Annotated in this window: 48 protein-coding genes (1 of these 48 running past the window's edge); 7 read left to right on the forward strand and 41 right to left on the reverse strand. The window is 57.4% G+C overall.

Annotated features, from left to right (window positions below; translation table 11 throughout):
• Nucleotides 1-84: 84 nt before the first annotated feature.
• Nucleotides 85-1,500, forward strand: coding sequence for a glycosyltransferase family 4 protein (locus tag EYB53_RS16225; RefSeq protein ID WP_167857443.1), 1,416 nt, complete (start codon nt 85-87; stop codon nt 1,498-1,500).
• A gap of 36 nt (nt 1,501-1,536) precedes the next feature.
• Entirely contained in the window at nt 1,537-2,025 is a 489-nt protein-coding gene (locus tag EYB53_RS16230; protein WP_135479470.1) for a hypothetical protein, read from the forward strand.
• Nucleotides 2,026-2,095: 70 nt separating this feature from the next.
• Here EYB53_RS16230 and EYB53_RS16235 read toward each other — a convergent pair whose 3' ends face one another.
• The 27 genes from EYB53_RS16235 to EYB53_RS16365 all read right to left on the reverse strand — a co-directional run bounded on the left by EYB53_RS16235 (nt 2,096) and on the right by EYB53_RS16365 (nt 30,076).
• Nucleotides 2,096-2,632, reverse strand: a complete 537-nt coding sequence (locus tag EYB53_RS16235) for a 2-oxoacid:acceptor oxidoreductase family protein (RefSeq protein WP_097653860.1) — start codon at nt 2,630-2,632, stop codon at nt 2,096-2,098.
• Nucleotides 2,629-3,489: a thiamine pyrophosphate-dependent enzyme gene (locus tag EYB53_RS16240; protein WP_135479471.1), complete on the reverse strand. Its 861-nt coding sequence runs from the start codon at nt 3,487-3,489 to the stop codon at nt 2,629-2,631. Before EYB53_RS16240 ends, EYB53_RS16235 begins: the two co-directional genes overlap by 4 nt.
• A complete protein-coding gene (locus EYB53_RS16245; RefSeq protein WP_205712672.1) occupies nt 3,474-4,652 on the reverse strand; it encodes a 2-oxoacid:acceptor oxidoreductase subunit alpha in 1,179 nt (392 codons plus the stop codon). The genes EYB53_RS16240 and EYB53_RS16245 overlap by 16 nt, the downstream gene beginning before the upstream one ends.
• Entirely contained in the window at nt 4,639-4,854 is a 216-nt protein-coding gene (locus tag EYB53_RS16250) for a 4Fe-4S binding protein (RefSeq protein WP_165360618.1), read from the reverse strand. The genes EYB53_RS16245 and EYB53_RS16250 overlap by 14 nt, the downstream gene beginning before the upstream one ends.
• Before the next feature lie 242 nt (nt 4,855-5,096).
• On the reverse strand, nt 5,097-6,746 hold the full coding sequence (locus tag EYB53_RS16255) for an FAD-binding protein (RefSeq protein ID WP_135479472.1): 1,650 nt from the start codon (nt 6,744-6,746) through the stop codon (nt 5,097-5,099).
• A gap of 71 nt (nt 6,747-6,817) precedes the next feature.
• Nucleotides 6,818-7,594, reverse strand: a complete 777-nt coding sequence (locus EYB53_RS16260; RefSeq protein ID WP_135479473.1) for a 4Fe-4S dicluster domain-containing protein — start codon at nt 7,592-7,594, stop codon at nt 6,818-6,820.
• Nucleotides 7,594-8,484 carry a CoB--CoM heterodisulfide reductase iron-sulfur subunit B family protein gene (locus EYB53_RS16265; protein ID WP_135479474.1) on the reverse strand — a complete coding sequence of 297 codons (891 nt, stop codon included), beginning with the start codon at nt 8,482-8,484 and terminating at the stop codon, nt 7,594-7,596. The genes EYB53_RS16260 and EYB53_RS16265 overlap by 1 nt, the downstream gene beginning before the upstream one ends.
• Before the next feature lie 48 nt (nt 8,485-8,532).
• On the reverse strand, nt 8,533-8,937 hold the full coding sequence (locus EYB53_RS16270) for a 4Fe-4S dicluster domain-containing protein (protein ID WP_135479475.1): 405 nt from the start codon (nt 8,935-8,937) through the stop codon (nt 8,533-8,535).
• On the reverse strand, nt 8,934-9,809 hold the full coding sequence (locus EYB53_RS16275; RefSeq protein ID WP_135479476.1) for a 4Fe-4S dicluster domain-containing protein: 876 nt from the start codon (nt 9,807-9,809) through the stop codon (nt 8,934-8,936). The genes EYB53_RS16270 and EYB53_RS16275 overlap by 4 nt, the downstream gene beginning before the upstream one ends.
• The gene (locus tag EYB53_RS16280; RefSeq protein WP_135479477.1) at nt 9,809-10,225 is read right to left on the reverse strand and encodes a hydrogenase iron-sulfur subunit; all 417 of its coding nucleotides are present in this window, start codon (nt 10,223-10,225) and stop codon (nt 9,809-9,811) included. Before EYB53_RS16280 ends, EYB53_RS16275 begins: the two co-directional genes overlap by 1 nt.
• Nucleotides 10,222-13,251: an FAD-dependent oxidoreductase gene (locus tag EYB53_RS16285; protein ID WP_135479478.1), complete on the reverse strand. Its 3,030-nt coding sequence runs from the start codon at nt 13,249-13,251 to the stop codon at nt 10,222-10,224. Before EYB53_RS16285 ends, EYB53_RS16280 begins: the two co-directional genes overlap by 4 nt.
• A gap of 346 nt (nt 13,252-13,597) precedes the next feature.
• The gene (locus EYB53_RS16290; RefSeq protein ID WP_135479479.1) at nt 13,598-14,149 is read right to left on the reverse strand and encodes an acyltransferase; all 552 of its coding nucleotides are present in this window, start codon (nt 14,147-14,149) and stop codon (nt 13,598-13,600) included.
• Nucleotides 14,150-14,153: 4 nt separating this feature from the next.
• Nucleotides 14,154-15,617, reverse strand: coding sequence for an NADH-quinone oxidoreductase subunit N (locus tag EYB53_RS16295; protein ID WP_135479480.1), 1,464 nt, complete (start codon nt 15,615-15,617; stop codon nt 14,154-14,156).
• A gap of 43 nt (nt 15,618-15,660) precedes the next feature.
• Entirely contained in the window at nt 15,661-17,217 is a 1,557-nt protein-coding gene (locus EYB53_RS16300; protein ID WP_135479481.1) for a complex I subunit 4 family protein, read from the reverse strand.
• Between the two features lie 16 nt (nt 17,218-17,233).
• On the reverse strand, nt 17,234-19,192 hold the full coding sequence (nuoL, locus tag EYB53_RS16305; protein WP_254151103.1) for an NADH-quinone oxidoreductase subunit L: 1,959 nt from the start codon (nt 19,190-19,192) through the stop codon (nt 17,234-17,236).
• A gap of 48 nt (nt 19,193-19,240) precedes the next feature.
• Entirely contained in the window at nt 19,241-19,543 is a 303-nt protein-coding gene (nuoK, locus tag EYB53_RS16310) for an NADH-quinone oxidoreductase subunit NuoK (protein WP_097653847.1), read from the reverse strand.
• A gap of 30 nt (nt 19,544-19,573) precedes the next feature.
• On the reverse strand, nt 19,574-20,131 hold the full coding sequence (locus EYB53_RS16315) for an NADH-quinone oxidoreductase subunit J family protein (RefSeq protein ID WP_135479482.1): 558 nt from the start codon (nt 20,129-20,131) through the stop codon (nt 19,574-19,576).
• Nucleotides 20,132-20,141: 10 nt separating this feature from the next.
• Entirely contained in the window at nt 20,142-20,639 is a 498-nt protein-coding gene (gene nuoI, locus EYB53_RS16320) for an NADH-quinone oxidoreductase subunit NuoI (protein ID WP_135479483.1), read from the reverse strand.
• A gap of 44 nt (nt 20,640-20,683) precedes the next feature.
• Nucleotides 20,684-21,910, reverse strand: coding sequence for an NADH-quinone oxidoreductase subunit NuoH (nuoH, locus tag EYB53_RS16325; protein ID WP_135479484.1), 1,227 nt, complete (start codon nt 21,908-21,910; stop codon nt 20,684-20,686).
• A gap of 8 nt (nt 21,911-21,918) precedes the next feature.
• Nucleotides 21,919-24,708, reverse strand: coding sequence for an NADH-quinone oxidoreductase subunit NuoG (nuoG, locus tag EYB53_RS16330; protein WP_135479485.1), 2,790 nt, complete (start codon nt 24,706-24,708; stop codon nt 21,919-21,921).
• A 21-nt stretch (nt 24,709-24,729) separates the two neighbouring features.
• Nucleotides 24,730-25,308, reverse strand: coding sequence for a Uma2 family endonuclease (locus EYB53_RS16335; protein WP_135479486.1), 579 nt, complete (start codon nt 25,306-25,308; stop codon nt 24,730-24,732).
• Between the two features lie 4 nt (nt 25,309-25,312).
• Nucleotides 25,313-26,626 carry an NADH-quinone oxidoreductase subunit NuoF gene (gene nuoF, locus EYB53_RS16340; RefSeq protein WP_135479487.1) on the reverse strand — a complete coding sequence of 438 codons (1,314 nt, stop codon included), beginning with the start codon at nt 26,624-26,626 and terminating at the stop codon, nt 25,313-25,315.
• Between the two features lie 124 nt (nt 26,627-26,750).
• Nucleotides 26,751-27,434: a complex I 24 kDa subunit family protein gene (locus EYB53_RS16345; protein WP_135479488.1), complete on the reverse strand. Its 684-nt coding sequence runs from the start codon at nt 27,432-27,434 to the stop codon at nt 26,751-26,753.
• 4 nt (nt 27,435-27,438) lie between these two features.
• On the reverse strand, nt 27,439-28,671 hold the full coding sequence (gene nuoD / locus EYB53_RS16350; protein ID WP_135479489.1) for an NADH dehydrogenase (quinone) subunit D: 1,233 nt from the start codon (nt 28,669-28,671) through the stop codon (nt 27,439-27,441).
• A 4-nt stretch (nt 28,672-28,675) separates the two neighbouring features.
• On the reverse strand, nt 28,676-29,194 hold the full coding sequence (locus tag EYB53_RS16355; RefSeq protein ID WP_135479490.1) for an NADH-quinone oxidoreductase subunit C: 519 nt from the start codon (nt 29,192-29,194) through the stop codon (nt 28,676-28,678).
• The gene (locus tag EYB53_RS16360) at nt 29,187-29,729 is read right to left on the reverse strand and encodes an NADH-quinone oxidoreductase subunit B (protein WP_135479491.1); all 543 of its coding nucleotides are present in this window, start codon (nt 29,727-29,729) and stop codon (nt 29,187-29,189) included. Before EYB53_RS16360 ends, EYB53_RS16355 begins: the two co-directional genes overlap by 8 nt.
• Entirely contained in the window at nt 29,720-30,076 is a 357-nt protein-coding gene (locus EYB53_RS16365; RefSeq protein WP_135479492.1) for an NADH-quinone oxidoreductase subunit A, read from the reverse strand. Before EYB53_RS16365 ends, EYB53_RS16360 begins: the two co-directional genes overlap by 10 nt.
• A gap of 380 nt (nt 30,077-30,456) precedes the next feature.
• Here EYB53_RS16365 and icd point away from each other — a divergent pair, with 380 nt between their 5' ends.
• Complete coding sequence (gene icd / locus EYB53_RS16370; RefSeq protein ID WP_135479493.1) at nt 30,457-32,268, forward strand: NADP-dependent isocitrate dehydrogenase; 1,812 nt, start codon at nt 30,457-30,459, stop codon at nt 32,266-32,268.
• 88 nt (nt 32,269-32,356) lie between these two features.
• Here the strand turns inward: icd and EYB53_RS16375 are convergent, their stop codons facing one another.
• The 11 genes from EYB53_RS16375 to EYB53_RS16425 form a co-directional block, all read right to left on the reverse strand.
• Entirely contained in the window at nt 32,357-33,757 is a 1,401-nt protein-coding gene (locus tag EYB53_RS16375; protein ID WP_135479494.1) for a tetratricopeptide repeat protein, read from the reverse strand.
• A 44-nt stretch (nt 33,758-33,801) separates the two neighbouring features.
• Nucleotides 33,802-35,661, reverse strand: a complete 1,860-nt coding sequence (locus EYB53_RS16380) for a WD40/YVTN/BNR-like repeat-containing protein (RefSeq protein WP_135479495.1) — start codon at nt 35,659-35,661, stop codon at nt 33,802-33,804.
• 150 nt (nt 35,662-35,811) lie between these two features.
• Nucleotides 35,812-37,191: a PP2C family protein-serine/threonine phosphatase gene (locus EYB53_RS16385; RefSeq protein WP_135479496.1), complete on the reverse strand. Its 1,380-nt coding sequence runs from the start codon at nt 37,189-37,191 to the stop codon at nt 35,812-35,814.
• The gene (locus EYB53_RS16390; protein WP_135479497.1) at nt 37,188-38,567 is read right to left on the reverse strand and encodes a serine/threonine protein kinase; all 1,380 of its coding nucleotides are present in this window, start codon (nt 38,565-38,567) and stop codon (nt 37,188-37,190) included. Before EYB53_RS16390 ends, EYB53_RS16385 begins: the two co-directional genes overlap by 4 nt.
• Nucleotides 38,568-38,576: 9 nt before the next feature.
• Entirely contained in the window at nt 38,577-39,815 is a 1,239-nt protein-coding gene (locus EYB53_RS16395) for a VWA domain-containing protein (RefSeq protein ID WP_135479498.1), read from the reverse strand.
• A 2-nt stretch (nt 39,816-39,817) separates the two neighbouring features.
• Nucleotides 39,818-40,642 carry an FHA domain-containing protein gene (locus EYB53_RS16400; protein ID WP_135479499.1) on the reverse strand — a complete coding sequence of 275 codons (825 nt, stop codon included), beginning with the start codon at nt 40,640-40,642 and terminating at the stop codon, nt 39,818-39,820.
• Nucleotides 40,643-40,685: 43 nt separating this feature from the next.
• The gene (locus EYB53_RS16405; RefSeq protein ID WP_135479500.1) at nt 40,686-41,924 is read right to left on the reverse strand and encodes a WXG100 family type VII secretion target; all 1,239 of its coding nucleotides are present in this window, start codon (nt 41,922-41,924) and stop codon (nt 40,686-40,688) included.
• 127 nt (nt 41,925-42,051) lie between these two features.
• A complete protein-coding gene (locus tag EYB53_RS16410; protein ID WP_135479501.1) occupies nt 42,052-42,843 on the reverse strand; it encodes a YfjC family protein in 792 nt (263 codons plus the stop codon).
• A gap of 30 nt (nt 42,844-42,873) precedes the next feature.
• The gene (locus EYB53_RS16415; protein ID WP_135479502.1) at nt 42,874-47,340 is read right to left on the reverse strand and encodes an FtsK/SpoIIIE domain-containing protein; all 4,467 of its coding nucleotides are present in this window, start codon (nt 47,338-47,340) and stop codon (nt 42,874-42,876) included.
• Nucleotides 47,341-47,497: 157 nt separating this feature from the next.
• The gene (locus tag EYB53_RS16420; RefSeq protein WP_135479503.1) at nt 47,498-47,782 is read right to left on the reverse strand and encodes a WXG100 family type VII secretion target; all 285 of its coding nucleotides are present in this window, start codon (nt 47,780-47,782) and stop codon (nt 47,498-47,500) included.
• 72 nt (nt 47,783-47,854) lie between these two features.
• Complete coding sequence (locus tag EYB53_RS16425; protein ID WP_135479504.1) at nt 47,855-48,583, reverse strand: hypothetical protein; 729 nt, start codon at nt 48,581-48,583, stop codon at nt 47,855-47,857.
• Between the two features lie 469 nt (nt 48,584-49,052).
• Here EYB53_RS16425 and EYB53_RS16430 point away from each other — a divergent pair, with 469 nt between their 5' ends.
• Both EYB53_RS16430 and EYB53_RS16435 read left to right on the forward strand, forming a co-directional pair.
• Nucleotides 49,053-49,823: a sigma-70 family RNA polymerase sigma factor gene (locus EYB53_RS16430; RefSeq protein ID WP_135479505.1), complete on the forward strand. Its 771-nt coding sequence runs from the start codon at nt 49,053-49,055 to the stop codon at nt 49,821-49,823.
• 201 nt (nt 49,824-50,024) lie between these two features.
• On the forward strand, nt 50,025-50,792 hold the full coding sequence (locus EYB53_RS16435) for a hypothetical protein (RefSeq protein ID WP_135479506.1): 768 nt from the start codon (nt 50,025-50,027) through the stop codon (nt 50,790-50,792).
• Nucleotides 50,793-50,801: 9 nt separating this feature from the next.
• On the opposite strand, the gene EYB53_RS16440 is transcribed toward EYB53_RS16435, so the two are convergent.
• Nucleotides 50,802-52,421 carry an ArnT family glycosyltransferase gene (locus tag EYB53_RS16440; RefSeq protein ID WP_135479507.1) on the reverse strand — a complete coding sequence of 540 codons (1,620 nt, stop codon included), beginning with the start codon at nt 52,419-52,421 and terminating at the stop codon, nt 50,802-50,804.
• Between the two features lie 190 nt (nt 52,422-52,611).
• On the opposite strand from EYB53_RS16440, the gene EYB53_RS16445 reads away from it, so the two are divergent.
• Nucleotides 52,612-53,589 carry a glycosyltransferase family 87 protein gene (locus EYB53_RS16445; RefSeq protein ID WP_167857444.1) on the forward strand — a complete coding sequence of 326 codons (978 nt, stop codon included), beginning with the start codon at nt 52,612-52,614 and terminating at the stop codon, nt 53,587-53,589.
• A 110-nt stretch (nt 53,590-53,699) separates the two neighbouring features.
• Here EYB53_RS16445 and EYB53_RS16450 read toward each other — a convergent pair whose 3' ends face one another.
• On the reverse strand, nt 53,700-55,253 hold the full coding sequence (locus EYB53_RS16450; protein WP_167857445.1) for an ArnT family glycosyltransferase: 1,554 nt from the start codon (nt 55,251-55,253) through the stop codon (nt 53,700-53,702).
• 140 nt (nt 55,254-55,393) lie between these two features.
• Here EYB53_RS16450 and EYB53_RS16455 point away from each other — a divergent pair, with 140 nt between their 5' ends.
• Nucleotides 55,394-56,935, forward strand: a complete 1,542-nt coding sequence (locus EYB53_RS16455; RefSeq protein WP_135479510.1) for a hypothetical protein — start codon at nt 55,394-55,396, stop codon at nt 56,933-56,935.
• A gap of 10 nt (nt 56,936-56,945) precedes the next feature.
• Here EYB53_RS16455 and EYB53_RS16460 read toward each other — a convergent pair whose 3' ends face one another.
• On the reverse strand, nt 56,946-57,671 hold the 3' portion of the coding sequence (locus EYB53_RS16460) for a class I SAM-dependent methyltransferase (RefSeq protein ID WP_135479511.1). Its footprint extends 66 nt past the window's final position; 726 of the gene's 792 nt are visible here — the last part of the coding sequence; the start codon falls outside the window, past its right edge; it ends in the stop codon at nt 56,946-56,948.

The raw sequence follows: 57,671 nt of genomic DNA on the forward strand, positions 1-57,671 counted from the left end.
CAGCGAAGCTGGCCGTTTTCGCCTGCACAAGCATGGGTTTTGAGGGCGACCGCCCTTAAAACCGTATGGTACAATGGCAACGCCATGAACATCCCACGAATTGCCTATTGCTCACCAGTCAACCCCGCCCCGTCGGGGATTTCTGATTATAGTGAAGAGTTGCTGCCCTATCTTGGGCAGTATGCTGATGTTACCCTCTTTGTTGAAGATGGTCTCAAGCCGGTCAATCCGGCCTTGCCCAGACATCTCGAGGTGCTGCCGATCCGCCGGCTTGAACGTGAGGCACGCCGCCGCCCGTTTGATGCGCTGGTCTATCATATGGGGAACAGTCCGGCTCACGCCGCGATCTGGCGACAGGCGCGCCGCTTGCCGGGGGTGATTGTGCTCCATGATCTCGTCTTGCACCATTTTATGCTCTGGTATGCGGCGAATGTGGGCCGTGATATTCAGCAGTATGTGCGGGCGATGGAGGCACGCTATGGCGATGCGGGCGCCCATATGGCGCAACTGATGATTCGCTCGCGGTTTACCGATGCGGCTTTTGACTTTCCTCTGTGTGAGCCTGTCCTCGCTGCGGCCCGCGGCTTGATTGTGCATAGTCGCTATGTCCAAGAACACGTTGCCGCCTTGCGTCCCGATCTCCCGGTGGCGATAGTGCCGATGGGTGTGCCGCTACCGCCACCGGTAGAGCGTGCTGCGGCCCGTGCATTCCTTGGCTTGCCGCCTGATGCGCTGCTACTGGCGAGTTTTGGGCATATCAATGCCTGGAAGCGGGTCGAGCCGACGCTGCGTGTCCTCGGTGATCTGCGTGCCCAAGGGCTTGATGTGCGCTATCTTCTGGTGGGCAGTGTTTCGCCAAACTATGATCTGATGAGCCTGATCGAGCGTTTGCGCCTTGGCGATGCAGTCATTGTGACCGGCCATGTGCCACGTGAGCAGTTTGAGGCCTATGTGGCTGTGGCTGATCTCTGTGTGAATCTGCGCTACCCAACTGGTGGCGAGACGAGTGCGAGTCTGTTGCGCCTGCTTGGTGCAGGTCGTCCTACCCTGGTGAGTGCCGTGGGTTCGTTTGCCGAATTGCCTGCGGGCGTGGTCGCACAGGTTGACCCCGGGCCTGCCGAATATGCCCAGATCCTCGCCTATTGCGAACTCTTGTTGGGCCAACCGGATCTAGCGCAGGCTCTTGGTGCTCGAGCACGTGCGTATGTTGCGACTGAACATACGTTAGAAGCGTCCGCCCTGGGCTATATCCATACACTCGCATGCTGGTATCGGTGGCCGGTCATTCAACGCTATCGTCCCACGCCGCTCTGGGATGTGATCCCCGAGTCGGTTGATCTTTCTGGAGCACCCACCTCTGCCGCCCCGCGTCACCCTCACCCTCGTGCAGAGGATGAAGTCAATCCGTTGATTAGACGGGTTGCCACGGCAATGGCCGAACTTGGCTTGACCGAAGATGATCAGGTTGTGCTGGCAAGCATTGCCCAACGGATCGGGTAGGGGCACGGGGGTGCCGTGCTCCTACAGGAAAATGTGATGCACGCAAACTTTTCGTTGCTTGGGGTTCCTGTCACGATACGGCCCACATCCCTCGGGGCCGGTCTCTTGTCCGCACTTGTCGTTGCCCTTGTGACCCGCGAACGCCGCGTTGCGCTGGGCATTGCCGCCGGGGGACTCTGGTATACTGCCGATTTTGCCCATGTCGTCGGGCATATCGTCTCGTCCAAGGCGGTGGGCGCACCGATGGATGCAGTTGATTTTGGCTTGTATCCAATGAGTGTGTATGTCAACCATGATGTTTCGCCGCAGCAGCATATTGGTCGTGCTGGTGGTGGGGTTGCGGCCTCTTTGCTTGCCACATTGGTGTTGATGATGGTGCGCAGCCGTGTCACCAATTCCCTGGCGAGGCAGTTGCTTGCTATTGCTGCTACTCAGCACGGTTTGCTCTTTGTCCTGAGCATGCTGCCGGTGCAACTCGTGGATGGTGGCGTGATCTATGCCAACCTGCGCAAACTCCGGCGTTGAGATGCTGTCTCTTGTGCTCGCGAAAACGGCCAGCGAAGCTGGCCGTTTTCGCGAGCACAAGCATGGGTTTTTAGGGCGACAGCCCCGCAACCACCGTCATCCCTGCTTCAAGCGCCTGTTGATTGAGCGCTTTGAATTTGCTCGGGACGCTTGCGAGGGTCGAGGCGAGCATCGCTTCACGTGAAACGACGCCGGTCAAGGCAGTCACTGCGCCGAGCATGACGATGTTGGCGACGACGACGTTGCCTAGTTCTTCGGCGATCCTAGTTGAGGGAACCAGGTGCGCATAGGGTGCTGCCTCGTAGGTGATAACCATGTCGGGGTCAATAATGATCGTTGCCCCTGGCCTGATGTCATTGATGTAGCGGTTGAACGCTTCTTGCGACATAGCGACGAGGATGTCGGCAGCGTGAATGCCTGGATAGCCGATTGGTTCGTTGGCAATGATGACCTCGGCGCGCGCTGCGCCGCCGCGTGCTTCGGGGCCGTACGATTGCACCTGGCAGGCGATCAGGCCATCATAGACGGCGGCCGCTTTGCCGAGGATGACGGCTGCGGTGATGACTCCTTGCCCGCCAAACCCACAGATGCGGATCTCTTGTTTCATAATTTCACCTGCTCGACGAGCGTGGCCCAGCGTTCTTCGAAGCTTTCACGCTCGTAGTCCTGGAAGACGCCGATCTTGATCTTGTCGTGCAGCGCGGCTCGTTCTTCGGGTGAGCCAAAGTGCATAATGTGTTCGTAGTCGTCAATCAGGATTGTATGGTCGCGGTACCATTGCCAGATCGTTTCGAGTTGCTTGAGCCCGTTGCGTCGGCCATAGGCGGTTGGGCAGGGAACGAGCATTTCGATCAGCGCAAAGCCGCGTTTCTGGATGCCCTGGGCAATTGATTTGATCGGTGGATAGGGCTGGTTGATCATCCAGCGCGCTACGTAGGGTGCCCCAAGCGTCTGGGCCAATGCGCAGATGTCGAGCGGGTATTCGATGTTGCCATACGGTGTCGTGGTGCTGAAGCTGTCGATTGGTGTGGTCGGGGCGACCTGCCCGCCGGTCATGCCGTAGGTGAAGTTGTTGACCAGAATGACTGTCAGATCCATATTGCGCCGGATCGTGTGCAACAGGTGGTTGCCGCCAATGCCCGAGCCGTCGCCGTCGCCGGTAAAGACGATGACGTTCAAGTCGGGCTGCGCGGCTTTGATTCCCGACGCAAACGCCAGCGCCCGGCCATGCGTGGTGTGCATCCCGTCTGCATTGACATACCCCGAGAGGCGTGATGAGCAGCCGATGCCCGAGACAAAGACGGTGCGATCAAGGTCGAGTTGCAGTTCGTCGAGGGCCCAGAGGGTGTAGTTGAGCACGTTGCCGAGACCGCACCCATCGCAAAAGATGGTTGGGAACATCTCGTGGCGCAGATAGATTTGGCGCAACTCGGCGGCGGTTTTGAGCTTTAGCAGACCTGACATCGCAGTTCCTCCAGCGCGTCGATCAGTTCGGTTGGTGTATGCAACTCGCCGCCGATTTTACTCTGCAACATGACCGGGCAGCGCCCGGCGACCGCTTCGCGGATTGGATGCACGATCTGGCCCAGGTTCATTTCGGGTACCAGGATGGCCTGCACCCGTGTTGCCCACCTGGCGACGACTTCGTCGGGGAAGGGCCAGATGGTGATCAGGCGCAACAGGCCGACCTTGAGGCCACGTTGGCGGCCTTCTTCAACAACATCACGGCATGCGCGGGCGGTAATGCCATAGGCGATGATCGCGATCTCGCACTCCTCGGCCCCAAACTCTTCATAACGAATGATCTGGTCAGTGTTGCGTAGAATCTTGTCGGCCAGACGGCGCACCAGTTGGTCGTGGATCGGCGCACTCGCCGAGCGAGGCAAGCCCGCTTCGTTGTGGGTCAAGCCGGTGACATAGGTGCGGAACCCAGCCCCGAAGGGGGCAAAGGCCGGCACAAGGTTTTCGTCCGCCGCAAAGGGGCGGTAGCCCTCGCGTGAGGTGGCACAGGTGCGTTCGACCAGTTCAAATTCGTCGTCCTCGGGAATGACGAGCCGCTCGCGCATATGGCCGAGTTCGCCGTCAATAAAGACCAGCACCGGCGTCCGGTAGGCTTCGGCCAGGTTAAACGCAACAATCGTCAACTCCATCGCCTCTTGCACCGACGCCGGACAGAGCATAATGATCTCGTGGTCGCCGTGGGTGCCCCAGCGCGCCTGCATCATATCGCCGTATGCGCCGAGCGTTGGCTGGCCGGTCGAAGGCCCCGAGCGCTGGACATTGACGATCACGCAGGGTGTCTCGGTCATGATCGCGTAGCCGAGGTTCTCTTGCATCAGCGAAAAACCAGGGCCAGACGTGGCGGTCATCGTTTTGACCCCGGTCCAACTTGCCCCGACGATGGCCCCCATGCTGGCGATCTCGTCTTCCATCTGGATATAGCACCCCTCGATTTTGGGCAAAATCTCGGCCATACGCTCGGCAACTTCGGTCGCCGGGGTAATGGGATAGCCGGCAAAGAAGGTGCAACCCGCCAGGATCGCCCCGTAGGCACAGGCATCGTCGCCCTGAACAAACTGAACCTTGTCGCCCATCGCTTGCCGAAGACGGTCTCTATGCGTTGACACTGACGGCCTCCATGACGGTAATCGCGAAATCTGGGCAGAGCAATTCGCAGAGGCGGCAACCATTGCAGCGTTCTGCCTCGACCAGTTCAGGTGGGTGAATGCCCCGCATAGTAAACCGTGACGCGATACGCAGGCTCTTGGTCGGACAGTGAAAGACACACACCCGACACCCTTTGCACCAGTGTTCATTGAGTTCGATCACATGCATCGTTCCCTGCCTACTCTATATGCTAGTTTGTTTGTTGAGCTTGGTAGTTTGTAACCTACGTTGCTTGATCCCAGCGGGAGCTTCGACCGGCTCAGCCTGCGTTCGACCGGCTCAGCCTCCGTCCGTTCGCAATGCCCATCGTTCGCCGTTGGCTGAGCTTGTCGAAGCCAATCCCTAGAGCAGCAAACTTTTGTTACAGACTATTTAGCCCAACGAACATGCTCGTCGTGCTTTGCCTATAACGGAATATCAAGGTACCGATCCAGCGCCTCTTTGCCGCGATAGTCGGGCAAGATGCGCGGGGCCGTACGCGTCGTTTCGATGCCTGCGTCGTGCAACATGGCCTCATAGGCGGCAACGTGGGCGAGGCTGAGCTTTCCGGCGGGATGCTCGCGGGCATACGCGGCGGCGGCCATGCCCGCCCGTCGCCCGAAGACGTTGAAGTCGAGCAGCGAATTGCCCATCAGCCGGTTCTTCCCATGGACCCCACCCATCACCTCGCCCGCTGCATAGAGCCCGGGCACACTGGTTGCGCCGTGCTCATCGGTTGCAATGCCGCCATTCTGGTAGTGCAGCGTTGGAAAGACGAGGATCGGGTCACGGGTCATATCAATGCCAAAGCGGGCATACATGCGGAACATAGCGGGCAGGGCTTCGCGGATCGTACCTGGCCCATGGATCAGGTCAACCATCGGCGCATCAAGCCAGACGCCACACATGTCCTGTGGCGTCTTGATGCCTTTGCCGCGTTCGGCACATTCGCGAATAAACGCCGAGGCTTCGACATCGCGTGGTTCGAGCGGAAAGACAAATTGTTCGCCGTCGCAGTTGAGTGGTTGCGCCCCAAGGCCACGCACCTTCTCGGTAATCAGCAGGCCGGCCATTTGGGCGGGAAACGCCGCCCCCGTTGGATGGTACTGTACCGCATCAAGGTCAATCAGCCTGGCCCCGACACGGTATGCGAGCACAAGCCCGTCAGCCGTTGCGCCATAGTGATTCGTCGTCGGGTACTGCTGCATATGCAAGCGCCCGAGGCCGCCCGTGGTAATAATCGTCGCCTTGGCGCGCACAATATGGTAATGCCTGGTCTCCAGATTGATGAGCACTGCCCCGCTTACGCGCCCGTGCTCATCACAGAGCAACTCGATCACTGGGGAAAACTCGATCACCGGAATGCCAAGGTTGCGGGCTTCGTCGCGTAAGACGCGCATCATTTCGAGCCCGGTATAGTCGCGGGCCGAATGCATCCGGTTGCGCGAGGTGCCGCCGCCGGGATGTTCGATGAAGTGACCGCTGGCATCTTTGTCGTACATCATCCCGAGATGCTCGTGCCACTGGATGATCAATGGTGCATCCTGCACCAGCGCACGTACCAGTTCGGGCTGATTAGTAAAGTGGCCGCCCCCCATCACATCAAGAAAGTGTTGCGCCGGCGAATCTTCGGGGCGATCGGCGGCCTGAATGCCCCCCTGCGCCATCGTTGAGTTCGAGTCGCCGTGGCGCAACTTGGTGGTCACCAGGATCTTGCGCGGGTCGAGACCGGCTTTCACCGCCCAGATTGCCGCGACCGTGCCCGCACCGCCCCCGCCAATCACCAGCAGATCAACGTCGTGGTCAATCTTGCTCAGATCGAGACTCGCGCGCACCAGCGGACGTGCCTCGAAGAGATCGGCCAGTTCGTGGTTGAGCGCCATCCCTTGGCCGGATCCAAAAAGCAGCGGGCGTTTTGCGCCGGCTTTGTAATCGGGGTGATGGCTGAGCAACAACGCTTTGCGCTCGTCCAAGCTCATCGCAGGGAAGGTGCGCCCCATCCGCGCCGAGCGCGTCGCTTCAACCCTGGCGATGCTCTGCCGCATGGCGGCGGGGTATCCGTCGCTTATTTCCATCGGAGCGTCTCCTTTTGCCTCTTGTCAGAGTAGATGGCATGTCCAGCGGGCGCAGCCCGCTGACTATGCCGTCACCCACTCACCTCGAGCTCGTCCTGGTAGTCAACGGGATCCATTGCTGAGTTGTACGAGCGGGTTGCGCTGTACGGATCTTCTTGTTCAGCCGCGACTTCAAAGGTGCGCTGTTCGTAGCGGCTGCGCAGTTCAGCGGCAGACAAGGTCATCAACGCATCAAGTTCGGCGCTAAAATCCCCGGTTTCAATGGCGGCAACGCGTTCGGCGAGATCGGGGGCGTTCCGCGTGATATATTTGCCATAGAGTCGCCGGGCGAGCAGGCCCACCGCGTAGTGTTTGATGTCGGCAGGGCAACGGCTTGAACAGATGCCGCACGAGATGCAATCGAACGAGAGCAGCGCGGCCCTTTCGATGTCGCCACGCAGACTCGCCTGGATGTAGTCCATCACCGGCAACCCCTGTGGGCACGAACGGGTACAGGTATTACATGCGACGCAGCCCGCAATTTCGGGGAAGTGTTGCAACAGGGTGTTGGCCTGTGGCGTGATGGTATACAGATCGTACGGCCTGGTGATCAGGGGGACAAACGGCATCTGGACGAGGCACATTCCGTCTTCGACCAGGGTTTGGCAAGCCAGGGCAGTGAAGATCCGGTGGTTGCCTTCGCGACGATAGAGCGTCGGGCACGAGCCGCAGAAGCCGCCGCGACAACCGGCCCCGCGCACCAGTTTGTACCCGGCATACTCGATCGCCGCCATCAGCGTCAGGCCAGCGGGAACACGGTAATTCTTGCCCATCAATTGCATCGTGATCAGGGGGGCTTGTTCGCTCATCACCGTTCTCCTTTGGTACACATAGGCACGGCTTGCGCGTGTTGCGCGGTGGGCAACGCTTCCTCGAAAAGTGCAGTCGCATCTGGTAGCCCGAGCGTTGCGGGGGGCAACCCAAAGGCGAGGCCCATCAACTGCGTGTAGTAGAGCACGGGCAGCGCATTGCCGGGGGTGCTCTGGCGGGTCGCCAAGTTGAAATGACAGAGGGGGCACGAGAGCACGATCACGTTGGCTCCGTTGGCCCGGGCCTGCGCCGTCGTTGCCGCGACGCGTTCTGCCACCAGGTTTTCGCGGTTGACCACGTGGTATGCCCCGCAGCAGCGCGTTTGCAGGTTCCCCTCGACGACCGTGGCTCCCAGCGCTGCCATCAGATCACCGAGCACCGTTGGTGCTTCGGGGTCGTCAAGGCCCACCTCGGTCGGACGCAAGAGCTTGCACCCGTAATAGGGGTAAACCCGCAGGTTGTGCAGTGGTTGGCGCACCCGCGCCTTGATGGCCGCCATGCCCACCCGGTCACGCAGGATCTGCAGCAGATGCAACACCTCGGCGCTGCCATCGTAGTTGAGTTCATCGCCGCTGGTCGCCTTGATCGCGTCCATCTGCTCGGGTTGCCGCCGGGCTACTTGGTTGGCCCGCGCCAGCGTATTGAAGCACATATCGCAGAGCGTAACGACCTCGCGTTCGCCTTGCTGCTGCAGGCGGGCAAAGACCCGGACGGGAGCCATATGGCGGATCAGGTTATCGGTGGCGAGCGAATGAACCACGCCACAGCAGTTCCACTCGCGCATCTCGTGCAAGTCGAGGCCAAGCGCACGCATCACCGCCAGCGCAGCAAGTTCGTGCTCGGGGGCCGAGACTTTTATTGTACATCCAGGATAATATGCGATCGACATACCACGGTTCTTTCTTGGACAATGGTTCCGCTTTCCGCTTTCCCTCTCCTAGCCCGAGTTGCGCCGCATACTCGCAACCAGCGCAATCGGCGGCAACGCACCGAGGTCGGCGCGCTCCAACTGGGTCAGCGCGGGATGATCGCCGCCTTCACGGAGGCAGATCTGGCGCAGGGCTTCCATGATCCGCGCGATGTCCAGCCCCCGTGGGCAGCGGTCACTGCACGTATCGCAACCAGCACAGATCCAGAAGGTTTGTCGCTCAAGGATGCCTGGCAAGCCGAGGCGTACGTGCTGGATCAGGGCATCAGGTAGCAGATCCATCGCCTGGTGAAACGGACAACCTGCGGCGCAGGTGCCACACTGGTAGCAGTTGGCGAGGTGTTGACCACTCAAGGCCTCGACCTTCTGCAACAACTCGTTGCGCCCATTGCCGATACGGATGCTTGTGGTCATACCTGGCTCCGATCTTGTTCGAGCTTGCGGCAGATCAGGTTCAGCGGGATATCCTCGGGGCAGACCCGGCTACACTCATCGCAGCCGGTGCAACGGTCGGCCAGGTGATAGGCGCGCATCAGATGGTACGCAAAGATCGTCATTGGCTCACGCGCCTGCCGCCGGGGATGGTCGCGTTCGAGCGTCAGGGCGCACTCTTTGCAGAAGCAGAGCGGGCAGACCGTCTGACAGGCATAACAGAGCGTGCATCTGCTCAGGTGTTCACTCCAGAAGGCGAGGCGTTCGGCTGGCGCAAGCGTTGCGAGTGCCTGCACCGCCGCAAAGCGTTCGGCGGGAACGGTGGGCGGCGCGGGCGGCGCTTCACCCAGCCACTCGTCACAGAAATCAGTCGGCATCCCGGTACACGTTGCGCATTTTGTCAGCAGCAGAGTACCCCGTTCACGGCGGACAACGTCGTCTGCTGTGGTGATCACCAGGTCAGGGCCAGCTTCGGCGAGACCAGTGACCCGCCCTGGGGCGGCGTCGGTGATCGCTTCGGGGTTAGCCATGCCTTCGCAGCCGATGCCGATGAGATAGAGGCGACTGCGTTCAAGCTGGTTCAATTTGAGCAACTCGCGGAGCGTCTGCGCATCACACGCTTTCAGCGCCACCCCGATCCGCTGGCCGGCATGCTTCGCCAGCGTACCGGCCAGATTCGGCACACAGACCGCATTCCAGACGAGCTTGGCCGTTTCGAGCGGCGTACGGGCGACAAAAGGGGCGACCCGTAGCGGGTTGGAACCCTGGCGGTAGCCGAGAAAGAGCTCAACGACGCCTTCGGCCAGCAGGTCGTGGGCGCGGCTGCGGAGTTGGGTTTCAAGCGAGGTTGTCATCACTGCACCTTCAACTCGAGTGGCCCGAGGGCACGCAGTTCCTCGGTCATCTCGGCCACAATCGTGGCAAAACGAGCACCTTCTGATCCCGAGACCCAGGCCAGTTTGAAGCGACGCTGGTCAAGGCCAAAGAAGTCGAGCAACTGGGCAAATTTGGCAAAGCGCTCTTCGGCATAGTTGTTGCCCGAAAGATAGTGGCAATCACCGGGATGGCACCCCGCGACCAGCACCCCATCGGCACCATGTTCAAACGCACGCGCCACAAAGAGCGGATCGACGCGCCCGCTGCACATCACGCGCACAATGCGAAGGTTGGGTGGGTACTGGACGCGACTGACGCCTGCGGTGTCGGCCCCCGCATACGCGCACCAGCTACAGAGCAACCCCACGATTTTTGGTTCGAACGGCTCACTCATACCAGCGCCCCCTCCCAGGCGGTCTCGATCATGGCCAGCACTTGTGCATCGGCGAAGCCACGTTGCTGCAGCGCCCCCGATGGGCAGGCCGCGACACACGTGCCACAACCCTTGCACAAGACCTCTTCGATTACCAGCACTCCCCGTTCAGGATCGAGCCTCATTGCGCCATACGGGCAGTGCGGCACGCAGAGACCACAGCCCGAGCAGCGTGCTGCCTCAACCTCGGCGACGATTGGCTCAACCTTGACCCGCCCGCGCAACAGCGGGATCGCCGCACGCGACGCAGCGCCGGCGGCCTGCGCCAGCGTATCGGGAATGCTCCGTGGGTAATGGTCGCCCCCGCAGAGGTAGATGCCCTCGGTGGTAAAGTCGAGTGGCCGGATTTTCGCATGGGCTTCGTGGTAAAAATCCTGGGCATTGGCGCCAACCTTGAGCATCTGCTTGAGGCGCGGTGTTTCTATATCGCCGCGTAACGCAGCCGTCAGCACCACCAGATCCGCTTCGACCTCAAGCTCGTCGCGTAGCAGGGTATCGTAGACCGTCACCATGATGCGCCCGTGCTCAAGGCTCACCCGGGGCGGACGCTCGGCGTCGTACCTGATCCGCTGCGGCGCGACTTCAGCGAGCATCTGGGTAAAGGCTTCTTCCTGGCCTTTGCCATAGACGCGCAGATCCTGGTAGAGCAGAAAGACCTGCGTACCGGGGGCGGCCTGGTGTACCAGGCGCGCATTCTTGACGGCAACGCTGCACCCGATGCGGCAGCACGATGGATTTTCAGCGTCGAGCGAGCCGGCACAATTGATCATCACCACTGAACGTGGCTTGCCGAGCGTACCGTCCCGCAGGCGGCGTTCGAGTTCAAGCTGCGTGATAATGCGCGGGTCATCACCGTAGCCATAGCGCCCGCGCAAGTCTATCTCACGGAAGCCCGTTGCCACAATGATCGTGCCGACCTGCACCTGTGTGATCGCCTCGCCGAGCCCGCCGTCGAGCGTCACCTGGAAATTGCCGACATGGCCGCTCACCTCGCCCACCTCGGTGCCCGTAAAGACCTTGATCAGCGGGCGGCGTTGCACCTCGTGAACCAGATGTTCGCGGAACGTACTGGCTGGCAGATCATTGGGGGCCAGTTTGCCAAGCAGATTCAGCTTGCCCCCCAGCACCGTCTCGCGTTCGACCAGAACGACCTCGATGCCCATCTCGGCCAGCGTGATCGCCGCCGTCATGCCAGCCGCGCCACCGCCAATCACCAGGCATCCCGGGGTCACCTCGATCGTCTGGACAGGCAGTGACTTGACGTAACTAGCACGGGCAACGGCCATACGCACCAGATCGGCGGCCTTGGTGGTCGCGGGGCCGGGCTCAGACGAATGCACCCACGAACACTGATTGCGGATATTCGCCATTTCAAAGAGGCCGGCGTTGAGCCCAACTTCGGCGCAGGTCTGTTGGAAGACCGGGCCGTGGGTAATGGGGGAGCAGGCCGCCACGACGACCCGATTGAGCCCATTGGCTTCGATGGCCCCCCTGATCTTGCGCTGGGCATCCTCCGAGCACGCGAATGTACATGCCTCGGCGAAGGCCACCTCGGGCAACGCACGCGCCGAGGCGGTCACGGCCTCGACATCAACAAACCCGCCAATATTCTTGCCGCAACTACAGACAAAGACGCCGGTACGCGGGGCTTCAGCGGCGACATCGCGTTCGGCGGGCGGCACCGGTTCGGCGGTGCGCTGGCGCTGACTCAGCGGGACCGCCGCGAGCCCGGCGGCACCGCTGGCCTGCGCAACGCAATCGGGGATATCGTTGGGCCCCTGGGCTCCCCCGGCGAGGAAAATGCCCTCGCGGGTCGCGTGCAGCGGGGCACGCAACGCATCACGTGCGACAAAAAAGCCATGTTCATCCACTGCAATGCCGAGCGCCTGCGCCAGTCGCCGATTCTCGGGCGGGGGCACCACGGCAGTCGAGAGCACCAGCAGATCAAACGTCTCGCTCGCCACTTTCCCCGTCAACGTATCCTCATACTCAAGCAACAGACTCTGATCGGCATTTTCACTCACGCTGGCGGGGCGGCTCCGCACATAGCGCACGCCGTGGCTAGCGGCACGCTGGTAGTACTGCTGAAAATCTTTGCCATAGGCCCGCAGATCCATATAAAAGATCGTTGTTGCGGTGTCAGGGGCGTGTTCGCGGGTAATGAGCGCCTCTTTGGTCGCATACATGCAACAGATCTTCGAGCAGTACGGGTGGCCGCCCTGGGTACTGCGCGAGCCGACGCACTGGATCCAGGCGATGCTGCGCGGCGCTTGCCCATCAGACGGCCGGGTCACATGCCCGTCAGTTGGCCCGGAAGCGGCCATCAAACGCTCGTACTGCAGCGCCGTCAACACATTCGCAAAGCGCCCATAGCCATACTCGCGGCGCAACTCGGTTGGCTCGAGCACCTCGAAACCCGTGGCGACCACGATGCTGCCGACCGTGACCGTCAGCGGTTGCGAGCGCCGCAGAAACGAAATCGCCCCGGGGCCACAGGCGCGGTCGCAGGCCCCACAGCCCGTACACTGGGCATAGTCAATCGTATAGACCGCCGGCACCGCCTGGGGAAACTGGAGATAGATCGCCTTGCGTCGCGACAGTCGCCCATTGAACGTATCGGCCACCTCGACGGGACAGGCGCGGGCGCAATCGCCACAGCCTGTACACTTCTCGGGGTCAACATAGGTCGTCTGCCGCCAGATTGTCACCTCGAAATGCCCGACCGACCCCGCGACCCGCTCGACTTGCGCCGAGGTGAGCAGCGTAATGTTGGGGTGGCGGGCCAACTCGACCATCTTGGGGGCAGTGATGCAGATCGCGCAATCATTGGTGGGGAAGGTCTTGTCAAGTTTCGCCATCGTGCCGCCAATGCTTGCCTGGCGTTCTACGACGAGTACCTGATAGCCCTTCTCGGCAAGATCCAGGGCCGCCTGCATCCCGCTAATCCCAGCCCCAATCACCAAGGCATCGTAGGCGTGTGCGTCCATAGAGTTGCAACCCTCCGCAGTGCCATCACGAGCATGGCACACGCGGGCGACGATTCGACACGGAACACAAAAAGACGCAGGGGCATACCGTGCGTCTTTGCGTCGTGCCCCTGCGTCTATGCAAGCAGTATCAAGTTACCGCAAATGAAAGGTAGAGCTGTACTTTGCGGGCTATTCTAGCATTGCCGTGTCCGTTTGCGGGTAGCAAAATCGCCACTTTGGGCGCAAACAGGCGAAAAATTCACAACTTTTAACCAGAAGAGAACGTATGCGTGTATATGGAAAGGAGCAGGACTACTCTTTGGTCACGGGAGTGAAGAGGCAAGAAAACGTCGTTGACAGAGTACTAATCAAGTACTCGTCGATGGGAACCGGCAATCAGCGTGTTGGCAGGCACATCGCGCGCAACCACCGTACCGGCTCCGATCACGGCACCGGCACCAACCGTGACCCCGGGCAAGATGGTCACCCTCGCACCAAGCCAGACTCCTTGCTCGAGCACGACTGGAGCAGGCTTCAGGGCACCTGCCCGTGCGGTGGCTGGCCCGATGACGTGCGATCCAGTGATAATCAGCGCTTGATGCCCAACAACGACATGATCTTTGATTGTAATTGTATCTACAAGATCAAAAATACAATCAATGTTGAAGAGACAGTGCTTTCCGATGTGCAGACGTGATGTTATGGCACCTGTTCCAGTTATGATAGGCATGCCCCAGAATTGTGTTCCATGCCCAATCTCAAAACCGGCGAGGCGTAACCCGAACATCCGCAATCTGCTGCCAACGAATGGTGGCAATGGTTTGAGCAAGAGTTGCGCAAGCGCCAGGCGTGGATTCAGGTTGCCAACTTCCTCGCCAACAGTGCTGATGATTTTTGTGAGTAGGCGATGGTCCATATTGTTAGCCGCCCGCCGCTACCAGTGAACGCTCGACCAGGAAGATAATCGGTGCCGGTACGATGCCAAAGAGCAAGGTTAGCCCGCCTGCAATCGCGATGTCGGTCGAGAGCCCCCGGTTCAGCGCGGGTTCGAGGTCGCCTTGCGGTTCGTGCATAAACATGCGGATGACGACGCGCAGGTAGAAGAAGACGGCCAGCGCACTCGTCAGCACGCCAATCAAGACGAGCCAGCCCAGGCCACCTTCGTAGGCTGTGGTGAAGACATAGAATTTCGCCATAAAGCCGGCTGTCGGCGGCACCCCGGCCAGCGAGAACATAAAGACGGCCATCGCCAGCGCGAGCAACGGTTGCCGTTTGTACAACCCCGTGAAATCGTCGAGGCTCCAGGTTGCATTGCTGCGCTGCTCCAGCGCAATGACGACCGCAAACGCCCCCAGGTTGGTCAGCGCATACGCGAGCATGTAGAAGAGAAACGCCTGTGCCCCGCGCTCCGAGACGACCATAATGCTCAAGAGAATGTAGCCCGCGTGCCCGATACTCGAATAGGCGAGCATGCGTTTGACGTTGGTCTGGCTCAGAGCCCCCAGGTTGCCAATGATCATCGTCAGTGCGGCGAGCACGCCGAGTACTGGCAGCCAGAAGGGTTGCAGCTCGGGCAGGGCGCTGGTCAGGATGCGCAATAGGGCTGCAAAGGCCGCACCTTTGGTGCCGACACTCATAAAGGCGGCTACCGGCGTTGGCGAGCCTTCATAGACATCGGGTGTCCACATGTGGAAGGGCACCAGCGCAACCTTGAAGGCAAAGGCGATCAGAATGAGCGCGGATCCGGCGAGCAGCAGCAATTGGTTGGTATTGGCCGCCGGATCAGCCAGTCTCTCGGCAATCAGGGCCAGATTGGTTGTCCCTACGGCCCCGTAGGTCAGCGCGATACCATAAATGAAAAAGCCTGCCGCAAATGCCCCGAGCACCAGATACTTCATCGCCGCCTCTTCCGAGGTGAGGCGTGGGTAGGCAAAGCCGGTCAAAATATAGAGCGTGATCGAGAGCAACTCGACCCCGAGGAAGAGCACGATCAGGTCGGTGCCCTGCGCCATCAGGATCATGCCGGCCACGGCAAACATGATCAGCGGGTAGAACTCGCCCTGTTCGATCCCGTGACGCGGCAGATAGTCGAGCGCCATTGTGATGCTGAGCGCCCCGATGATCAGGAAGATCCAGGTCAGGATCAGGCTGTAGCGGTCAAGCACGATCATGTTGCTGAAGGTGCTGCCACTCACATCCCAGAGAGGAATGGCAACCAGGCCTGCGACCACCAGTCCGGCAATGGCGAGGTAGCCCGTCAGCTTTTTGCGGTTGGCGGGAATGGCAAAGACATCAACAAGCAGCAAGACCATTGCCCAGGTCGTCACCACGAGCAACGGTGCTATCAGTCTGAAATCAATTGGTGGAATCTGAATTGAGTCCATTACGCCTCCCGGCGAGGGTTACGGGCCATCTGGCCCATGCGCATTAACGTCCTGCGACCACAGGCACCAGACCATTGACCACCTCGGCGACACTGCTCTGCATCGGGCCAAAGAGAAAGCCCGGATAGAGGCCGATGATCACAATCGGGATACACAGGGCCACCAGCGTGACCAGTTCGCGCTGGTTGAGATCGGGGAGGCCCGTGCTCGCTTCATTCACTTCGCCCATAAAGACTTCGCGGTAGAACTTGAGCAGGTAGATCGCCGCCAGCACGACGCCGAGCACGGCAAAGGCCATAAAGGGCCAGCCAAGCTCAGGCGAGAGAAACGCCCCCTGCATAATCACAAATTCACCAATGAAACCATTGAGCCCAGGCAAACCTGCCGACGAGAGCGCCACCAGCAAGGTGATGCCCGCATAGATTGGCATTACCGTCCAGATGCCGCTGTACGCCGCCATTTCGCGGGTATGCCGTCGCTCATAGAGCACGCCGACAATCAAGAAGAGCGCGCCGGTCGAGAGGCCGTGGCTGATCATCTGGATGATGGCGCCGGTGATGCCCTCGCTGTTCAGCGCGAAGATGCCGAGCACAATGAAGCCCATATGGCTCACCGATGAATAGGCCACCAGTTTCTTCATATCGGTCTGGGCAAACGCGACAATCGCACCATAGATGATGCCAATCACCGCCAGTACCCCGATGGCCGGGGCCGCCCAGCGCGAGGCCTCGGGAAAGAGCGTCAGGCAGTAGCGGATCATGCCGTAGCCACCAAGTTTCAGCAGCACCCCCGCCAGCACCACCGATCCAGCCGTGGGCGCTTCGACGTGGGCATCGGGCAACCAGGTGTGGAACGGCCAGAGCGGTACCTTGATCGCGAAGGCGAGGAAGAAGGCCCCAAAGAGCAACCGCTCGGTCGCTGTCTCCAGCACGAACGCGCCGCTCCGCAGATCGGTCACAATCGCGCCAAAATTGAGCGTGCCCTGATAGCCGGGCTGACTCACAGCGATGCTTTCACGGTGCAAGACATAGAGCCCGATCACGGCAAGCAGCATCAGCACCGATCCGGCAAACGTATAGAGGAAAAACTTGCGGGCCGCATAGACCCGGTTGCTGCCACCCCAGATCCCGATCAAAAAGGTCATCGGAATCAGCGTGAATTCCCAGAAGATATAGAAGAGCAACAGATCCTGGGCCATAAAGACCCCGAGCATCGCCGTGGTCAGGAGCAATAGCAGGATCTGGAAATTGCGGACTTCCTTGTGTACCGAATCCCAGGTCGAGAGCACCACAATCGGCGTCAGAAACGTGGTCAACATCACCAGCCAGAGACTCACGCCATCAATAGCAACGCTATAGCTGATGCCCCACGACGGCAACCAGGGCACCGTCTCGGCAAATTGCATGGTCACCGGCCCCGCACCGAGCGCACTCTCGGGTACAAACCTGAGCGGCAGGGTCAACGAGACGAGAAAGGTGACAACAGCGACGGCCAGGGCAATCCGGCGCGCCAGTTCGTCGCTCCTCCGCGGCACCGTGAGCAACAGGAGTGCTCCGAGTGCGGGGAGCCAGAGCACAAGTGACAGGATCGGAACTTGCATGCGGCTTCCTTTTATCCTACCAGGCGATCATCAGCATAAAGCTGAGCACCAGCACGACACCGACGGTAAAGACGAGGGCATACATTCGGACATAGCCACTCTGGAGTTGGCGTACTCCCGTTGCGACCCAGCCAAAGAAGCGACCAGTGCCAACGACGAGGCCGTCGATGCCCTGTGGATCAAAGACTTGCGCCAGGAAATTGCCGATAGTGCGGAATGGCCCGACGACGGCACGCTGATAGAGGGTGTCAACATACCAGGCCGCTTCGAGCGTATCCCAGATATCGCCGGTGTAGTAGTACGCCGGATCTTGCCCGCCGACCTTGACTTTCGCGGCATTCCGGGTATAGACCGACCAGCCCAGATAGCCCATCCCCACGGCCCCAACCGTTGCAAAGAGTGCCAGCAGCGGATTGAATTTACCCGCCTCTTCGTGCAACACCGGCTTGAGCCAGTCGGTCAGCAGGTGGGCGGCAGGCATGCCGCTAAAGAGGGTCGGCAGGTTCATCAGGCCAGCGATGGCGGCCCCAACGGCCAGGATCACCAGGGGCACCGTCATCGCCCGGCCACTCTCGTGCGCGTGGTAGTGCGGGTCGCGCTGGGTGCCAAAAAAGATCAGCGAGACCTGGCGGCCCATATAGAATGCGGTGAGCAGCGAGGCAATGAAGAGCCCAATCAGTTGCGGCCAGTACCCCGCGCTGACCGCGTGGGCCAGGATCTCATCTTTGCTCCAGAACCCCGAGAGTGGCACAATGCCAGCGAGTGCCCCCGCCCCAACCAGGTAGGTCCAGTAGGTGGTCGGCATCGCCGTGCGCAGGCCACCCATCTTGCGCATATCCTGGGTGTCGTGGGTACCGTGGATGACCGACCCCGAACCGAGGAAGAGCAGCGCCTTGAAGATGCCGTGAGTGAGCAGGTGGAAGATCGCGGCGGCATAGGCCCCCATGCCACAGGCTGCGACCATAAAGCCGAGTTGCGACACGGTCGAATAGGCGAGCACGCGCTTGATATCCCACTGCGCCAGGGCCGCCGTTCCCGCAATCAGCGCCGTCAGCACCCCAATCCAGGCCACCCAGCTCTGCGTTGCCGGTGACGCCACAAAGATTGGCTCGGTGCGGGCCATCATATAGACACCAGCGGTGACCATTGTTGCGGCGTGGATCAGTGCCGACACCGGGGTCGGGCCGGCCATCGCATCGGGCAGCCAGACAAAGAGCGGGAACTGCGCTGATTTGCCGGTTGCGCCGATGAGCAAAAGAAACGAAATGCCTGTTGCCACCGCAATCGTTTGCCACTCGGGGCCAAAGGTTTGCCCCAAAATGTTGGGCACCTGCGCCAGAAAGCCCGGAATGATCTGCCCATCCACCTCGACATCATAGAAGGTCAGCGTCCCAAAATGCGAAAAGATCGCCAGCATCGACAGAATAAAGGCGGCATCGCCGATCCGGTTGACCACAAATGCCTTGACCGCCGCTGCCGACGCCACCTTTCGCTCGAACCAGAAGCCGATCAGCAAAAACGAACAGAGCCCCACGCCCTCCCAGCCAAGAAAGAGCACCAGCATATTGTTCGCCATGACCAGCATCAGCATCATGGTCACAAAGAGATTCAGGTAGGCAAAATAGCGGACGACCCGCGGATCGCCGTGCATATAGCCAATCGAGTAGACATGGATCAGGCCGCCGACCCCGGTGACGAGCAGCACCATCACGGACGTCAACGGATCAAAGAGCAACCCGAAAGGGATGCTCATCGTACCCGTGCCGATCCATTCCCAGGCGATTGTCTGCACGCGGCGCTCTTCTTCAGGCATTCCGCCGAGCATGACCGTCGCGAGCACGGCCAGCAGAAACGAGACACCAACCAGTGCGCTCGCCACCAGACCGGCCTGGCGCTCCTGGCGAATGACAAACACATTGAGCAGAAAGCCGAGCAGCGGCAACAGCGGGATGAGCCAGATAAGCCAGTTCAGCATCACACAACCTCAATGGGCAAAGCCAAAGGAAGGGCCACTGCGCCTCCCTTATCCTCGGAGCATACTGACCTCGTCGATATCGGCGGTTCGTTTCGATTTGAAGATCGCCACCAGCAGCGCGAGACCGACGGCTACCTCAGCCGCTGCTACCGTAATCACAAAAAAGACGAGCACCTGACCATCAACCGCGAGCCGTTCGCGCGCATAGGCAACCAGGGCCAGGTTGGCCGCATTGAGCATCAACTCAACCGACATAAAGACCACAATCGCGTTGCGGCGAATCAAGACCCCGAGCACGCCAATCGTGAATAATGCGGCACTCAACAGAACATAGAAGGTCGTGGGAACCATGCAAGATCCTTGTACGATTGCATCAGACGACTACGGTTGCACACGCGAACCCGGTCGTTCGCTCGGCGTCTCTTCGCTTTGGGCCTGGTTGCGCTGCTGGTTGAGCACCACCACGCCGATGACCGCGACCAGCAGGATGATTCCGGTAATCTGAAAGGGCAACAGATACTCGGTAAAGAGCAGCTCGCCCAGGCTCGCCGGGTCACCAAAGGCTTCGGCGGCTTCACCCCCCGGCGGTGCGTCGTTCGAACCACCGCGTACCGCCGTGATCACCGCAATCACCAGCAAGCCCGCCCCCATTACTAGCGCTAGCGGCTGTTGCCACGGCAACTTGTCCTGCGCCGCCTCGACCTGTTCTGCCCCGAGCAACATCACCACAAAGAGAAAGAGCACCATGATCGCGCCAGCATAGATCGAGAGCTGGATCGTAAAGAGAAATGGTGATTGCAGTAACAAAAAGAGGACAGCGATTGCCCCGAAATTCAAGAGCAAAAAGAGAGCGCTATGAATGGCATTGCGTGCGACGAGCATGGCAATGGCCCCTGCGAGGGCGATGGCTGCCGTGAGAAAAAAGAGCACAAAATCCATGGTCACTCCCCTACAGGTCGATCTGCGCTGGTGGGCTTGGGCGGCGCTCGAGCTGACTCAGAATGGGTGGCGCATCGCCGTGGCCCTGATCTTCGGGTACCAGCAGCATCTCTTTGGTATAGATGGAGTCGCGCCGATCATAGAACGAAAGCTCGTACTGATGCTCAAGCACAATCGCATTGGTCGGGCAGGCATCTTCGCAATAGCCACAGAAGATGCAGCGCAGCATGTTGATCTCGTAGGTGGCGGCATAGCGTTCACCGTACGAGACCTGATGATCGGGCGTATTCTCGGCGGGTACCACCAGGATCGCATCGGCGGGGCATGCCGCCGCGCAGAGCGAACAGCCAATGCAGCGCTCTTTGCCATCGGCAAACCGCTTGAGCTCGTGCCGCCCACGAAACCGCTCACGGACCGGGCGCTTGACCTCGGGGTACTGAACCGTCACCGGCTGCGTGAAGATATAGCCAAAGGTTGTGCGCAACCCCTTCAACAATTGTCCGATCATCAACCCACTCCTTGTCGCTCGCCCGCACCGGGGCGTTGTTGCTGCTACTGACCCGTCTCGGCCTGGCTACGGACATCACTCACATAGGTGACATTGTCTACTGGTTTGGGCACACGATTGATGCCTGCTGCAATCGCGAGGCTAAGCAGGCCAAAGGCGAGCAGCATAAACGACGCCAGCACAAAGCTTTCAATGAGCACAAAGGCCACGGCTGTCGCCGCAAGATTGATCAATCCCAGCGGAAGCAGCCACTTCCACCCCAGATCCATCAGGCGGTCGTAGCGAATGCGCGGCCACGAGGCCCGAATCCAGACCGAGAGAAAGAGGAAGCCAACCAGTTTCAACAGGAATGACCCCAGTGAGGCCAGGCCCACCGCAATGCTGGCGACTACTGGTCCTGCCAGTCCTTCGACGCCTGCCCCGAGCATTTCGAGCCCCGGAAAGCGCCAGCCACCAAAAAAGAAGGTGACGGCCATCGCGCTGACCGCAATCAGTTTGATGTATTCGGTCATAAAGAAGAGCGCGAATTTCATTGAGCCATACTCGGTATTGTAGCCACCGACCAGTTCCTGTTCGGCTTCGACTAGGTCAAACGGCGCACGCACCACCTCGGCAGTCGAGGCAATCATAAAGATCACAAAGGCGAGGAATTGCGGCACGATGCCCCAGAGTACCCCTTGATGATAGACCAGTTCGTGCGTGCTGAGCGTGCTGAAGGTCATCACCACCGCCAGCACGGCTGTCCCGAGCGCGAGTTCGTAGCTAATCAACTGCGCCGTCGAACGAATGCCGCCCATCATCGAGTATTTGTTATTGCTTGCCCAGCCTGCCAGCGTGATGCCATAGACTCCGATGCTTGTGATGGCGAGCAGATAGAGCACGCCCACATTGATGTCGGCAATCTGCAGAATATTATTGACCCCACTCGACGACTCGGCAAAGCAGGCCTGGTAGTTCCAGTCAATATTCAGACAACCAAAGGGGATCACGGCCCAGATGATGATCGCCGGGATCACCGCGATTGCAGGCGCCAGCAGATAAACCACTTTGTCGGCTGCCGAGGGCACAATATCCTCTTTGAAAAAGAGCTTGACCGCGTCGGCGACGGGCTGGAGAAAGCCGTTCGGCCCGGCCCGGTTAGGGCCTACCCGATTCTGAAAGCGGGCCAGCAACCGCCGCTCAAAGAGGGTTAAATAGGCAAAGGCCGTGGTGATCGCCAAGGCGATCACAACAGACTGGATAATGATGATCAAAAGGCCTAGCCAGTTCATAGCTACCCCTATCCCGTTACAACCTTCACCAGATTGACCCGTGTGCGTGGCCCGGTCTGTACTGCTGCTGCGCTGAAGTTGGGCAGGTTCGACGGGATCAGCGCTACCCCGGCGGGCACATCGTCAACGACGCGTGCGCTGAGCGTCAGTTCGCCTGCCGCCGAGTCGAGCCGTACCGTATCACCCGGTTTGATGTTGAGTTTGTCCGCATCAGTTTGGCTGAGTGCGACGTAAGGCTGCGGGATCTGGCGTTCCAGCAATGATCCGCGCAGTAGCAGATCGCCATCATAGGCCAGGCTCTGGCTGACCAACAGCAGGCTGCGCTCGTGAGCCGGTTTGCTCAATGGCCGCAAGCCGAGGCTCACCGCGGTCTTTTGTCCCTCGATCAGATTCGGCAGTTGGATCCCGATGCCTTCGCTATTTTCGTAGTTGGTACCATCATAGAAGATCGCCTCGTTGGTCTGGCGTCCCCAGTCCCCACCCTGGCCTGTGGCAGCAAGCGCACTGTAGGTGATCCCGGCATAGCCTGGTACGCGTTCGGCAATCTCGGCGGCGATCTCGCTGGGGGTCAGGTAATCCCAGGTTGACGGCTCGGCCACGGTGACTGCCGTGGTCTTGCCTGGGCCTTTGCTTTTGCCTTTGCCACCGACGGGTTGGCTACTCTCTTCGACACGCTGCGTCGGCACGGCCACAGGGACACTCAGTTCGCTCAGGTGCTGGGCGACACCCTGAATGATCTGCCAGTCGGGGCGGGCCTCGCCGTGGGCCTGGCGGGCCTGGCGCGACCGTTGCACCCGGAGCTCGGCATTGGTATAGGTGCCTTCGCGTTCGGCGACGCTGGCGGCTGGCAAGACCACATCGGCCAGTTTCGCTGTTTCGGTCAAGAAGAGTTCCTGCACCACCACAAAGTCAGCCGCTTCCAGGGCCGCACGGGCCGCTGGCAACTGTGCCGCCGGATCAAGCCCGGCGATCCAGACCGCCTTGACGCGCCCTTCGCGCAGCGCCGGCCAGACTTCGCGCGCCCCCAGGCCGCGCTGTGAAAGCACGGCATAGCCGGCGCGAGCATCGGGCCGCACGCCCATATCAAGCGCCCCGCGACTGTTACCTCCTGGCAGCAACGCGATCAGCCCGCTGCCTGGCTTGCCGACTTTCCCCGTCAACGCCGCCAGCACCGCCAGACTCTCGCTCATCCCAGGGCCAGCACTCCGAGCCTCGGCCCCGTACATAATGAGGCCCTGTTTTGCCTCGAGCAACGCCTGCGCTACCGCCCGGATCGTCTCGGCAGGCACGCCACACAATTCGGCGGCCTGCTCAACGCTCAGGTCACTCAACGTCTTGCGCAACTGCTCAAGCCCACTATGCTTGAGATGCAGGCGCTCGTGACCAACGCGATCAAAGACCGCCCGCAGCAACCCGCGTACAAAAGCAAGCTCGCTCCCTGGCTGATAATAGAGCCTGGTTGTCGCCGAGCGTTCCAACTTGGTTGGGCGCATATTTGCCACCACCAACTTCGCCCCGCGTTCAAGCATCGCCCGCAACCGCAGCACATAGAGCGGCGCTTCTTCTTCGGGATCGGCCCCGATCACCAGCACCAGACTCCCGGCCCCCATCTCCATCAAATTCGTTCCCTTGCCAACCCCCATCAACGCCCCGTGCTCGTCGTAATCCACATCGGCAGCACTGCCAAGCGTATGGTCAAGGTTGTGGCTGCCAAAGTACTCACGGAAGAGTTTCTGGAAGAGGTAGAGATCTTCATTGCTAAGGCGCGGTGAAGCCAGGCCCGCGATCGCACTGCCCCCGCGACTGCTCTGCACAGCGGCGAGTTTCTCGGCGACGAGCGCCAGTGCCTCGTCCCAGCTCGCCTCGACCAGATGCCCACCCTTGCGGATCAGCGGCGTCGTCAAGCGACTCTCGTGCTCGATAAAGCGATGCCCAAAGCGGCCCTTATCGCAGATCCAGATATCGTTGACCGCCCCATTCTCACGCGGCATCACCCGCATCAACTGGTCGTAGCGCATATCGAGGCTGAGATTGCAGCCGACGGGACAGAGCGTGCAGACCACCGGCTTGGAACTGAGTTCCCAGACGCGGGCTTTGAAGCGGAAGTCGGCACTGGTCAGGGCACCAACCGGGCAGATATCGGTTGTATTGCCCGAAAACTTGCTATCGAACGGCGGATCGCTCTTCGAGATGATCATCCAGTTGCGGCCACGGTTATCGAAACCAAGCACCGGATCATCGGCGAGCTCGTCCTGGAAGCGCACACACCGCGAACAGAGGATACAGCGCTCGCGGTCGAGCAGAATCAGGTCGCCGAGATGCACTGGCTTCTCGAAGTGAACCTTGTCGTTGTAGTCAAAACGACTGTTGCCTGGTCCCCATGCCATCGTCAGGTTTTGCAACGGGCACTCGCCGCCCTTATCGCAGACCGGGCAATCGAGTGGATGCGAGGTCAGTAAAAACTCCAGCACACCCTTCTGGGCAAACTGCACCTCATCGCTCTCCGTATTGATCACCATGCCCTCACTAACCGGCGTCGTACACCCGGTCTGCAACTTGGGCATCATCGCGATCACGGGGCGGCCATCCTCACCCAGCATCGGCTGGCGCGTCGCCGGATCGAGGCGGGGTGTACCAACCTGCACCAGACACATCCGGCACATGCCGACCGGCTTCATCCGCGGGTGATAGCAAAAGACCGGGATCGAAATACCGCCTATGCGTGCGGCATCAACCACATTCGTACCCGCAGGTACCCTGAAGGTGACACCGTTCACTGTGATCGTAACATCGGCCATAGATAGCTCTTTCCAGCAAGCTTATGCCAGGGCAAACAACCGCTCAACCGCACATGCAAAACCTGGTAACAAAGGTGACGTAAGGGTCTCACCGCTCTGCAATGTCTCGACCAGGGCGAAATCTGCTTCTACCCAACGATACACGCTGATGCTGCTCGTGCGCCAATCGGCAATCCAATACTCTCTGACCCCGTGGCGTGCATAGAGTTCCAATTTTAGTTCGCGATCACGCACTTCATTGGCTTTACCAGGCGACAGCACTTCAACAATCAATTCAGGCGAACCGTGCAATTTGCCATCGTCACCGAGCAGTTCGGCCAGGCGTTGATGACTCACCCAGACAACATCGGGGGCCACGGCTTCATTATCTGCATACACCAGTCCAGGAGCGCCAATTGCGATGCCGACCCCGGTCGGCTGACTCCAGTTGTTGAGTTCAGTGGCAAGGCGGGTACACGCAATCTGATGCCGGGTATGGGGCTGGGTCGTCACATGCAACTCTCCTTGGATCAACTCATAGCGCTCACCCGCGACCTGCGGCATCTGGCGCAACAGGTCGACTGTCCAGTGTGGGTGGATCGCGATGGTTGCTTCTACCATAGTCTCAACTCACTCTCAATGGGATCGCGTGGGCGCCATTGCGCTGGTGTCGTTCGTTGCTCGCCTTGATAATTGCCTCGAACTCTTCGGGGAAGAGTTCAAGCGCCGATTTGATCGGCATGACGGCGCTTTCACCGAGCAGACAGAAGCAATTCCCTGCCATCTGGCGATAGATGCCGTGCAGCGTCGGAATATCGTCGGGCTCGGCGTGGCCCTCTTCGGCGAGGCGATGCAGCACCTTGACCAGCCAGTGCGTGCCTTCGCGGCACGGCGTGCATTTGCCGCAACTCTCGTGCTTGAAGAATTCGTCCATTTTGTAGGCGACGTGCGGTGCTTTGACCGTATCATTGAGCACAATCACTGCCCCCGAGCCAAGCATCGAACCCGCCGCCGCCACGCCTTCATAGTCGAGCGGCACATCCAGGTGTTTGGCGGTCAACCAGGGTGCCGAGGCGCCGCCGGGGATGATGATCTTGACCGGGCGGCCACCCTTCATACCCCCACCATACTCGGGGCTCTCGATCAAATCGCGCAGCGGCACACCAAAGGGCAATTCATAGTTGCCGGGGCGATTTACATGCCCCGAGAGCGAAAAACACTTGGTGCCCGGGCTCTTCTCAGTGCCGTGCGAACGGTACCAGGCCACACCCTTCTCGACAATGCGCGGCACATTGGCCAGCGTCTCCACATTATTGATGATCGTCGGCTTGCCATAGAGCCCGGCGACCGCCGGGAAGGGCGGCTTGAGGCGCGGCTGTCCAATCTTGCCTTCGAGCGACTCCATCAGCGCCGTCTCTTCGCCACAGATGTACGCCCCGGCCCCACGATGCACATAGATATCGAGGTCGTAGCCTGTCCCGAGGATATTCTTGCCCAGCAGACCAGCGCGGTACGCCTCGTCAATGGCCTGTTCGAGGGTCAACGCCGCAGCGGCAAACTCGCCCCGCATATAGATATAGGCCGTATGGCACTCAATCGCATACGCCGAGAGTGCCACACCCTCAATAAGTTGATGTGGATTACGATCAATAATCTGATGATTATTAAAGGTGCCAGGCTCTGATTCATCACAATTACAGAGCAGATAGCGCGGAAAGACATCCTTGGGCAAAAAGCTCCACTTGATACCAGTTGGAAAGCCCGCGCCGCCGCGACCGCGCAGACCAGCCTCTTTCACCATCTGCACAATCGTGGCTGGCGTCTGCTCTTTCACCGCCGTACGATAGGCCTCCCAGCCACCAACCTGGCAGTAGCGTTCAAAGCGATTAATATCGGGGAAATTCAATTCCCGCATAATAATATAGTCACTCAATCCCATGTGCATGTTCCTGCTAGTCTACGCATGAACGTTAGGGCTGTCGCCCTAAAACCTAAGCTTGTGCTGGTGCAAACGGCCAACTTCGCTGGCCGTTTGCGCCAGCACAAGCGAGATCCTTCGCGCCTTACAGAGGCGATGCTCGCCGCGTCTCGGCTCGATCTTGCCCGGACTCAACCTCGGGAGGTGGAATCGGCTCGGGTGGCGGGGGCGGGCCTTGCACCTCAAACTGACGGGACTGATAGGGGGCATCACGGGCGACCAGTTCGACCGCACCCTGCTCAGTGACCGCAAAATCTTCGGCAAAACGCCCTGAAACCCCTCGCCGTCTCGCGTCGGCGGCGCGGCTCCGCAGATCCTTGAGCAGCGCCTCGACCTTATCCGGCGTCACATCATAGACATAATCAAGGTTAGCCTGAAGCACCGGCGCACGGTCGCATGCCGCGAGGCACTTCACCCGTTGCAGCGTAAACATCCCATCGGTGCTCGTCGCTTCTTCTTTGATCTGCAAACTATCTTTAAGTGCCGTGATCAACTCTTCGGCACCCAGGTAACAACAGGGCACATCATCACAGACCTGCAGCATCCAGGTGCCCACAGGCCGACTATAAAAGAGCGTATAGAAACCAACCACCTCAAAGACAGCCGTCTCGGGCAAGGCCAGGATGGCGGCAACCTCGCGGATCGCCGTATTGCTCAGATGCCCATAGACATCCTGGGCCAGGTAGAGCAACGGCAGCACCGCACTGCGCGGCGAGGCATAACGCCCGACAATCGTCTCAATCGCTTCGCGATGTGTCTCAAGCAGCATATGCTTACCGATCTACCTCACCCAGCACCGGGTCAAGGCTGGCAATCAGGGCCACGAGATCGGCGACCAGGCGACCTTTCGCCATATGGTGCAGGCCCTGCAAATTGATCAGAGAAGGACTACGAAAATGCACCCGCCATGGCTTGGGGCCACCGTCGCTCACCACATAACATCCCAGGCTACCCCGCGGGCTCTCGATGCTCACATACGCATCGCCGACGGGCGGCTTGAAACCCTCAGTCCAGAGCTTGAAGTGATGAATGAGCGACTCCATGCTATGGGTAATCTCGCTCTTGGGGGGTGGGGCGACCTTGCGGTCGGGCGTCACATACGGGCCGGGGCCGATGGCCCGCAGGCGTTCAGCGGCCTGCCGACAGATTAACACACTCTGGCGCATCTCGGCCATGCGCACGCGATAGCGGTCATAGATATCGCCATTCTTGCCAATCGGCACTTGAAATTCATAGGTCTCATAGCCCGAATAGGGCTGTGCCTTGCGCACATCGTAGGGCACCCCGGTCGCACGCAGATTCGCGCCGGTGAGCCCATAGGCAACCGCAGACTTGCCATCAATTGCGCCAACGCCAACCGTACGCTCAAGCCAGATCGGATTACCGGTCAGCAGATCTTCATACTCATCAACGCGGCTCGGCATCACCTCAACCAACGCATCAACCGTTGGCAAGAAATCAACTGGCACATCATACGCCAGGCCACCGATCCTGATATAACTGGTCATCATCCGTGCGCCCGAGACCAGTTCAAAAATATCGAGGATCTGCTCGCGCTCGCGCATCGCATAGAGAAAGACACTCATTGCCGCCAGGTCAAGCGCGTGGGTCCCGAGCCAGACCAGATGGGACGAAATGCGTTGCAACTCGACCAGCAACACCCGGATCACCTGCACCCGTTCCGGGATCTCGACCTGCATCAACTTTTCAACGGCCAGCGCATAACAGAGATTATTCGAGAGCGGGGCGAGATAATCCATCCGGTCAGTCATGACCAGCGCCTTCTGATAGGTCTTGCTCTCCATATTCTTTTCGATACCCGTATGGAGGAAGCCGACATCAGGGGCAGCGCTAATCACAATCTCGCCGTCGAGCTCAAGCACCAAGCGCAGCACCCCGTGGGTACTCGGGTGGTGCGGGCCCATATTGAGCACCATCGTCTCGGTGGTACCAGCGAGGGCTGGCTCCGTAATATCGTGAGGAGTTGGAACCTCAAGGATCGTCATAGACTTACTCTTTTGCAAAAGGCTTCTGGGCGTAGATGCGTTCCTGATTAAAGGTAAACGCAACCTCTTCTTCGCCGAGCGGATGATCCTTGCGTTGCGGATGGCCGATCCAGTCATCGGGCATCAGAATGCGTTTCAACGAAGGATGGCCGTCAAAGACAATGCCAAGCAGATCCCAGGTCTCGCGTTCCTGATAATTCGCCGTCGGATAGAGCGGCGTAAGTGACGGCACGTGGGGATCATCCTCGGGCGCCGTGACCTTCAGGCAGATCCGATGAAGATAGCGGAGGCTCATAAGATGGATCACCACCTCGAAGCGCGGCGTACGACCGAGATAATCTACACCAGAGAGATGTTCGAGAAAATCGTACGGCGCATCAGGATGATCGCGCAGGAACCCAACCACCGCCAGCAGATGCTCACGGCGGAGCGTCACACTCAGATCGCCGAGGCGTTCGCTCACATCCACGATCGCCTGAGGAAACTGCGCCTGCAGCATGTCACGTATTGTCTGATTATCCATACTTCTTCACATCCACCTGCTGTATCAGCGGCTGCTCGAGGCGCAGCGGTTGCTCTTTGATTCCACTGATCTTCTCACGCTTAACCTTCTCGTGCAGCATCATAATGCCATCAATAAGCGCCTCGGGGCGAGGAGGACAGCCGGCCACATAGACATCCACCGGCACAATCTCGTCAACGCCCTGGACAATCGCATAATTATTGAAAATGCCCCCACACGAGGCACAATCGCCCATCGCGACCACCCACTTAGGCTCACTCATCTGATCGTAGAGGCGGCGCACCACCGGAGCCATCTTGCGGCTCACGCGGCCCGCCACAATCATCAGATCGGCCTGGCGGGGCGACGCCCGATTAATCTCCATCCCAAAGCGGGACAGATCATAATTGGGACTCTGCGCCCCCATCATCTCGATGGCGCAGCAGGCCAACCCAAACAGCAGCGGCCACATCGCATTGGTACGGCCCCAATTGACCACATATTCGAGCGAAGTCGTTACGACCCCCAGATCGCCAGCCTTCGTTTCTAATCCCATTTCAGCGCCCCTTTCTTCCACTCATACACAAAGCCCACCACCAGCACGAGGAAGAAGAAGCCCATCGCCATCAACCCCGGCACCCCCAACTCGCGAAAGACGAGCGCATAGGGATAGAAGAAGATGACCTCGATATCGAAGACGATAAAGAGCATTGCCACCACATAGAACTTGACCGGAATACGGCGAATCGCCGCCCCAATCGGCTCCATGCCCGACTCATAGGGTGCGAGTTTACGTGGGGTACTCTTACGCGGGCCAAGCAGCGACGAAACCGTAATCACAAAAACAGCGATAAACGCAGCGACGAGGAAGAGAACAAGAATGGGTAGAAATGAACCGAGCATAGGACCCTCTCCAGGCGACGTGACGCCAAGCGATGCGTCGCAGCGTGCAGTGGTGCGACTGTGTCAGCCTACCCAGACGAATAGGCAAGAACCAACACAATACGCGGGCGGTGTGCTCAGATGTGCATTGGAATTATACCAATGATCAAACTTGTGTCAACGGGAACGAAGAGTGAACAAGGGCATTGCATTCTATTGACTTACCCTCAGCGAGTGTGGGGGCACGGCGGTGCCGTGCCCGTACGGCGGCGTGTGGGGGCACGGCGCCGCCGTGCCCCCACCTTTTTCCTATCTCCATCTCTCCTAAATCCTCCCTCTTAGGCTATAATGGCAGCAATGGACTCAGGCTTTGACGAATAGAGTAGAGGAAGAAACAACGCATGCCCACGCGAACAACCCCAACCGGCGAGCGCATTACGCTCAAGGATGGCACGCTGATTGTTCCGGACAACCCGATCATCCCGTTTGTTGAGGGTGACGGGACAGGCCCTGACATCTGGCGTGCCAGTGTGCGGGTCTTTGACGCTGCGGTGGCCAAAGCCTATGGCGGCACCCGCAAGATTGCCTGGCACGAAGTTCTGGCTGGCGAAAAGGCTTTCCGCGATACGGGTAGCTGGCTTCCTGACGAGACCGTTGAAGCCTTCAAACACTACCTTGTTGGCATCAAAGGGCCGCTGACCACCCCGATCGGCGGGGGCATTCGCTCACTCAATGTGGCGCTTCGCCAGATGCTCGACCTCTATGTCTGTCTGCGCCCGGTGCGCTACTTTACCGGCGTCCCCTCACCGGTGTTTCATCCCGAACGGGTGGACATGGTCATCTTTCGGGAGAATACCGAGGACATCTACACCGGTATCGAATATCGGGCGGGCACCCCCGAAGCGAGTCGGGTGCTCGAATTCATTGAGCAGAGCTATCCCAAAGATTTTGCCAAGATCCGTTTTGGCACTGCCGAAAAGGTCGATGAATTCCTGGGCATGATTGGTGCGCCTCTGGATGGCCGGGTTGACATGGGCATTGGTATCAAACCGGTCAGCCGTGTTGGCACGGAACGGCTCGTGCGGGCCGCGATCCAATACGCCATCGCCTTCAAGCGCAAGAGCGTCACCCTAGTTCACAAAGGCAACATCCAGAAATTTACCGAAGGTGCCTTTCGCGACTGGGGCTACGAATACGCCGAACGCACCTTTGGCGACTATGTCTACACCTGGGCCCAGTGGGAGCGCACCCGTTCGATGTACCGCGAATCGGCGGCGAACGACGAGCAGAAAGCCGCGCTCGCCAGCGGCAAGATCCTGGTCAAAGACGCCATCGCCGACATTACGCTCCAGCAAATCCTGACGCGCCCCGACGAATTTGACGTCATCGCCACGCTCAACCTCAACGGCGACTACCTCTCTGACGCCTTGGCAGCGCAGGTAGGCGGCATCGGCATCGCCCCTGGTGGCAACATCAACTACGTCACCGGGCATGCCATCTTCGAAGCGACGCACGGCACAGCTCCGAAATACGCCAATCTCGACAAAGTCAACCCCGGCTCAGTGATCCTGTCGGGCGACATGATGTTGCGATACATGGGCTGGACCGAAGCGGCGGATCTGATCATCGGCGCCCTCGAACGCACCATTGGGCAGAAAATCGTCACCTACGACTTTGCGCGTATGATGCCCGACGCCAAAGAGGTGAAAACCTCGGAATTTGCCGACGCCATGATCAACAACATGGATCGCTTGCTGGGTGACGAACAGCGCATTCACCCCGCCTTCGGCCCAGAACTCGTCCGTCCCATCGAAACCGACACCTACCCCCGCGACACCGTCGGTGCCCTGATGACCCGTGGCGTCGTCTCAGTCGCAGGGTCAGCCCCGTTGCACGACACCACGCACCTGATGCGCTCACGGGGCATCACCAGCGTCGTCGTCGAACCCGACGCCGCCGGCAGGTGGGGCATCATGACCATGCGCGACGTCCTCAAAAAGATCGTCCGCGAAGACCGGTCACTCGACGGCATCACCGTCGATCACATCGCCACCCGGCCCCTGATCACCATCGCGCCTGAAGTAAGCCTCAAAGAATGTGCGCGGCTGATGCTCGAAAAAAACATCCGGCGCATCGTCGTCGCCCGCGACAACCACCCCATCGGCATCATCAGCGAAACCGACATCTTCCGCTCGGTTGAAGAGCAGGCGTAGGGGGGGGGCAGGCATAACACGGGCCAGCTTCGCTGGCCCGTGTTATGCCTGGTGGAAGCGAGGGTGAGAGGCTTCCAGATCCTAAAATCTAGTTCCAATTCGCAATCATGATTGCACTTCCCTTTGAAGGCACTCCGCTGCCCCCAGCCACAACCCTCCCATTGCCATCAATCACCGAGATCGTAACTTCCTGCCCTGGGGCAAGACCACAGGCGCGTGCATTGCCACCCCCATCGAAACGTCCGCTCACCCCGCGAATGCCATCGACCGAGAAGTACCAACCAGCCGGGGAGATGCCGTTGATCTTGACCGAGATGCAGCCAGGATCATCGTTATAGTTGGCAACCGAAAAGCGTAGCCGTGAAGCTGGCTTTGGTTGGGGTGTAGCCGTTGGTCTGGGTAGTGGCGTAGGGCTTGGCAGGAGCGCCTGGATTTCGACAATGCCCTGCTCAGCCTTGCTGCGATCGGCAACTTCAACCCCTGCTGCTTCGCGATAGAGCTCCAACGCAAGTTGCAGATTCTCATTGCCACCCTGTTGGGCAACTGTTTCGGCCTGGTTTAACAGCAGTTCGTAGATCTGCGTCGTTGCATCGGCATAATTGCCGCCATTCATTTCGATCAGGCTTTGATACCGTTGAACCGCACCGTCAAGGTTGCCATTTGCGACCTTCTTTTGTGCATCCAGATAGATATTCGCTTTCTGAATTTCGGTACGGGCAAGCGCGTGGTTGCTATCGACCTTGATCGTTGATTGAAAATGAGCCAGGGCTGTGGTGATATCGCCTGCATCGCGTGTCGTAATGCCCCAGTTGTAGAAGCTTGCACTCAAGACCGACCCAATCTCTCGATAGCTCGCATCGTAGGCATAGACCTCCTGGAAATGTTCAGCGGCGACGGGCCAGTTTTCGGCGGCATAGGCTGTCATGCCATCCTGGTAATGCTGACGCGCCCGTGTTGCCCCATCAGGCGTTGGGGTTGCGGGTAATAGCGTGGCCGTTGGCAGCGCAATGACTTCACTTGGCGCAATGATGCTGACACTCTGGTTCCCGGTTGGGCCATTGGTTGTCCCCTGGGGCCAGAAAAGCAAGCCCAGCATCGCGATGGCGATAACGCCAATCGTGATCAGCAGGATATTCTGTGGGGTGAGGCTCAAGCGAGGACGCGCTGGCAGACTCAATGTTGGAGTGCGCTTGACAGGCACTGCTGGGGTCGGCATCGCTGCGACAATGGGCATCGGTGCCCACCAGGGTGCATGCACCGGGGCAAGATAGAGTTCGCCCCCATTCGCATAAGGAGTACGGGTCAAGGGCACCTCGCGACTGAGTGGTCGTCGCTCAGCACCAGCAAAGAATCCATAGCCTCCTTCGACGACCGGCAACTGATGCCGCTGCGCCAACTGGCTGATCACCAGATAGAGCGGCGTGTCGATTTCGAGATCCTCTTGCAACACATGGCGCTCACTGAAATGGATCCGGAACGTTCTCGTCATCTGATTGCTTGAAGCATTAGCTGAAGTGCTCATCCTATGTATCCTCACGGAATGCGACGAAGGTGGATCGTGCCCTGGCGGCTACCGGTGATGATCATGCCACATTGCTCGCCTGCATTGCCATTGATGCTGTAGATCCGCTCGTTGTTCGATGGTGCGTCTCCGCCAAGTGTATGCAAGGGTTCACCCGCACCACCTTCTGGCGCAAAGCGTTGTAGGCCGCCTGGTTCACGAAATGCAGCATACAGACGCTGTTGAGCGTCACGCCACATCCCGTAGACGGTCAAGTTGGCATCCTGACTGAAAGGTGTGAAGGTTCCGTCAGCATTTAGCCGGTAGATGCCACCGCCTATTACTCCAATGAGGAGCCCACCTGTACCTTCATTGCCGGCATAGAGGGTTTGCATAAAGTTGGCCGCCCCAGGCAATTCTCCGATGTTTGCCCATGTGCCTGGTTCGCCACCTTCTGTGCTGACCCAGAGAGCGTCTTTGTCGTTGCCGATTTGGATGGCATAAGCATTGGTTCCACGGGCCGCTACACCAAAAATGCTTCCGGTTACCTGTGTATCTTGTACCCATCCTCCGTGAGTTTCCCTGATAAACAAGCCACGATTCCCAGCGGCGAGGATTCGTTCACCACTTGCGGCAAGCCAGTAGACAAACCGATTAGCTTCTGGAAGAGTTTCAGCCTGCCAGGTTTGACCTCCATCAGTGCTGCGAAAGATACTGTTCTGGTTGAAACTGCTGGCAAAGTAGCCATTGGTTGTGCTAATGATGTGTGAAACCGAAATCGTGTTACTCCCACGTAGTTCCCACGCTGGTAGTTCACCTGGCACACTGGCGTGACGCAATTGATAAATGCCATTGTTTGTGGCTGCGAGAATTGTTGTTGGCAGATATTGCTCTTTGGTTGGTCCGCTGCATGCCATGGTTGCTTGTGAGACATAGATATAGTTGATTGAAGTCCCACCTGCTGGTTGTGCCAGTTGCACCCATTGGGCATAGATATCGGGGTAGGTAGCTTGAATGATGGGTAAAAAGAGGTGTTGCCGTTTGACTGGTCGAGTTGCATCAATGAAGACTTGTGGCTCGGGTAGAATGCTAGAACTCAAGGTGGAAGTATGAGTGATCGGTTGATCAACCACCTGATTGATGTAGTAGGTGGCCGTAATCAATCCGGTTGCATTGCTCAAGATTGTCAGCGTGTCACACGGCCATGCTTCACAATTGGCAATCTGATCACCTAGCTCTACGTTTACCAGTGGTAGTTCTGGTACAAGCGTTTGTGATACAGTCATACTTTCAATGGCCCGTTGCGACGGATTTGTGATGACGATAGTCAGGCTAAGATGCCCATCAATCGTGGGGTCTTCACTGTCATAGTGCGTGTTCACATGCAATTGCGGGCCATCAACCGGGCTTGTTACCCCTAACCATACGAGCGGCGCTGCCAGAATTGGTGCGCTCAGCGTGGTTGTATGACTGATCACATTTCCTACAATGGCATCTGCCTTGACGGTGTAGGTTGTGGTAATGAGCGCTGTCGTATTGCTCACTATTGTTGCAGTCGCGCACGGCAGAGTTGTGCATCCGCTGATGGCATCACTAAAATAGACATCACCCTCCAGCGGAAGCGTTGGGGACAGTACCTGATCAAGCCTGAAGATATCGAGTTCATGATCAAGGGTATTGCTGATCGTCATTACCAACATGAGTTGGTCTCCCGCAGCGAGTGGGTTGTCTGCTGCCGGAATGCTCTCTACCTTCAGATGAGGGGATGGCTCGCCTTCGCTTGCCCCAACCGGCTGTGTCACCTCGACCAAATTCATTAGGGCCACAAGGAGCATGATTATGGCACTAATGCCGAGTGAAGTCAGTGTTATGCGATGGTTCTTCCAAATCATGATGATGCTACTTCCAAATAGTGAGGGTGTGGCTAGTGCATTAGTGATAAATCCTTGGGATAACCTGGGTGCGCGGGCCTCTGGCCCGCATGCGGGCCAGAGGCCCGCGCACCCAACTGCCCTTTTCAGGCAGTTTCTTAGAGGTTTGGGCTATGGATAAGGATCACGCTCTTTATCTCCCTCTCCCTCTCCCTCTCCCTCTCCAGGTTCTGGTTCTGGTTCCGGTTCCGGCTCCGGTTCCGGTTCTGGTTCCGGTTCCGGTTCCGGCTCTGGTTCCGGTTCTGGTTCCGGTTCCGGTTCCGGCTCTGGTTCCGGTTCCGGTTCCGGTTGGGGTGGCGGTGGTTTCGGCGTCGGTGTTGGCGTCAGCGTCGGCGACGCTGGAGCCGTAGTCGGCAGTATTGGTGCGCCAAGTTCTGGAGTTGCTGTTGTTGGTATCGCTGTGGCTACACTCGGTAGCGCTGTCGGCCCGCCCATTGGCCCGCCTTGTTGCGGGTTTGGCCTTTGGGGTGCAGTAGTAGGCGCACCAGGGCGATTTGTGTCAACCGGTCGCGTTGGCTCGGGGGTGGCTGTTGGCTGTGGCGTCCAGGTTGCTTTGATGCCAGTGGTTGGGTCAAGGTTAAACCCACTATTGCTACTTCCTTGGAAATTGATTTCAATGCCTCCAGGCAAGAAACCGCCTTCCGGGTCGGTTGCTCTGATCAGCAGAACGACTGCAAGGATCAGCACGGCAACCCCAAAGAATGCCCCGATGCTCTGCGTCATCAGGCGTACGGGCAGCGGGCGCTCGCCATTGCGGATCACAATCGCTGAGATGTTGTCGTTGCTGCCAATCCGCTTTGCTAAGCGCACCAGTTCGTCTGCGGCTGCCTGCGAAGGCATGGTGCGGACTATTTTTTCGATGGCACTGGGCGGAACAGGCCCCTTTGCCCCGTCGCTGAGTCCGTCGGAACAGATCACGAGGATATCATCGGGCTGGAGAGTCTGGTTGAAAATGGTGACGTTGACCATCGCGTCGCCCATTGCCTGCGACAGCGACTGGTCGCGTCTCACGTGATCCTGGCTTAGTTTCTGTGGTTTTGCCCCTTTGCGAAAGAGGATGACGGGACTATCGCCCACATTGGCAATGATGGCCTGGCGTTTGTCTGGCTGACCTTGATGATCAAGAATCAGCGCCGCTGCCATGGTCGAGCGCATATTATTATTGGCGGCGACTGACTCCTCAAAGATCTCGCGGGTTGTCGCCTGGATCGCACGTTGGAAACGCTCGGCATAGCTACTTCCCTCTGGGTGCTCGCCCTCGTAGTAATGGAACATTAACCTTTCGACGACCCGTTTGCTCGCGACCTCGCCGTTATCATTGCCACCAACGCCATCAGCAACAATGTAGAGTCGTCCCAGGGCTCGGCGCTGGGCTTCAGTGACCTGCTTTTGCTCCTCAACCCGTAAGACCCGGTCTTCGTTATTCGGGCGACGGCCTTTGTCACATTGACTGCCAATGTCAAAGGCCTGGGTGAACGTTTTGGCCGTCATCGGATACCTCCCAGGTTGAGTTGATAATCTGGACACCAGCCGGTGCGACTGTCGGGCAGGCGCACGTTATACCATGTGTTCCGTTGTTCAAGGATGGTCAGGTTGACCCCAGAAGGAATCAACCGGCTCTGAGCACTGTATGGAATAATGCTGCCGTCGGTCGAGGGTATGTTGCGCAGCGCACAGCCCGAACGGGCTGGACTGATGCTGCCACCTGTATTCAGTGAGGCTGTACTCGGCGCAACAATGCTTGTGGTTGGTGCAAGCCCCGTGGTTGGATCGATTGCGACCGACCCCGCGCCTGGTGGATTAATGACGAACCCTGCTTGATTCGCTCCTGTTCCAGGTTGCTCGATAACCGCCAGGGTTGCTGTTGGTGGATTCACCGTTCGTCCAGGTACTTGAGGGGAGCTTGTCTGGAACGGATTCATCACGAGGATAAAGAGGGCTATGACGACTGCCACGCCCATTGCCCCGTACGCCAACCACTGTTTGTATTTGTGCTGAACGGGTACTGGTGCCATCAGATCAAGCGAAATTCCATCGCTCACGAGGGCACGGCGCAACTCGTAGGCAAACTCTTCGCAGGTTGCATAACGTAATGTCCATTCATATGCCACCGCACGTATGATCACGTCTGCCGTTGCAGGCATCTTTGAGAGGCCCTGGCGGATGCGGGCATACCCACTATCGCGCAACGCACGCATCTGCTTCTGCTCGCGGTCGGCATGTCCACCGAGCAGGGCCTTGCCACTCAGCAACTGGTAAGCGACCATTGCCAGGGCAAACTGATCCGTTTGTGGCTGTTCGTCGCCCTCATACTGTTCGGGGGGCATATATTGCGGCGTGCCCAGGCTACGCTCGTTTTCGCGCATAAAACCCGGGTGCTTGCCTGCACTCAGATCAATGAGCAGCGCATCCCCGGCGGAATTTACCATAATATTGCCAGGCTTGACGTCGCGGTGGACAACAGGGGCATCGGGATGCCCATGGTGCAGATAATCGAGTGCCCCGGCAACCTGCTCAATAATGCGTAAGGCTAACCCAGGGGCGACCCAACTGGTCAATACCTCAGTCAGTTCTTGTCCCTCATAAAACCGGGTTGCCAGACAGAAAGGCTTCTGAGTGGTATAACTCGCTACATACTCGATCAGGTGGGTATGATTGCGACCATGCTCTTTGGCGCGACGTAAGAGACCCATTTCGTTAAAAAAATAGGACGTAACACTCTCATCGCGCTCTTCGAGGAATTTCAGCGCCACTTCAGAACCGTCCCTTGTATAGACTGCCTTGTAGACAGGGCCAGTCAGACCACGTCCAAGTTTTGTAATGATCTGAAAGCTACCATAGCGTGATCCAGGGGCCAGATCTTGCATAACAACCTCTTATGCTCGGGTAATGCCACCACTGATCGAACTGCTCGGCCCTTTGAACCGTTTACTAAACCAGACCAGTGAAGTCATCAAGACTGAGACGACGATCAGCAATGGCACGGCTCGTAACGCATATCCCTGCAAAACTGGGCGCAGGTCGAGCTCCTCGACCGGGCCAGGCATGTCCACAAACAGGGGAATCACCGGGCTTTCGCCCCGTCCGGGGCCTTCAATTCGAATGATCAGATTATGGGTTTTGCCGTCATCAATCAGGTCAGTTGTGTAGCGCAACACATACGCGCTTTGACCGACAACATTGACATAACGGCCATAAAAATTCTGGAGCTCTTCGCCTGAGGGATTGCCGATATAAGCACCCCTGGTTTTGTTTGCCAGGGTCGTCAGGGTGGCAGCATTGCTTGCGAGGCGTTGCTGTGGGCCAACGCCAACAATGAGCATCCTGACATTGCGTGCGCTTGCCTCGGCCATCAGTGCATCAAGCGAACCAACGCTGGTCGAGTCGCCACCATCGGTCACCACCAGCACATAGGCATCGGCCCCTCGCTCAGCGGCTGCATCGGCTGTTGCCGCCACTGCAAGCGAAATCGTATCAAAGATGTTGGTCTTGCCGGTGCGTGGTGCCATCTGATTGAGAGTGTTGATGACTGCATTGCGATCATGCACAAAATCGGGTAGTTCCATCGGTCGTATATTTTCACCGCTGATGGTAGGAACACTGAGTGGGATAAAGAGTCCGACATGCTCTGGATTGTTCGGGGCGATCATTCGTCCGGCTTCCAGAAAATCAATAATCAACCCACGCCCACGCGCCACGTAATCGGTTGGATCGCCCGCCGCATTCATCAGCAAACTGGCATCGTAGACAATGCCAATGGTTGAACCTACAACCTCCAACTCAACAGCCTGACTCCCTGCGACTGGCTGGGTACCACCTGGCAGCGTCGCCAGATCGACACTCTGAAATGGATTGACGGCATCGGTTTGGGTTTCGCTCACTTCAAGGCGTGGATTGATCGTGAGATTATCCTCAATGAGCCGTAGATCGCGTGAGGTAAGCCCTTGCAGGTCACGCCCAGTGGCACGATCCCTGACACGAAACAACACCTCGACCGTCCGGCCATCAATGCGCAGGCCATAGGTGTCAACTTGAACGTCTGGGCTTCCCTGAGCTGCCGCAAAGGTTGGCATCAACAGGGCCAGCATAACAACGAGGATGAGCAGATAACGCATTGCTAGGCTCCATTCCGTTCATAGACCATCGCCACAGCTGTCGGCAGGCTTGGCGGTCCAAGGTAGATCGTATCGCCTGATTGCAGTTCCATCGCGGCCCCATTCAGCTCATATTCTTGTCCGGCACGCACAATATAGGTTCCATTCATACTGCCATCATCAATGAGTTGTGGCGTGCCACCTTTGACTTCGAGGCGGGCATGTTTGCGTGAGACCACGGTATCGGTAATCAAAATATCGGCATCTTGTTTGCCAATGGTGCCATTGCGTACCACATACTGGCTGCCGCTTGCTGAACCCTGGATAACTTTCAAGACACCATATTGACCACTGAGCGTTGCTGCACTTCGTCCAGGATTCATCGCTCTCGTCACGGCTTTGGTCAGCGACTGTGAAATCTGTTGCACAATCGGGCTTGCGACCGGCACATCACCAACGAGCGAGCCTGCTACCATGATGATCATCGTCAGGGCTGCCCCCACAATGCCATAGAGGGCCAGCGTATCAAGGCTTGCCCCGAGCATCCGTGCCTGCGCAAGGGGAAAATCCTGTGGTCGGCCAGGGATCGCAAAGTTCACTTGAGCGAGCGAGGCCTCAAGGTTGGTGCTGATATAAAATGATGGAAAGACCATCAAGGCCGGAATCCCAGCGACGACGAGCCAGAAAAAGATCATTGGTGGCGACGTTTTGCGCCGCAACGCAAACGCCATCAACGGATACGCCCCACCGGCAATGATCATTGCGGGCAACGCGGCAAATGTGTACCACCAGAGGCGACTCATCTGCGCGTAGCTCTGCATATGCGCCCAGAACTCGAAACTGTTCATATGCTGCTCCTTCTTATGTGTTCCATGCGGCTATGGCTACAAATCAGCCAGCTTTTCGGCCTGGTAAAAATGCTAAATTTCTCGGATCAAGATTGCTAAAAGCGGTTTCTAACGTTTGTTTCCCCCTTTGTAATTGCTCATTTGCTGCTTCTTCTATCTTTTGTAATTGCTCATTTGCTGCTTCTAAGGTGTTATCGAATGATTCTTTAGCATTTTGCATACCTTCTTGTAATCCTCTACTTGCAATGTTCCCTAAATCATTCAATGTTAATGAATTAGTGTCAAATTCATTATTGTCATAGCGTTCCCATTGTTCTATTTTGAAAGGTAATTGTCCTGTTTTTTGTTCATCGACATCTTGCATTTTTTTGGCAATATCTGATTCTTTATTGCCATATGATCCGTGTGCATTATTTGTTACTGTTTTATCTATCGCAGAGATAATCACAGTCAGTTCTGATTCAGGGGTTTTACTGATAGGTTTTCCTATCTTTCCAATCAGATCATCCGAAGAGTCAAAATGCTTATATGTAATACCTTCTACCTCACCGTAAATGGGTTCTGGTGTGCCAAAGGTGCTAATCGATTTTAAGTTGATATCATGATGACTGAGAAAATCTTGTTTATAAGCAAGATTTTGAGCAACTATTCCTCCTTGACTGTAGCCAAACAAATGAACGTCTGCTCCATCAGGTAAGCTACGTAGAGCTTTTTCTAATAGGTGTGAGTAAGCAGTATCTTTTCCCTGTTGGGCAGCAATGGCATTTCCCCATCCTGCACCACCAAAAATTCCTGCACCACCAAGAGTTCCGTCACTTTGAGTGCCCTCTAGAGTAATAACAAATTCATTATCTCCGATCCGAAAAATCTTTATTTCCGGCTCTCCTCTGATTTTTTTGTACATATCAAACATGTTTTTTGGTGCGTCAGTGGGTAATTCTTGTGCCGTGGATACTTTCTCGTCTCTTGAAACTTTTTCACCTCCCCCAATCCCACTTCCGCTATCGCCAAAGACAGCTGCGGCCTCGTCCATGCGCTGCGCCAGGGCTTCGAGTTCTTTGGCAAGGTGAAGCAGGGTGTTGACCTCGGGGTTGTAGCGGGCGACAATGCGCGTCCATGCCTCCATGCCACGATCACGCGCCTTGCCACTCCAGACCATATCGAGCATCTCCATTGACTGTTGCATCGAACCAGTCCCGGTGGAAATCTGCTCGGCGGTTGTACGCATCTGGTTGGCGACGGCACGGAGTTGATCGGTATCAGCACGAATGATGCCTGGCATGGTTTGAGCTCCTTTGTGTCCGTGATAGAGAGGTCAAGACAGAATATGATGTTCGAGGCTTCACATGGTCTGGGTGAAACCGTTGGCGTGCTTGGCTGGATCTTCGTCGGGTCTGGTCTTTTAGTCGCTACAACAGGTCAATCAGTTCCTTCAGCATCTGCCTGACTTCTTCGGCACTGGCTGGCTGGCACTGTAGTTGAGTTGGATTCAAGGTTCGCATCATCCAGAAGCCCTGATGGTTATGCAAGAGCGTTACGGTGCGCGTCTCTTCTTCCGCTCCCGGGTTTGTGCGATCAATCGTTTGCACGATGGCCGAGTCACGTTCGCCAATGAGCAATTCAGCAAATAGTTGTCCAGTTGCCTCGTCGGCCCCGGCTGCAACCACGCGTTCTGCCACATGATCTGGTTCTGCTTGCACAGCGCTCTGGATCTGCTCTAACTCGGCTTGATCAAGCGTAAAAGTTGTTGCCTGTGGCCGCGCCTGATTGGCGATCGCAAACATTGCGGTCAAATCTTCCTGGAGGGGTAGACTTTCACGGGCAAGCGTAAACTGATGCAAGCCACTCTCGGGCTGCGTATGCTTGATCCAGAGACCATCGTTGTGATGGACGATATAGCTCTGCAAGGCTTCCTGTCCGGCTTTACGGCTAATCGCTGAGAGTGAACGTGGCGCTCGGGCTGCCGCATCGAGTGTTGTCCGGACGGTCTCTTCCAGGACGAGTTGCTTCTCTTCATCGCGGTTCAGCATGCCTCGTGCTTGCAGAGCACGTCCGGCCGCGGCAAGTAGCGCCTGACGCTCTTCAGCGTCAACATTGGCAAGCGAGGCTGGATCAATGCCAAGGAGCCCCCGGGCTCGTACATACGAAAGGGCAGCATAGACTTCTTCTTGGCTCAACACGAAGGTGGCTTGGGTCGTCATTGTGATAAACCTTTCTGCAACATCGCATAGCTACTGCGCGACAGGATGATGTGAGGCGGTTCCAACGCGTTTCAGTTCTTCCCTGACATATTCCGGACTGGCATAGGCCAGTTGCACGAGGCGGGCAGGTTGCCCGGTTTCCAGGACAAACCCACGGCCAGGCGGCATCTCACTGGCGAGCACGCTCTTGAACCGTTTGGTAATGGGCAAAGCATAGGGTGCCGAGTCGCTGGGCGGTCGTCCACTAATCACCTCAATTGCACTGGCCCGGACGGCTCGTAACAGCGTGCCACTATTGAGGCTCATCGGATCGGTATACGAGATCACGCAATGCAAGCCGACATCACTACCACGGCGAACAAAGGGGTCAAAAGCGGTTGTCATCGGATTATCCTGCGCGACCAGATCCCAGTTATGGATGATCACGATGGTACGTCGGGTAATTGGGAGGCCACGGCGCAGCAGGTTGAGTCGTTCAGCCAGTTCGCCCGTCAATTTTTGGAGTACTGCTAGGAATTCATCCTTCTCCGTCACAACAGTGATGTCACGGATTTCTTTGTTTGCCAGCGTTAGTTCTGTAAATGTGCGTACCTGGGGCAGTTCAGCAAGATCCCGCAGGGCGCGCATACTATAGTCAACCAGCACAAATTCGAAATCGTCAAGCGCCATCCGCCGGGTCGCAGCAAGCATCAGCGTGCGCAAGAGCGAGCGTTTGCCATTGCGCAAGCCGCCCGTGATTAGCAGGTGGGCATTTTGTTCGAGCGACCAGAGCAACGGTTGGAGTGAAGCGCTCTCGATCGCTAGGGGGATCGTCGGGCTTGAGTCTGGAGGCAACTGTGTGAGCAAGGTTCCTACTTCAACTGTTGGTGGCAACAGACGTAAGCCCTCGGGTTTGCGAGGATCGCCGCTTGCCATGATGTGCTGCCATGTTGTTCGTACGAGATCGGCTGATCGTTGCAGTTCCTCAACAAGGTCGCTGTACGCAACTTCCTTCTCTTCGGCTTGCACATCAACATCTGCGGCCACCTTGCGCGAACGTAGGGCTGGCAACGCCAGTTGCACTTCGATGGGGCGTGGGGTGCCACGTAAAAACGCACGTCCAGGTTGATCAGGTTTGATCAGCTTGCTCGCATAATCTTTGCCGATCAGCGAGGCTGAATCATCGTCGCTATTGAGTCGGAGCGCGATACGGGTCTCGAAATTGGCCAGCAGCGAGCCAACTTCACGCATCGTGTAGGCTGACACGAGAAAATAGATCCCATAGGCACGGCTCTCACGCATAAAGGTTTTAAGCGTCTCGAGCACCAGTTCATTCTGGTTGGTTACCTCGGCCAGATTATCAATGACAATAACAAGCGCTGGAGGAGGAGGTTGAAGGCCATCCGGCTGTCGGCTATAGCGCTCGCGGTACTGGCTCAGCGAAGCTACGCCCTGTTGTTGGAACATGGTGCGACGATCTTCGAGTTGGTTCTGCAACTCGACAAACATACGCTCAATCAATAGATGTTGGCGTGGTCCAAGCACATGGGCAAGATGCGGCAACTTGCCTTGGAGACCAATGCCTGCACCAGTGCTATCAATGACATAAAACCAGAGGTCGGTTGGGCTGAGGGTATGAGCTAATGCCAGCATGATGGTCTGGAGTAGGGTTGTTTTGCCGCTGCCCGAAGCTCCCAGTGCCAGCAGATTGCCCCCAGCACCGGCGAGGTCAGTTGTCAGCAGATCGTGGCAGGCAAGTTCGGGCTGATCAACAACGCCAAAGGGCACATCAAGCCAGTTGGACTTGCCGCCGCTACGTTGCATCAGTTCAGCGAGGGGTAAGGTGGCGGGGAGCGGTTCTTCCCAGATGCGATACTTTTGCGCTGCATAGCGCGCCCCTTGCGCCTGAACCATATGGCGTGCGATCAGACGAATCTCACTAATTTGCTCGCGATTGCCCATTAACAGGGCAATGAGTTTGCGTGAAGCCAGATTGATTTGATGGTCAATCGCTTCAGCTTCACTCATCTCCTTCGGGTCATACGAGAGTTGATGCAGAGCCTGGAGAAAGAGGTCAATCGCAGTGCGCGTTGCACGGTGCTGTTCTTTTAATTCGGTGTCTGTCGCTTCGCGATCGAACAGTTCATTGAACTGTTTGCACATCGAGGCTATGCTTGCCTCAAGCAACTTGTTGCGCCCATTTTCGGTCAGGGTCGTTTTCAGTTGATTGACCAGATCATCTAATTCCACTTCAAACATCTGTTGGGCACGCGTTTCACTTGTATTGATGCGCAAATGCCCTGTCAGATCAAATTCGTTTGTACTCCGCCCCGTAACCTGGCGATAGGTTGACGTAATGAGGGCCGACTGAAAAACGCGCACACCGCTATTCTTATCCCGCAGAAAACCTCGTCCTGGTGTATCTGTCCCCAGTTGGGCGGCATCGGGTGTGCCGAGCATCGTACGACTATCATCCTTTGAATTGACCCGTAGCGACATCCAGTAACTCAGATTGTTTTGTAGGCCTTCTTTAATTAGCGAAGGCTGTTGTGTGGCAAAGAGCAAATGCACCCCCAGACTGCGCCCCTGCTTACCTACGCGGATTAACTCATCCTGAAACTGAGGATAGTCACGAATCATCTCATCAAATTCATCAATCGCAATAAAAAGGTTGGGTAAAGGCTCGCCGCGCTGGTCAAAGCCGGCCCGACGGTAGCTTTTAATATTGGGCACTCCCTTGGCGCTCAGCAGGCGCTTACGGCGATCGAGCTCGCTATTCATCGCAATCAAAGCCCGTTCAGCCATAAAACCCGAGAGATCTGTGACCATCCCAGCGGTATGGGGCAAGGTTTCAAGATCGCGGAAAGTGGCCCCACCCTTGAAGTCAATCAACAGAAAATTGAGTCGATCCGGGTGATGCCGAATCGCCAGTGCCATCAAAAAGCTCAAGAGCAACTCACTTTTACCGGCACCGGTAGCCCCGGCAATCATGCCATGCACCCCATGAATGCCCTCATTCAAATTGATTTCCATTGGCACTCCGGCCCCCTGTGCCCCAACCGGCACAGGATGCCAGCTATCGGTAGGTGCCTTCGCCCAGAGGGTTTGCGGATCATACGTCGCTGCGTCGGGGATACCAAGCAACGAGAGCAGCGGAACATTACGGGGCATTTCACGGCCACCATCAGTGTCAGCTAATTCAACCGGGGCGATGCGTAGCGCAAGCTCCCGACTCTGCTCGGTGGTTGCCATATCTGCTTTGAAGATACTGTAGCCGCCACCTTTGCCCGCAACCCCAAGCCGTGCATGTTCAGGGGAACCACCATGAACCAGATCAATGTACCCACCACATTCACTTGGTACATCACGAACCTCAGGTACAAGGCAGATGGCACTGATATCAGCTGTTCGTGCAGTGATGAGTTGCGCAAAGAGTGGGTGGTCTTCACGATGGAGGAGATAACTGCTTAAAATGACGACGAGATAGGGGCGTTGTCCACGCTGGTCATCTTCACGCCGCCGTTTGAGTTCTTTACTCACGGCAGACAGCACCCTCACGCTATCTTCTGGATTGCGGTCATAGCGAGCCAGAAGGCGATAACTCTCATCGCCATCAAGGGGCCGTGTATGGGGCAGGTAGCGGAGCCAGTCCCATGAGTCGTCAAAGGTTGCATCCCAGAAGGCCGCAATCCGCACTTCGCTTGATGAATGGTGGATGACAAGTTGCCAGATCAGGGCCTGCAATAGATTGAGTGTCCGTCCATCAGGCCCTGCGATACCAATGGATCCCACGGTGCGCAGATTGAGACTAACGGGTACATCGCGTACAAGGCGAAATTGATCGGCGATGAGGAGCGACTCTTCAACGTCTTTAGTGTAGGCATTGACACTGGGAGGCTTGATCGTCACACTGGTTGGTCGATCACCCCGCCCAATGCGCACCGCAAGAAAATCAGTATCTTCAGGCCGGCGTTCCCAAAGACGGCTTGATGGTACTGGTTCACTCTTTTTGTTGATCTCACCATAGGCGATCTGGAGCAGGGTTTTTAGATCGGGATCATTCTCTTCATAGTAGCTTCGTTGTTGACGTTCGAGTTGTTGGAGCTGGCGGCGAATCTTTTCCAGGGCCGCCTGGTAGGTCTCGCGATACGTCACCAGCGCCGCTTCGTATTCACGCTTCTGCTGCCGATAGGTATAAAAAGCTGCTCCACCAGTGAGCATACCAATCACGACAATCGGCAAGGCACTCAGCATTGCGCCTGCCCCACCTGTGCTGCTCCGTGCTCCTGCAATGCCAAGATAGATAAGGGACGAGATAAGCGGAATCAGGATGCTAATTAACCGCATCCCCCCGCGCATCGTTGGCTCTTGAGGTGGCCCAGGGATGTTGATCTCATCATCAGGCAGGGTGCGCAAAATGCGCGGAGGACGATTGAAGAGCGTAATCGGTTGCTCGTGTGATCCGCCTGATGCCGCTAGATCAACATCACCCACTTTTTCGGCAGTCGCAAATGTCATCACAAAGCTCCTGGCGATAGGACGAAGGACAAGATTCAAGTTGCCTTAAGCTCGAAGTATGGTTTGGTTTGTGCGTTTTGATGATACGCATCGTAGTGCTGAGACTGACAGCACTACGATGCGTATTCAACTTCATTACGGACGTACTAAAAGGTCTCTAGCCCCCAAAACTGCCACTTCTGTCGGCATCAATAATCTGCTGACGTTCGGTGGTGAGTCCGCTAATCATTGGCTGCAGATCATTGATCGAAGCCTGAAACCGCGTGCGCCATTCTTGCCAGACATTCGAGAATTGCATCTGTGCATTGCCCTCCCAGGCTCCCATCAGTCCCTCCACTGAGCCTCCCAGGGCTCCAAGTTGCGTATTAAACTCTTCCATTGTCCGCCGCATCGTATCGATGGTTTGCTGTGCCTGGTCGATATCCATCCGAATCATGGCCATTGGTGAAACCTCCTGTGTGTGCGAATACGTCTATACCTGTGCGGTCTATCAAGCCAGCCCTTGCGGGAGATGTTAGCGTGCAATAATGGTTGAATGGAGCCGTATGGTAATTGGCCAACCCTCACGCCCCAGAAGGAGGGTTGTAGTTTGATTAATTTGAACAGCCTCGTTCCGCGTGTACTTTGTCCCACTGATGTAGATCTGATGATGCGCGATGAGATACCAGTTTTGGCGCCAGATAATGCTGCAATGCCCTGGCTCGCCGCGACTTACTGCGCCAAGGCGTGATTCGATCCCGAGCATCGTCAAAGCCCGTTCACGCGCAACGACAGACTTCGGCAACTCTTTGAGCAAATATTCTCGGTTTAGTACCAGGCCTTTTTCCCCAATTTGGTGGACGCATCCCGGTGCGATTTCAATCGAACATGGGCCAAACGCTGGTCTGGTGATGGGATCTGGTGGTGGTACAGGATTTGAAGTCTTTGGCTCTTTTAGTGGTTGTGTTGTAGGTTTTTGCCCTTGGCACCAGGGTTGGCGTGTATCTGCCAGATAGAGTTCTTCAAAAGCTTGCATGCGCAGACTGCGTAGGGTGCGTTTTGGGTCAATACGTTCTTTATGTGAGCCGTGATCGCGGTAGAGCGCATAGGGGATTAATTCACCCTGGGCATCCTGTTCGGCCAGGCGATAATCTTTTTTCCAATAGGTAATCAGGTCACCAACAATCTTCTCATCTGAAATATTTAGTTCTCGTTGATCAGCTGAAGATGGACCTAAACGAAGTCGAATTTTGATCTCAGCCATACGACTACCTTACGCTCTCTGTTTGATCTTCGCGCACAAAACCTCAGAGTTTTACCCATCACTCCATCTGTACCAAATCCCCCTTTTTGACTCTTGCTTTTTAGGTTAAGATTTTTTAATCGCTGAAGTTGTGGTTTTACGCGTATGGGGTTGTGCCCCCATGTCTCTGAGCGTTACGCCTGCTGCCCTCAAAACGTGTGCTTGTGCTACCGAAAACGACCAGCTTTGCTGGTCGTTTTCGGTAGCACAAGCATTGGCTGTACCTTCCTCTTAACTTCTCATTAACCACGGTTAGATTCTTGTAACCTTTTGGTCATATGTTGGTAATGGCTGACATATATGCTATGATAGGTCTAGTGATAAGGTTGCGGTGCTGGCGTGGGCCGCCCTGGCTCCTGGTACGCCACTCCCTTTGTCACGTGACTTGTTTCTGTTCACTCGATCCTTCTGTAGCAAGTCGGAGCCTCTGATGGAGCCGTGTGATTCCCCTGGTTTGCGTTGTCTCGCTGTGGTGCGCCGTGTGGTGGTGGCTGAACAATGGCCGTTGACTGAGGCTGAGCAATTGGCGCTCGCTCAACGTGTGGCGATCTGTGTCTCACCTGATAGCAGCGATGAGGACGTGCGCTCGGTGGCGTGGAATGTCTATTGCGATGCGCCTCTCGTTGATGCGTTGCGCTCTGGTGATGTGACCGGCCACGAAGCTGAGTGGTTGGCATGGTTTGGGCAGGCGCGGGCGATTCTTCACCATACGGGCCTCGATTGGGTGAGCGATGATGCCGTCGATCTCGATGATCTTGCGCAGGTGGCCCTGCTTGAGTTGCTGCGCTCGCTCGCGTCGTTTCGCTTTGCTAGTCGCTTTTCGACTTGGGCGTATCAGGTCATTTCCAATGCGGTCAATCGCTATCTGCGCGATCTGCACGCACGCAAACGCTCCGGTACGTTTGATCGTACCGTTGATTGGATGACTCTGCCGGTGGAAGATCCTGATCCCGATACGCCTGAAAAGATGGCGCTTGGTCAGATGCTCGATCGTTTGGTTGAGACTGAATTGATCCGGACAATGGGTGAGCGCAATGCGCGGATTTTTCATCTCTGGGCGTGCGATGATCTTACCGCTGAGATGATTAGCCATCGGGTGCATCTCAGTACGGCCCGCATCCACGCGATTATTGCCGAGGCACGGGCTTATCTCCGCGCTAGGCCTGATCTGCGCAATTGGTATGATGGTGGAATCTATTAAGCAACCGTGTCGTACACCGGAAAAAGCCAGCGTCGCTGGCTTTTTTCGATGTACGACACGGTTTTTCGCCGTACACCCGTGGCGCGGTTCGGGTGTGACGAAAACAAGAGTCAATTGGCGCGATTTGGTACAGATAGGGTAGAATGAGTTACGTGTTTTTGTTGTTCGGGTGGTGTTGCACACTCGGACGAAGGTTATACTATGAATCTTCCCTCTTGTAACGATATTCGTGAGGCATTGCTGCTGACGCTTACCAGTACCCACAAGCCGCTGCAGACGCCCGCGATTGCCCGCCATATGCGTCGTTGCCCCGAGTGCATGGCTCTCCGTACTCACATTCTTGGCCTGTTGCTCCCCGGTGCCGATGAGCCTCGCGGCGGTTGTCAGGCGTGCCATGATGCCCTGGCCGCGTATGTTGATCGCTCGCTTGATGCCGGTGCCCGCGCCGCCGCCGTGGCCTTCCCTCAGGTCTGGTGGTATCTCTGGGAGTGCGCCGATTGTACCGAGGTGTTTGTCCGTACCTCTGCGCTCGCGACGGCTGAACGTGAAGGTAGGTTGCTGCCCCCTTTTTCCTCCCGGGTTCCGGTACGTCGCCCCGTCCCGTCACCCCCACGCCCGCATCGCCTCCTTGGGCGCATCGCCGTGCCTTCACAAATGGTTGTGCGGATGATTCAGGCCCGTGAAGCGCTGAGTGTGGCCTATGGCGACGATGAAGATCTCTTCATCACCGAGGTTGAGCAAGAGGGCTATAGTTTTCAGCTCAGCGTGCATCCCCAGACCGATGGCACCTGGGCGATCCGTGTTTGCGTGATTCCGCCCGTTGTCGGCCATGCCGTGGTGCAACTCGGGGTCAATCGTTATCAGGCCCCCTTCGATGCGCAGGGCATTGCCCAGGTGATCGATCTCTCGGCTGAACAACTGCGCCAGGATCAGGGTACGCTGATGGTGATGATTGAGATGGAGGAGTGAGGTTCTGGGTCAGGGTCTGATGCGCTCGAAGACTTCGTAGCGGCTATCCTCCAGGATCAGCCGGAAGGCACCACGTTCGATAACTGGCTCGTAGAGGCGATTCTCGCGTGCAAAACGCCCGACAACTAGGTAATCAGGGTCGTTCTTCAGCGGGTCATAGTCAATCACCACCTCTTCGCCCAGCAGGCTGCGCCGATTCAGTTCGACATGCAGTTGATCCGGTGGGAAGGTGTAGGGCTGGTTGAGCAGAAAGTGCAACTCACTCTCGTAGGTCTCGATGCGCGTCCCCGGTGGCTCGGCGTTGAGCAGCGCGGCGACCCGGAAGGCGGCCTGGTCTTCTTCACCATAGTAGCGTACAAACGCAAGACTCGTCAGGCTTAGCCCGGTGGTGACGATGAGCAAGGCTAGTAGTGCGCCCATACCCAAGCGATTTATCTGGCGGAGGGTCAGCAGATCGGTCAGGCGCTTGAGACTTGCGCTCAGCGCAAACCCTCCCGTCAAATCGCCGAGCAGTGCGCCAACGAAGATGCTGCCAACGACGATCGGTGGGGCCATATAGCGTGGCACGCCTACCGAGAAGAGCAGAAACCAGCCGAGCCAACTGCCAATAAAAGCGAGCAGCGCCAGTTGGATGTACCAATTCGCCTGGTTGCATCTGGTCAGCGTTGCAGGCCGGGCTTCCCCGCGATGATCTGGTTGCACATCATCATCGCTACTGAGTGCAAGGTTACGCCTGTGCCACACGTTCCACAGGCCCCACCCAAGGGCCAGCAGTGTCGGTATACCGAAGCTGAGCAGTTGCTGGAGCGCATAGAAGCGGTTTCGTGAGCCAGTGACCAGCGCGATCACATCGAGTAGTCCCTCAACCGGATCGAGGGGCAAAGCTGGATCAACTGGGAGCCACCCGCTCAATAGCCCAAGGAGGCGGGTCGTTCCATAACCGCCAAGGATGGCAAGCCCGACCATCCCGGCGATCCGCCACTGCCGCCAGAGCAGCGCGGCGACTAGTGTTGTTCCGAGCGAGGCCAGCAAAAAGGGCGCGGTCTGCCCTTTGCTGATCCAGGCGAGCCCGAGGCCAAGCATTGCTGGCAGCAACGCCAGCCAGTGGCCCCGCAAGGCCCACCAGAGTGCGAGATAGCTCGCCAGCAGATAGAGCAACATGGGCATTTCGGCGAGCACCTGGCGCCCCTGGAGTAACGGGTGGATCTGGGGATGCATCGTCAAGAGTAGCGCCGCAAACACGGTTGCCCAGGCTACCTGCCGGTCAAAGAGCCGGTCGGCCAGCGCGGCAAGCAGTAGGATCACCCCAACTGCACAGAATACCCCGAAGAGGCGGCCCTGCCACAGACCCACTCCAAACAGCTTCATACCAAGGCCAACCGGAACCGTCACGGTAAACGACGCCTCGAGCCCGCCGCGGGCCAGTTCGCCATCACGCAAACGCCCGTAATGATCCAGTTCGACCCAATGCCGCGCCACCGACAGCGTCCACCCCTCGTCCCACCACATCGGCGGGCCAGCCAGGTTCCAGAGGCCAAAAGCGAGCAAGACGACGGTGAGGAGGAGCCATTGAAAGGAGGCGATCAATCTGGCCTGGGCAGTGTGATCAGTTTGGTGCCCGTTGTTCATAGAGCGGTTTCACTAGACTGGTACAATAGAGTAAGTTTGATAGCGCTTGTCACGTTGTGCGCCCACAATAAGGATCCTGGTTGTGCCTTATTCACGATCAACTCAGCAAACCACACTGATGCGCTTAGTCGCAATGAGCGCTCTTCTGGTTCTCTCATGCGTGCATATCGTCCTTGTGATGCGCTATGCTGTGACTGTCATTCCTCTGGGTGGTGATGCTCGTTCGTATATCGCCGCTGCACGGGTCTTGCGTGAAGGTCAGAACCCAGTCGAGGTGCAGCTTGAACGGGTTCTTCCCGAGGCCGAGGCTGAGATTCCGGTGTACCTCTACCCACCCTTCCTGGCGCTGCTCTTGCTTCCCCTTGCGCAGTTGCCCTATCCTACCGCGCTTGCGCTCTGGATGATTCTGGTTGGCGTAACAACGCTTGCGCTCATCATTGTACTGCAACGTCTGGTTCCATGGTATGTCGCGTTTTGCGGTGTGCTCTTCTTTTTACCAACCTGGCAGTCGCTCTGGCTTGGGCAAATTAACGCGTTGATTGCGGTACTTCTGACGCTTGCGCTGCTGGCTTGCTTGCAGCATCAAGATGTGCGTGCTGGCGTTGCTTTAGCTATTGGTGCCCTGTTGAAAATCACACCAGGCTTGAGTTTGCTTGTCCTGGCTGTTCACCAACGGTGGCGTGGTCTGGTCGCTGCTGCCGTAACTGGATTGATCGTGGTGTTTGGCTCACTCCTTCTTACCACCATTGATGTCTGGTATACCGGATCGCTCTATGCCGCAACCAGCACGTGGACGTCACCCCTTTTGCTCTCGTGGACAGCCATCCTGCGTCAGCAGCCTGGAAGCGTAGCTACGGTTGGGCCACTTGTTGTGACCGCGATCATGCTGCTCGTCAGCCTTCTCCGCATGCGTCAGATCAGTCCGGCCATGGGTTTTGCCGTGAGCATCATTCTGCCCCTCCTGATCGCAGGGGTGGTCTGGCACTACTCGGCCGTCACGGTGCTCCCCGCTCTTGCCGTGCTGTGGCAGCATAATGGACGCGCACGCCTGCTTGCGCTGGTCGCGTGGGCTATGATCTCGCTCATAGGAGGGGTCTTTCAACCGATCATGCTTACGCTCTGCTGGCTTGTTTGTTGCTGGCCGGAACTGCTAGGGTCTGAGGCGTAAGTGAGTTGCTCGCAATGCCGTGCCATCGGCACCGTCCAAGGCTTATTTCACGCGAGGACGAGCATTGGGAAGGGGGAAGGGGGAAGCGGGAGGTAGGGCCGATAGCCTGATCAGGGTCGTATGCGCTCGAAGATTTCATATGCCCCATCTTTCTTGATCAGGCGAAAAGAACCGTTGTCAATGACAGGTTGATAGAGTTCGTTGCTGCGCGCAAAGAGGCCGATGACAAGATAGTCGGGATCATTCGTTAGCGGATCATAGTCAATCTCTACGTTGGCACCGAGGATACTACGCTCAAGCAGCGCAACGTGGATCTGATCAGGTGGAAAAGTGTAAGGTTGGTCAAGCAAAACATGTAATTCACTCTCATAGGTTTCGATCCGTGTGCCAGGGGGATGGGCATTGAGCAAGGTGGCGACCCGTTGCGCCGAGAAGTCAACGATAGGATAGTAGCGTATCAGGCTCCGAAGAGAGAAATACAACCCCGTAATGGTTAGGATCAGCGCGAGCAAGGCAGCTGCGCCAGCCCAGGTTGGATGGCGCAGCGTTACGAGATCGGCAAGTTTACGCATACTTTGGGCAAGATGAAAGCGGCTGGTCAGGCTTTGCAACAGTACGGCGACAAAGATACTGCCTATCACTACAGGCACGCCCATATAGCGTGGTAGTCCTGCCGAAAGTAGGCTGTACCATCCGAGCCAGCTACCAACAAAGCTGAGTAAAGCTAACTGTAGATAATAGGCGTTCTGTCGGGGATGTTGTTTTTGTTCATACCAGAGTCTGTGCAAGCCCCATCCTACTCCTAAGAGCGTGGGTAAAGCAAAGAGGCCAAGATTACTGAGCGCATACCAGCGATTGAGAGGCGTCGAAACGAGAGCAACAACGCTTTCCAGACCTTCTACGTGATCAGTTGGTAGTTGTGGATCGATCAGTAATGGAGGGACAAGCCGCACGAGCCCCTGTGCTACGGCGTAGCTTCCTACGAGAGCGAGGCCTATCACTGTGACGACGTTCCACTGGCGCCAGAGCAGTGCGGCCAGCAAGGGGATGACAAGTGAGACTATCAGAAATGGGCCGGTCTGTGCTTTGCTGATCCATGCTAATCCGAGACCGAGCATTGCTGGAAGCAAGCTCACCCATTGCCCCCGCAAGGCCCACCAGAGCGCGAGATAGCCCGCTAGCAAATAGAGTAGCATGGGCATCTCGGCGAGCACCTGGCGGCCCTGGAGCAACGGGTGAACCTCGGGATGCATTGTCAAGAGCAGCGCCGCAAACACGGTTGCCCAGGCCACCTGCCGGTCAAAGAGCCGGTCGGTCAGCGCGGCAAGCAGCAGGATCACCCCAACCGCACAGAATACCCCGAAGAGTCGGCCCTGCCATAGCCCCACTCCAAACAGCTTCATACTGACGCCAACCGGAACCGTCACGGTAAATGACGCCTCCAGCCCGCCGCGGGCGAGTTCGCCGTCACGCAAACGCCCGTAATGATCCAGTTCCACCCAGTGCCGTGCCACCGACAGCGTCCATCCCTCGTCCCACCACATCGACCGACCAGTGAGGTTCCAGAGGCTGAAGGCGAGCAAGACAAGGGTGAGCAAGAGCCAGGGTAGGAGCTTACGCTCTCTTGACGTGTCCGAGGTTGCTTGAGAAAGGTGTTGTTTCATCGAAGTTTGCACCGAGCAAAAGATTGCCCTGACCGAGTATACTACAAGTAGCATGTGTTGCCGCTGAAAGCGCAACTTCCAGCCAATGCTTGCTTGTGACCACATATTCGATAACTCTTTTGCACCTCAGGACGTCAGCCATGCAACGCGATCACCCGATGCTCCGCCTATTGCCCCAGATGGTGCGCCGCTCGCTTACCCTTGATCATCTCTGGATTGCTACTCTCTTCGCGCTCATTTGGTTTTTTCTCAGTGTTACCCCATTGCCGCCCAATGATCTGTGGTGGCACATGGCGGCGGGGCGTGCAATGGTGCAGGAAGGTGCCCTGATTACCACGAATCGCTGGGCCTATACCTTGTCCGTTGATGCTCCGTATGTCTATCAGAGCTGGTTGAGTGAACTGATCATGTATGGTGTCTGGTGGCTTGGCGATGTGCCCTTGCTGGCGCTTTTGCGAACCGTGGTGATTGTGTTGAGTTATGCCATGCTCACCTGGCATGCCTGGCGGCGTGCAGGCGATGCCCGCGCGGTGAGTCTCGCCCTCTTTCTGGTGGTTATGGTCGGCTGGAATAACTGGACGCTTCGCCCGCAGACGCTTGCTCTTCTGCCCGGTGCGGCTTTTGTCGTGCTGTTGGAAGAACACCGGGCGGGGCGTTTGGGGCTGCGCTGGTTGCTTATCTTGCTGCCACTGGTGATGGTGGTATGGGTGAATGTGCATGGCTCATTCATTCTAGGCATCGTCTTATTTGCGCTCAGTTGGCTTGGAACCTTTATCAGACTAGCGAACCGTGCGCATGTGGCTGATCCGGCCATCTTTCGGCGGCTCAAAGAACTCTCGCTGGTTGGGATCGCCATCCTGCTGGCCGCGATGATCAACCCATCAGGCCCAGGCATCTTCTGGTATGTGCGCAGCATGCTCAACAATGTTCCGCTGCAGGTATGGTTCATTGAATGGCAACCACCTCAAAATACCATTAATCTGCTCAGCACTGGCTTCTGGTTTTATCTGCTTCTGTTAGGGCTGGCTGTGCTAATGGCGACTGGATCGCGTCGTCCCGCACCTCTTGATCTGCTCTGGTATTGTGCGCTGGCGTGGTTGACGATCGGCGGGGTACGGTATGCGATCTGGTTTGCCCTGATCTTGTTGCCTTTGCTTGCCGACCGCCTGACGGTTCTTTTCCCTGCTCGTCCGCCGGTAGCAGGCAATCCGCGCCTGAATGCGCTCTATCTCAGTTGCCTGTTGGCCATGCTGCTGGCCCTGTTACCGTGGATGATGCCAGCCCGTTACCTTGGCCTGGCGCACCTTTTTGCCCACGCCGGGCCATACAACTTTCTATTGAGCAATACAACCCCCCTTGCGGCAACGGCGTGGCTCGAAGCGCATCCCATTGAGGGCCGCTTCTGGACGAACATGTCATATACGAGCTATACCATTTGGCATCTTCCCGACAAGCAGGTCTTTGCCGATTTGCGAGCCGAACTCTTCCCGGTTGCTATCTGGCAAGACTATTTTGCCATTAGTGAGGGCACAGCCGAGAGTCTTGCGTTGCTGGATCAGTGGCAGATTACGCACCTACTGTTGCCGGTTGATGACGCATTGCATGATCTCTTGAGCGTTACGCCGGGGTGGTGTGAAGTGTACCGTGACCAACAGACAACCATCGTTGCCAGGTGTCCGTAAGGGGGACGCGCTAGCCAGTCTTCCTTGCCACGATCACCAGTTGCCCACAGGTCAACTCGTCACGGGTATACGCACTGAGTTCTGCCTCGAGTGCGGGGGTGAGCCATTGTTCGCCTTCGCGTGTGCGACAATAGATCTTGATCAGTTCAAGGTGGTGCGCAAATTCAGCCACATACTGATCCTTACGCCACTCATTCAACGGTACGGTAAAGGGTTGGCACCGCGAACGTAGATGATCCCACGGTTCAACCCCGACAGGTAAGGCGTTCACCGGGTAGGTGAACGTGAGATTATGCCCGCCTGTAATACAACTAAAGAGATGCACCGCAATCCAAGCCAAGCCACCCGGGCGTAGCACGCGGTGCAGGTCAGCCACTACTGCTGGCACATCGAGAAAATGCTCAAAGGCCGCCGCAGAGACCACGAGATCAAATGCAGCATCAGGGAACGGCAAACGGCCCACATCGCCACACACCAGGGTACGCTGCTGGCGTGGTTCTGGAGGCAAGCCCTGCTGGAGGCGATAGATCTGGCGGGCAACCAGATAGGCCAGATCGGTCTTGCTGTGCGCTGGCCGATTGACATAATCAATACCATAGACGCGATGACCAGTAGCCTTGAGCAGCGCATATTGTGGCTGGAGGCGCCCATTCGCCAGATCGAGGATATCGCGTGGATAGCTCAGATCAATGCATGCAGCGAGATCGCGCTGCAGATCGGCCAGTTGTGCTCGTTC

The sequence above is a fragment of the Candidatus Chloroploca mongolica genome, from assembly GCF_004762035.2.
GTDB lineage: Bacteria > Chloroflexota > Chloroflexia > Chloroflexales > Chloroflexaceae > Chloroploca > Chloroploca mongolica.

Coding starts and splice junctions, on each gene's coding strand:
- EYB53_RS16225 (WP_167857443.1), top strand. CDS start 85: ATGAACATCCCACGAATTGCCTATTGCTCACCAGTCAACCCCGCCCCG.
- EYB53_RS16230 (WP_135479470.1), top strand. CDS start 1,537: ATGCACGCAAACTTTTCGTTGCTTGGGGTTCCTGTCACGATACGGCCC.
- EYB53_RS16235 (WP_097653860.1), bottom strand. CDS start 2,632: ATGAAACAAGAGATCCGCATCTGTGGGTTTGGCGGGCAAGGAGTCATC.
- EYB53_RS16240 (WP_135479471.1), bottom strand. CDS start 3,489: ATGTCAGGTCTGCTAAAGCTCAAAACCGCCGCCGAGTTGCGCCAAATC.
- EYB53_RS16255 (WP_135479472.1), bottom strand. CDS start 6,746: ATGGAAATAAGCGACGGATACCCCGCCGCCATGCGGCAGAGCATCGCC.
- EYB53_RS16260 (WP_135479473.1), bottom strand. CDS start 7,594: ATGAGCGAACAAGCCCCCCTGATCACGATGCAATTGATGGGCAAGAAT.
- EYB53_RS16265 (WP_135479474.1), bottom strand. CDS start 8,484: ATGTCGATCGCATATTATCCTGGATGTACAATAAAAGTCTCGGCCCCC.
- EYB53_RS16270 (WP_135479475.1), bottom strand. CDS start 8,937: ATGACCACAAGCATCCGTATCGGCAATGGGCGCAACGAGTTGTTGCAG.
- EYB53_RS16275 (WP_135479476.1), bottom strand. CDS start 9,809: ATGACAACCTCGCTTGAAACCCAACTCCGCAGCCGCGCCCACGACCTG.
- EYB53_RS16280 (WP_135479477.1), bottom strand. CDS start 10,225: ATGAGTGAGCCGTTCGAACCAAAAATCGTGGGGTTGCTCTGTAGCTGG.
- EYB53_RS16285 (WP_135479478.1), bottom strand. CDS start 13,251: ATGGACGCACACGCCTACGATGCCTTGGTGATTGGGGCTGGGATTAGC.
- EYB53_RS16290 (WP_135479479.1), bottom strand. CDS start 14,149: ATGGACCATCGCCTACTCACAAAAATCATCAGCACTGTTGGCGAGGAA.
- EYB53_RS16295 (WP_135479480.1), bottom strand. CDS start 15,617: ATGGACTCAATTCAGATTCCACCAATTGATTTCAGACTGATAGCACCG.
- EYB53_RS16300 (WP_135479481.1), bottom strand. CDS start 17,217: ATGCAAGTTCCGATCCTGTCACTTGTGCTCTGGCTCCCCGCACTCGGA.
- nuoL (WP_254151103.1), bottom strand. CDS start 19,192: ATGCTGAACTGGCTTATCTGGCTCATCCCGCTGTTGCCGCTGCTCGGC.
- nuoK (WP_097653847.1), bottom strand. CDS start 19,543: ATGGTTCCCACGACCTTCTATGTTCTGTTGAGTGCCGCATTATTCACG.
- EYB53_RS16315 (WP_135479482.1), bottom strand. CDS start 20,131: ATGGATTTTGTGCTCTTTTTTCTCACGGCAGCCATCGCCCTCGCAGGG.
- nuoI (WP_135479483.1), bottom strand. CDS start 20,639: ATGATCGGACAATTGTTGAAGGGGTTGCGCACAACCTTTGGCTATATC.
- nuoH (WP_135479484.1), bottom strand. CDS start 21,910: ATGAACTGGCTAGGCCTTTTGATCATCATTATCCAGTCTGTTGTGATC.
- nuoG (WP_135479485.1), bottom strand. CDS start 24,708: ATGGCCGATGTTACGATCACAGTGAACGGTGTCACCTTCAGGGTACCT.
- EYB53_RS16335 (WP_135479486.1), bottom strand. CDS start 25,308: ATGGTAGAAGCAACCATCGCGATCCACCCACACTGGACAGTCGACCTG.
- nuoF (WP_135479487.1), bottom strand. CDS start 26,626: ATGGGATTGAGTGACTATATTATTATGCGGGAATTGAATTTCCCCGAT.
- EYB53_RS16345 (WP_135479488.1), bottom strand. CDS start 27,434: ATGCTGCTTGAGACACATCGCGAAGCGATTGAGACGATTGTCGGGCGT.
- nuoD (WP_135479489.1), bottom strand. CDS start 28,671: ATGACGATCCTTGAGGTTCCAACTCCTCACGATATTACGGAGCCAGCC.
- EYB53_RS16355 (WP_135479490.1), bottom strand. CDS start 29,194: ATGGATAATCAGACAATACGTGACATGCTGCAGGCGCAGTTTCCTCAG.
- EYB53_RS16360 (WP_135479491.1), bottom strand. CDS start 29,729: ATGGGATTAGAAACGAAGGCTGGCGATCTGGGGGTCGTAACGACTTCG.
- EYB53_RS16365 (WP_135479492.1), bottom strand. CDS start 30,076: ATGCTCGGTTCATTTCTACCCATTCTTGTTCTCTTCCTCGTCGCTGCG.
- icd (WP_135479493.1), top strand. CDS start 30,457: ATGCCCACGCGAACAACCCCAACCGGCGAGCGCATTACGCTCAAGGAT.
- EYB53_RS16375 (WP_135479494.1), bottom strand. CDS start 33,757: ATGACGAGAACGTTCCGGATCCATTTCAGTGAGCGCCATGTGTTGCAA.
- EYB53_RS16380 (WP_135479495.1), bottom strand. CDS start 35,661: ATGATTTGGAAGAACCATCGCATAACACTGACTTCACTCGGCATTAGT.
- EYB53_RS16385 (WP_135479496.1), bottom strand. CDS start 37,191: ATGACGGCCAAAACGTTCACCCAGGCCTTTGACATTGGCAGTCAATGT.
- EYB53_RS16390 (WP_135479497.1), bottom strand. CDS start 38,567: ATGCAAGATCTGGCCCCTGGATCACGCTATGGTAGCTTTCAGATCATT.
- EYB53_RS16395 (WP_135479498.1), bottom strand. CDS start 39,815: ATGCGTTATCTGCTCATCCTCGTTGTTATGCTGGCCCTGTTGATGCCA.
- EYB53_RS16400 (WP_135479499.1), bottom strand. CDS start 40,642: ATGAACAGTTTCGAGTTCTGGGCGCATATGCAGAGCTACGCGCAGATG.
- EYB53_RS16405 (WP_135479500.1), bottom strand. CDS start 41,924: ATGCCAGGCATCATTCGTGCTGATACCGATCAACTCCGTGCCGTCGCC.
- EYB53_RS16410 (WP_135479501.1), bottom strand. CDS start 42,843: ATGACGACCCAAGCCACCTTCGTGTTGAGCCAAGAAGAAGTCTATGCT.
- EYB53_RS16415 (WP_135479502.1), bottom strand. CDS start 47,340: ATGACATTTGCGACTGCCGAAAAAGTGGGTGATGTTGATCTAGCGGCA.
- EYB53_RS16420 (WP_135479503.1), bottom strand. CDS start 47,782: ATGGCCATGATTCGGATGGATATCGACCAGGCACAGCAAACCATCGAT.
- EYB53_RS16425 (WP_135479504.1), bottom strand. CDS start 48,583: ATGGCTGAGATCAAAATTCGACTTCGTTTAGGTCCATCTTCAGCTGAT.
- EYB53_RS16430 (WP_135479505.1), top strand. CDS start 49,053: ATGGAGCCGTGTGATTCCCCTGGTTTGCGTTGTCTCGCTGTGGTGCGC.
- EYB53_RS16435 (WP_135479506.1), top strand. CDS start 50,025: ATGAATCTTCCCTCTTGTAACGATATTCGTGAGGCATTGCTGCTGACG.
- EYB53_RS16440 (WP_135479507.1), bottom strand. CDS start 52,421: ATGAACAACGGGCACCAAACTGATCACACTGCCCAGGCCAGATTGATC.
- EYB53_RS16450 (WP_167857445.1), bottom strand. CDS start 55,253: ATGAAACAACACCTTTCTCAAGCAACCTCGGACACGTCAAGAGAGCGT.
- EYB53_RS16455 (WP_135479510.1), top strand. CDS start 55,394: ATGCAACGCGATCACCCGATGCTCCGCCTATTGCCCCAGATGGTGCGC.